Here is a 44,509-nt window from a genome sequence, read left to right as displayed (position 1 = left end):
CAATATGCTGAATAGACACTGCGGAGTGGTAGTTCAGTTGGTTAGAATACCGGCCTGTCACGCCGGGGGTCGCGGGTTCGAGTCCCGTCCACTCCGCCACTATATTAAGAAGCCCTAATCGAAAGATTAGGGCTTTTTTACGTCTGAATAAAAGTAAAATAATGTTGAATAGACACTGCGAAATAGGCAGTTTGGCTGATTAAGCTTTTTATCTCCTTCTTCATCCTGTATTCTTTTTATCTCAATATTTAAGGATGATTTTATGCGCTTCAAGCCTCTCCTGTTTTCTTCTATTTTTTTATATCTATCTTCTTCAGTCGCATTAGCTATTGAAACTCGTCCTAAAATTGGATTGGTGCTTGCTGGCGGTGGAGCAAAGGGGGCTGCACATATTGGGGTACTTAAAGCACTAGAAGAAATGAAAATCCCCATTGATTATATTACTGGTACCAGTATGGGGGCTTATATTGGGGGGTTATATGCATCAGGGCTAAGTGCGGATGAAATCGAAGTCTTTATTGATTCTATTGATTGGAATAGCGGATTTGTAGATAAAGTTGAACGAAGTGAAAGACAAATTAGAGATAAGGAATATGAAGACCGTTATCAAATCGGGACAGATATTGGTTTCTCATTCACAGAATTAAAAGCACCAAAAGGCTTTGTTCAGGGCCAGAATATGGCCAAAATACTGAGAACAACCTCTGGAAATGTTCCTTATTTAGAGTCATTTGACGATCTTCCTATCCCATTCAGAGCTGTTGCTACAGATATAGAAAAGCTAGAGCCTGTAATATTAGATCATGGCAATTTAGCAGAAGCAATGATGGCAAGTATGTCAGTTCCTGGAGCGCTTCCACCTGTTGAATATGAAGGGCGCTTGCTGGTTGACGGCGGTAGTGTCAATAATATGCCTGTTGATATAGCAAGGGAGATGGGGGCAGATATTATTATCGCTGTGGATATAGGTTCTGATTACTTAGAGGCAAAAGATATCTCTAGTTATTTATCTGTAATGGGCCAATTAACAAATTACATTGTAAAAAATAGTACCCTTCAGCAAGAAAAATTATTAGATGAAAAAGATATATTACTTTCTCCCCATGTAGGAAAAATGGAAACTGCTGAATTCGGTCGAATGCCTTTTGCTTATGATAAGGGATATGACATTGCTTATGAAAAACATAAAGTATTAGATAAATTAGTTATATCAGAGAAGGCTTATCAAGCTTATAGCGATAATAAACATAAAAAAACAGAACAACTTATACGTGGTAATTCGTTACCAATAAATAAACTGCAATTAGAGAATAAAAGTTTATATACAGAAAAAATGTTGTTAGACCGTCTTAATATTAAAGAAGGTCAAACATATACCGCTGATGAATTAGAAGCACATATAAGAGATTTATATGTTATTGATAGATTTGAACGAGTTGACTATTACTATAAAGAAGCAAGAGAAGGAAATCATGATCTTGTTGTTGAAGTGAAGGAAAAAAGTTGGGGTCCAAACTATTTAGATTTTCGCTTTGCTCTTGAAGATGACTTTGATAATCAGAGTAAATATTCACTAGGAATGTCGATTAATTTTACTGATATTCAGTTAACGGGCTTTAGAGATAATCGTTCAGAATTGAGAGTTAATTTTGAGTTGGGAACCGATAAGTTAATCTCTGCTGAGTTATATACCCCATTTTTAATCAACCAACTTTTATTTACATCATTTAAGTCGACTTATAATGTAGAGCAGAAAAAATTCTCTTTATCAGGTAATGAATTAAGTTCAATTGATAACGATTTTCCCTTGGAGTATAGCGATTTAGTTCTTGAAGCTGCATTTGGTCTACAGGGGCGTTTATGGAGTGATTTTAGAGTTGGTGGGCGATACACTAAAGGTGATGTTTCTTTTAGTAGTGTCTCAAGTATTGGTGCAAGTTATACTCGAGAAGGTGTTTTTGCTCAGTATCGTCTTGATACATTAGATAACTATACTTTCCCAACTAAAGGTTTCTACGTTCGTTCAGAGTATCTATATTCTCATGATAATGTAGATGACAGTGTTATTGATATTGATGGGACAAAAGATTCAGTCATAGAGTTTACTGTGAACACAAGGGCTGCTTGGACTTATTCTCGTCATACTTTCGTCGGTAATTTTGAGTATGGCATTGTTGAAAATAAAAAGGGAGACTTGCAATTGGAGCCTAAGTCACTCGGTGGTTTTTTACGTTTATCAGGTACACCAAAAGACAGTTTAACAGGACAAAATTTAGTATTTACTAGTCTCGTATATCGGTATCGTTTAATGGATAACGATTTTGGATTATTTCAATCACCTATATATTTAGGTGCCTCAGTCGAAAATGGAGGGCTATGGAATGAAGAGCACTTTAGTGATGCACCAATTTACACTGCGGGCTCTATTTTTGCAGGAATAGACTCACCAATAGGCCCAATTATTTTGGCTTATGGTCGTACAGAACAAAATCATGAATCTGTATATTTAAGTATTGGTGCAACTTTATAATGTTTAAAAGTGCGCCATAAGTCGTATGTTGTTTGATGTGGTGAGATTTTAATTTTGAGTTAAATTTGATATCATCTCGCCACATTTTTAGTCTATTCCGATACATATTCTCTTGTTTTATTGAGATTTATAACAGAATTAAAAAGTTAATGGATATAAACTGAATTGTTTCCAAGGATGTTTACTCATTAAGAGTAGACCAGAAAGTGAGGAATTAAGTCGTGCTTGAAGCTTATCGTAAACACGTCGAAGAGCGTGCTTCAGAAGGTGTGGTCCCAAGACCATTAGATGCTGAGCAAGTAGCAGCATTAGTTGAATTAGTAAAAAATCCACCGCAAGGTGAAGAAGAATTTATTCTTAATTTGCTAGAAAATCGCATTCCACCGGGTGTTGATGAAGCAGCTTATGTAAAAGCGGGCTTCTTAACTGCAATCACAAAAGGTGAAGTGGCGTCTCCATTAGTTAGCAAAGCAAAAGCGACTGAACTGCTTGGTACTATGCAAGGTGGCTACAACATCGAATCTCTAGTCTCTCTGCTAGATGATGCTGAGCTTGCTCCAATCGCTGTTAAAGCATTGTCTCATACTCTACTGATGTTCGACGCATTCTACGATGTAGAAGAGAAAGCGAAAGCAGGTAATGCTTCAGCACAACAAGTACTTCAATCTTGGGCTGATGCTGAATGGTTTACTGCTAAAAATAAAGTAGCAGAAAAAATTACTGTTAAAGTATTTAAAGTCACTGGTGAAACCAACACCGATGATTTATCTCCAGCGCCTGATGCGTGGTCACGTCCTGATATTCCAGTACACGCAAAAGCGATGCTGAAGATGGAACGTGATGGCATTACTCCTGATGAACAGGGCAGTGTTGGTCCAATTACTCAAATTGAAGAAATGCAAAAAGAGGGTATCCCACTGGCTTATGTTGGTGATGTTGTTGGTACGGGTTCTTCACGTAAATCGGCAACAAACTCAGTACTTTGGTTTATGGGTGAGGATATCCCATTTGTACCAAACAAGCGTACAGGCGGTGTTTGTCTTGGTGGTAAAATTGCACCAATCTTCTACAACACAATGGAAGATTCAGGCGCACTACCCATTGAACTGAACGTACAAGACATGAACATGGGCGATATCATTGATATCTACCCGTATGAAGGTGTGGTACATAAAAACGGTTCTGTGATTTCAAACTTTGAGCTAAGCAAAGTACTTCTTGATGAAGTGCGTGCTGGTGGCCGTATTCCACTGATCATCGGTCGTGGCTTAACAAGTCGCGCTCGTGACGCTCTAGGCTTAGCTGAAACGGATCTGTTTGCTAAACCAATCGATCCATCGGCATCTGATAAAGGCTACACGCTAGCTCAGAAGATGGTTGGTAAAGCATGTGGCGTTGAAGGTGTGCGTGCTGGTCAGTACTGTGAGCCTAAAATGACGACGGTAGGCTCGCAAGATACTACTGGTCCTATGACGCGTGATGAGCTTAAAGATCTGGCGTGTCTTGGTTTCTCAGCAGACCTAGTAATGCAGTCTTTCTGTCATACATCGGCATACCCTAAGCCGGTTGATGTAAATACTCACCATACGCTACCTGATTTCATCATGAATCGTGCGGGTGTTTCACTGCGTCCGGGTGATGGTGTTATCCACTCATGGCTAAACCGTATGCTTCTGCCTGATACTGTAGGTACAGGTGGTGATTCGCATACTCGTTTCCCTCTCGGTATTTCATTCCCTGCTGGTTCTGGCTTAGTAGCATTTGCTGCAGCAACAGGTGTTATGCCTCTTGATATGCCTGAATCTATTTTGGTTCGTTTTAAAGGTGAAATGCAGCCAGGTATCACGCTACGTGACCTGGTACATGCAATTCCTCTTTACGGTATCAAGCAAGGCCTACTGACCGTTGAGAAAGCAGGTAAGATTAACGAATTCTCTGGTCGAGTACTAGAAATTGAAGGTGTTGAACACTTATCTGTTGAGCAAGCATTTGAGCTTTCTGATGCATCGGCTGAGCGTTCTGCTGCAGGTTGTACCGTTAAGCTTTCTGAAGAGTCTATCTCTGAGTACTTGAACTCAAACATCGTTATGCTTAAGTGGATGATCGCTGAAGGCTACGGTGATGTTCGTACGATAGAGCGCCGTATCACTGCAATGGAAGAGTGGCTAGCGAACCCTGAGTTGCTATCTGCTGATTCAGATGCGGAATACGCGCACGTTATTGAGATTGATCTTGCTGACATCGATCAACCAATCCTATGTGCACCAAATGATCCAGATGATGCTCGTCTTCTTTCTGATGTTCAAGGCACTGAGATTCAAGAGGTGTTCATCGGTTCTTGTATGACAAACATTGGTCACTTCCGTGCTGCAGGTAAGATGTTAGAAGAGTTTAACGGCTCACTAAATACTCGCCTATGGGTGGCTCCGCCAACGAAGATGGATAAAGACCAACTGACAGAAGAAGGCTACTACGGTATCTTCGGTCGTGCTGGGGTTCGTATTGAAACTCCGGGTTGTTCACTGTGTATGGGTAACCAAGCTCGTGTTGCTGACAAGTCGACAGTAATGTCTACGTCTACTCGTAACTTCCCGAACCGTTTAGGTACTGGTGCGAATGTTTATCTGGCTTCTGCTGAGCTTTCTGCTGTTGGCGCGATTCTAGGTCGTATTCCAACAAAAGAAGAGTACTTAGAGTACGCTGAGAAGATCAATGCAACCGCTGCCGATACATACCGTTACCTGAACTTCCATAAAATGGGGCAGTATACAGAAAAAGCAGATACGGTTATCTTCCAAGAACCCGCTTAATCTTTGTTTATAAATGAAAAAAGCAGCCAAATCGGCTGCTTTTTTATTGCGTTTAATCTTAAGCTAATTATTTTTAATGTTCATAGAGTAAATAGCTGCGACATTTCTTGCGGTGTTTTCAACATTAATTGCGGCTTCTTTTAGTGCCGTTTCTAATGATACAGAGCGAGGAACAACACTGAATACTGCATCAATACCGTAATCATGAACAACAGCGCAATCATCAGATAAGCAACCAGCAATACCAATAACAGGTAAATCAAACTTTTTCGCTGTTCTTGCTACACCAATAGGGGTTTTGCCATGAATGGTTTGGCTATCGATACGTCCTTCACCTGTAATCACTAAATCTGCTTTAGCCAGCACATCACTTAAATTAACCGCGTCCATTACGATTTCGATACCAGGTCGAAGCGTGGCATCAAATAAACCAAGTAACGCAGCACCAAGGCCACCTGCAGCACCTGCGCCTTCTGTATTTTTTACGTCTTTATTCAATTGTGAGTTCATCACATCAGCATAATGATTTAGGTTTGAATCTAATGTTTTGACCATTTCTGGTGTCGCCCCTTTTTGTGGGCCAAAAACATAAGAAGCACCTTTAAGACCGCATAGTGGATTATCAACATCGCATGCGACTTCAAGAGTAATGTCATTAAGACGAGGATCTTTATTTGAAGTATCGATCGTTGCAAGGTGCTCTAATGAACCGCCACCAAAAGCAAGGTCATTACCATCTTTATCCAGAAGTTTGATACCAAGAGCTTGAGCCATACCAATGCCGCCATCGTTAGTTGCACTGCCACCAATTCCGACAATAATGTGTTTTACACCTTTATCGAGAGCCGCTTTAATTAACTCGCCAGTACCATAGGTTGTGGTGTGTAGAGGGTTACGTAAACTTGGCTCAACAAGGTGTAAGCCTGATGCAGCAGCCATTTCTATAATTGCGGTTTGGCCATCACCAAGTAACCCATAGAAACCTGTTACTTTCTCAGCAAGGGGTGCTGTAATCGTATGTTCAATGATAGAGCCACCAGTAGCGTCAATGAGTGATTGAACTGTACCTTCACCCCCATCAGCCATCGGTAATTTAATATATTCTGCGTAAGGTAATACTTGTTTAAATCCAGCTTCAATTGCCGTAGCGACTTCCATCGCCGTTAAACTTTCTTTGTATGAGTCAGGAGCAATAACAATTTTCATTGGGCGCTCAACGATTTGTTTTGCGATTACCGTGTTTAATTGCATGGTTGGATCTCTTTCATCATGGAGTAAGGGGCTTAACTATAAAAATACTAGGGATAGGATTATACTTAAGGAAAATAGCTTAGCATTATCTTTGATTAAAAGCGTGTGAGCTAATACCAGTTAATCGTAAGGGTTTCCGATGGATTACGAATTTAAAAAAAATACACTCGATGGCACTTATCATGCAAACTTTTCTATGGGGCATGAAGCCATGGGACGTTGGTTGGTGGAAGATGTCGCAAAAGATACCGAACTATTGGCGGAGCTGTATCAGCAAATAGCAGCAGTAAAAAATACTCAAGACGAATGGAAACGCTCAGGTCAGGTAATGACTCTAATTCTTACCGATCAAGAAGTTATCGTGCAAGAAAATGCTTTATTTGAAAATTCAGAAGAAGAATTTGAAGAAGATATTCATATGTATGACGATGAATGTATTTCTGTATGCGGATTAGAAGATTTTGAAACCATGCTCAAAAGCTGGGAGGCGTTTATTCGACGCTTCTGATCTGAGTCATTTATTGCTCAATACTAGGGAAAGGCTGCACTTATTTAGTGCAGCCTTTTTTCGTTTTTTTGAAGAAGATTAATTAACACATTGAATTTTTTATGTTTTTAAAGTTGGCACACGAATTGGATTGTTAATTATAAGTTACAAATAATTCAAGGACTGAAGCATGAAAATAATCAATGCCATTATAAAGCCATTTAAATTAGACGATGTTCGTGAGGCTCTCGCAGAAGCAGGCGTCGATGGAATGACAGTATCGGAAGTGAAAGGGTTCGGACGTCAGAAGGGACATACTGAATTGTATCGAGGTGCAGAGTATCAAGTTGACTTTCTACCTAAAGTAAAACTTGAAATAGCAGTTCAAGCAGAGCATGTAGACAATATTATTGAAGCGATTACAAAAGCAGCACATACAGGAAAAATTGGTGACGGAAAGATTTTCGTTTATGACCTTCAGCAAGCAGTACGTATTCGTACTGGTGAAACTGATACAGAAGCACTTTAAGGATAGAGGACAATATTATGGAACTTTCAACAACAGTATCAGAACTTCGTTATGCCCTAGATACCTTTTTCTTCTTAATGTCAGGTGCTTTGGTTATGTGGATGGCAGCAGGTTTTGCCATGTTAGAGGCCGGTTTAGTTCGCTCAAAAAATACCACAGAAATTTTAACTAAGAACTTATGCTTGTATGCGATTGCTTGTACAACTTATTTAGTTGTCGGTTATAACATCATGTATGTCGATAATGCAGCGGGTGGGATCATGCCCTCTATTGGTGCTTTAATTGGTACTCAATCAGAAGGGGCTGATCATTCATTAGAATCGGACTTCTTTTTCCAAGTGGTTTTCGTTGCTACAGCAATGTCAGTAGTATCTGGTGCCGTGGCTGAGCGTATGAAACTTTGGTCTTTTCTTGTATTCTCTGCCATTTTAACGGCCTTTATTTATCCAATGGAAGGGTATTGGACATGGGGTGGTGGCTTCTTATCTGAAGCAGGATTTAGTGATTTTGCTGGCTCTGGTATTGTTCATATGGCAGGGGCTTCAGCCGCATTAGCTGGTGTACTATTACTTGGTGCACGTAAAGGTAAGTACGGTAAGAAAGGTCAAATTTATCCAATTCCTGGTTCTAACATGCCACTGGCAACATTAGGTACCTTCATCTTATGGTTTGGTTGGTTCGGATTTAACGGCGGTTCTCAATTAATGATTTCAGACTTTGAGAATGCAACAGCAGTTGGCCAAATCTTTTTGAATACCAATGCAGCAGCAGCAGCTGGTGCCATCACAGCGTTATTCGTATGTAAAACTACGTGGGGCAAGGCCGATTTAACCATGGTGTTAAATGGTGCATTAGCTGGGCTTGTAGCGATTACCGCAGATCCTTTATCCCCGTCTCCATTGGCTGCTGTGAGTGTCGGTGCTGCTGCTGGTGCATTGGTTGTCTTTAGTATTGTTGGGTTTGATAAAATTAAGATTGATGATCCAGTGGGGGCCATTTCAGTTCATGGTGTATGTGGCTTATTTGGTTTGATGATAGTTCCACTAAATAATGCAGATGCAACGTTTGGCGCTCAACTGTTTGGAGCTGTCGTTATCTTTGCTTGGGTATTTGGTGCAAGTCTTGTGGTTTGGGCAATATTAAAAGCAACCATGGGGATCCGAGTAACAGAAGATGAAGAGCTTGAAGGGATGGATGTTCACGATTGTGGAATAGATGCTTATCCAGAGTTTGTTAGTGTGAAATAAATAGCATTATTAATATTTATTTACAAACTATGAAGCCCCAACATGAATTATGTTGGGGCTTTTTTTGTAAATAATGCGCGAGATCATTGCCATTTAGGAATTGCTTTGTATAATATCGATATTGATAAGTATTCTTATTACCATTTGTAACTAGAGAGTTTTTAAAGGAATATCATGAAAAAGTTATTATCAGTTTCTGCACTAATCGCAGGTATGTTTGCACCAAGTGTTATGGCTGCTGAAGAAGTTAATGTTTACTCTTACCGCCAGCCTTTCTTGGTTGAACCAATGTTTAAAGAGTTTACCAAAGAGACTGGTATTAAAGTTAACGTGAAATTTGCTAAAAAAGGCTTGGCAGAAAAACTAGCTCAAGAAGGTGAATTAAGTCCTGCTGATGTTATCTTAACGACGGATATTAGCCGTCTTGCTGAACTAACAAATAAAAATCTAGTACAACCAGTAGATAGCAAAACGATTAATGCTAACGTTCCTGCTCAATACCGTGATTCAGACGATGAGTGGTTCGCATTAACTTTACGTGCTCGTAACGTATATTCATCGCGTGACCGTGTTGGTAAATTAGGTGCTGATTTTGATTACGTTGACTTAGCAAACCCAGAGTGGAAAGGTAAAATTTGTACTCGTAGCGGTAAGCACCCTTACAATGTTTCTCTTGTATCATCAATGATCGCTCATCATGGTGAAGCAGAAACAAAAACATGGTTAGAAGGTGTAAAAGATAACTTAGCTCGTAAACCACAAGGTAATGATCGTGCTCAAGTTAAAGCGATTAAAGAAGGTCTTTGTGATCTTGCTTTAGGTAATAGTTACTACCTAGGTAAAATGGTTAACGATCCTAAACAAGTTGCATGGGCTGAATCGGTATACATTAACTTCCCAAATCAAAATACTGATGGTACTCATGTTAATGTGAGTGGTATGGCGATGGCTAAATATGCACCAAATAAAGACAATGCATTAAAACTAATGGAATTCTTAACAGGTGATGTTGCACAAGGTATGTATGCTGAAGTCAACTATGAATACCCAGTAAAACCTGGTGTTAAGCCTTCTGAATTAGTGGCCTCGTGGGGGAGCTTTAAGGCAGATACACTATCTTTAGATACGATTGCAGATAACCACACTAAAGCAATTAAACTTTTAGATGAAGTTAAGTTTGATCTTTAATTTGATATTTACTATCGGTGAGGTAACAATACCTCACCATTTAAAAAAGAGCCTTGCAGTTTAGGCAATGAAAGATAAATTATTATTCTGGAAAACCAGTAGTTGGGGTTTATCTCTACTACTGGTTTTACCGATCTTAGCGATCCTATATACCGCACTAGGTAATACCGATGATATCTTTACTCATCTGTTTAATACCGTGTTGCCTACCTATACATTAAATACGGTGTTATTAGTATTTGGTGCGATGTTTTTTTCCTTAATTTTAGGTGTACCTTCTGCATGGTTTATGGCCATGTGTCGTGTACCTTCTTCTTCAATATTACAATGGGCATTGGTGCTTCCTTTAGCAATGCCTGCCTATATTGTTGGTTATATCTACACCGATTGGCTTGATTTTGCAGGACCTATCCAAGTATTGCTTCGAGATATTACTGGGTGGCAATCCTACGGGGATTATTGGTTCCCTGATATTCGTACCTTAACCGGTGCTATTCTTGTTATGTCTTTGGTGCTCTATCCCTATGTATATTTACTTGCTCGTGCTGCATTTATGGAACAAAACATCAGTTTGTTGCAATCAGCTCGTTTATTAAAGTGTACACCTTGGGAAAGCTTTAAACGTATATCGTTACCTCTAGCAAGACCTTCGATTGCGGTTGCTTTATCTTTAGTTGCGATGGAAGCGTTAGGGGACTTTGGTACGGTTAGCTATTTTGCAGTAAATACGCTAACGACGGCAGTCTATGATACGTGGCTAGGCTATTCGAATTTGAATGCCGCTGCGAAAGTGTCTGCATTTATGCTGATGGGAATCCTTTTACTTATCAGTGGTGAGCGATATAGCCGTCGTAAACAAAAAATGTTCCAAGAGAAGTTTAATACGACGGAAGAATTCCAATATGACCTTCATGGCTGGAAAAAATGGGGTGCATTCATTTGGTGCTGGGGACTAGTCTCGATTGCTTTTATTTTTCCATTATTGCAGCTAATTAGTTATTCTTTTCATTACTTTGAAGAGAGTTGGACAGCAGAGTTTCAAGAGTATGCGCTAAATAGTCTATACGTATCTTCTATTGCTGCCATTATCGCTGTAATTATTGCTTTGGTGGTGAATTTTTTACACCGTTTACAACCAAATAATAAATGGAGTGTAATGCCAATGCGTTTGGCATCTCTTGGCTATGCAGTTCCAGGAACCGTACTTGCTATTGGGGTAATGTTGCCAATGATAACTTTAGACCATTTAGTGAATGATATTTCAAAACAACTGGGTTTTGGGATGGTTGGATTAATTTTCTCAGGCTCAATCTTTGCGTTAATTTTTGCATCTGTGACTCGCTTTTCAGCGGTTGCGATTGGTTCGATTGAAAGTAATTTAAATAAACTCCCACCGTCATTAGATATGGCATCGCGCACTTTAGGTTGTGGAACGTGGTCTATGTTACGTCGAGTTCATTTTCCATTAATTCGTCGTGGTTGCTTGATTGCTGGGTTATTAGTCTTTATTGAAACCATGAAAGAGTTAAATGCGGCCTTATTATTACGCCCATTTAACTTTGAAACACTAGCCACTTATGTATTTAATTTTGCTTCTGATGAGCAATTAGAGATTGCAGCAATGCCTGCGGTATTATTAGTATTGGTTGGATTGATCCCATTGATCATTGTTAACCGTTCTTTGGAGCAACAGCATTAATGAATTCTGCATTATCTATATCTAATTTAACCTGTCGCTATCATGATCAGGATATTTTATCTCAGCTCTCTTTAGGCGTTGAATCGGGTGAAATTGTTTGTTTGCTAGGAGCGAGTGGCTGCGGAAAAACCACTCTTCTAAAAGCGATTGCAGGTCTTTTGCCTTTATCTGAAGGTGAAATGAACATTAATGGTAAGGTGATTACTGACAGTGATACTTGGTTACCGCCAGAACAGCGAAATATAGGTATGATCTTTCAAGATTATGCATTGTTTCCCCATCTTACGGTAAATGAAAATATCGGTTTTGGCTTAAAGAGCTGGGAAAAGCAGCGAGCGATAGAAAAAGTTGAATCTATGCTTCATCTTGTGCATTTAAGTGGCTTTGGAGATCGTTATCCTCACCAATTATCAGGTGGTCAACAGCAGCGTGTTGCGATAGCAAGAGCACTAGCCAGTGAGCCAGACCTTCTGCTATTGGATGAACCATTCTCTAATATTGATACTCAAGTACGTCATGATTTAATTAAAGAAATCCGCCGTATTTTTAAAGCTCAAGGTGTAACTGCAATTTTCGTGACTCACAGCCGTGAAGAGGCCTTTGCTTTCTCTGATAAATTAGCGGTAATGAATCATGGTGTGATAGAGCAGTTTGGCAGTGCGAATGATTTATACTATTCACCAAACAGTCGCTTTGTTGCTGATTTCTTAGGTGGTGGCTCGTACGTATCAGGCATGATTGATCAAAATGGCAATATTGAAACTGACGTTGGCTTTATTTCTTGTGGTCGCAGTTCTGATGATCTTAATAAAAAAGCAGACGTGTTGCTTCGTCCACAGAATATAACCTTGTATCGAGATAATGCGGGAGAGGCGGTAGTGCAAGAGCTGCAATTCATGGGAGATACTTGTCGTTATATTGTTGAGCTTAATGGCACTCAACTGATTGGTGTTTCTAATGACGGATTATCGAATGGGGAGAAAGTGAGAGTGGATATTAAACCTCATTGCCCAATTGTATTTCTTCAAGAAAATAATTAAACCTTGAGATAAAAAGAACCCAGCTAATCGACTCAAGTATTAGCTGGGTTAAGTCTTTAGAGGCGTATTTTTATTTAAAATACGCGGGAAACTAAAGAGAAAGGAAAGCTTTCATTTGATTCAGTACTTTTTCTGCTGTCAATTGATCTTCCATTTCAGCAAAAATACGTAGTAATGGTTCTGTTCCTGAGAAACGAGCAATCACCCAACCGCCATTTTTAAAATAGACTTTAGCGCCATCTTCATAGCTCACTTTTTCTATTTCGTATTCAAATTCTGGTAGTTGTTTTTCAATATAAATTTTATTGTAGAGCGCTTCTTTACCGCTCGCTTTGAATGTACAGTCACCTTCGGCTGTGTAGGCATAACCATATTTAGCATAAATTTCATCAAGCATTTCAGATAGTTTCTTTCCTGTTACACTGATCATTTCAACTAATAAACTTGAAGCAAATACACCATCTTTACCTTTAATGTGGCCGCGAATAGTTAAGCCACCCGAGCTTTCTCCACCAAGTAAAGAGTCATCCGCTTCCATTTGTGAACTGATATGCTTAAAGCCTACCGGAACCTCAAAGCTCTTTTCACCGTGATCCGCGGCAACTTTATCCAGTAAGTGCGTGGTTGCGATATTGCGCACAACAGAGCCTTTCCAGCCTTTGTACTCAAGTAGGTAATAATAAAGTAGTAATAGCACTTCATTTGGATGAATAAAGTTGCCTTTCTCATCAATGATACCTAAACGATCAGCATCACCATCGGTGCCAATACCAATGTCATAAGCATCATGAGCAACCAAGTGCTTTAAACGATATAATGTTGCTGCGTTAGGCGATGGCATTAGACCACCAAACGAAGGGTTTTCACCGTCATTGATAACATCAACATCACAACGAGCACTGATTAATACTGTTTGTAGAGCATTTTTTGCCACGCCAAACATAGGATCGATCAGTACACGTAAATTGGCTTTTTTAATGGCCTCCATATCGATAAAATTAACGATAGAATCAACAAAGGCATTCATTGGATTAATAATTTCAATGCAGCCATCATTTAACGCCTCTTCAAAATCAAGGCAACTGACATCTTGCTGAGTTAAATGAGCGATTTGTTGCTCAATCTTTTGGGTAATTATTTCATCGGCGTCGCGTCCGCCTTCAATGAAGACTTTAACGCCGTTGTAATCAGCAGGGTTGTGAGAGGCTGTAATGCACGCCGAGTAAATACATCCCATCTCTTTTGCTTGAAACATAACAATCGGGGTTGGAACGAATCGGTCAATAAAGCTGACTTTAATACCGTTTGCCGCGACGACTTCAGCAAACCATTTACCTGCTTTATCTGAAAGAAAGCGGCGGTCATAACCGATAACAAAGCCTTTTTCTTGCGCTTGTTCATTGATCATAATATTCGATAACGCTTGAGCGACAAGACGTACATTATCTTTAGTGAATTCTTCACCAATGAAAGCACGCCATCCGCCAGTACCAAATTGAATCATTGTAAATTCCTTTTAGAGTAAGGAGCTTGCAATAAGCTCCTTACTTTTATCATTTAAATTAAGCGTCCATTAAACGTACTTAACCCATGATTACGATAACGTCGTTCACACTGCCTTCTGCTTGAACAGGGACTGCACCATTAACTTCTTTGCCATTAATCGTGATTGATTGAACGCCTTTACTTACTGAGTTAGGGTTCTTAACTTGAATGTTGTATGTCGCACCACGCCATTGACGAGTCACTGAGAACTCAGGCCAATCAGTTGGAATACAAGGATCAATCGTTAAGCCTTCAAAGCCAGCACGAACACCAAGAATAAAATTAGTTACCGCGAAGTAAGCCCAACCAGAAGTACCTGTTAACCAAGGGTGGTTAGCACGGCCATGATCTTGATGATCTTTACCCATAATAAACTGTACGTATGAGTATGGTTCTGCAACACGCTTTTCAATCATGTCATTTTGGTTATATGGATTTAGTGCATCATAGAATTTCATTGCACGGTCACCACGACCTAATTTTGCTTCGGCTACCCAAGCCCATGGGTTTGGATGAGAGAAGATCGCGCCATTCTCTTTTACACCTTGGTAAACACGAGTCACAAAACCAATGTCATCATTTGGTGTTGAGAATGAAGGTGAATTTAGGTGTAAGCCGTATTCAGAGAATAAGTTCTCATCAACTGCATCCATCGCTTTCTCACCGCGCTCTTGAGATACTGCACCAGATAAAACCGCTAAGGTGTTTGATTCAAGGTGAACTCGACCTTCAGTTTGTTGAGCTGTACCAATTTTGTCGCCATCCTTGGTTAGGCCACGAATGTACCAACCACCTTCTTCATCCCAAAGGTGAGTTTCACACGCTTCGCGTACGTTCGCTGCCATTTCAGAGTATTTAGCTATGTCTGCATCATTGTTACGGAATTTAGCTAAATCTAAGAATTCTTCTAATGCCCAGAAATGTAAGAATGAAACCATTGATGATTCGCCACCACCTAAGTTCAGACAGTCATTCCAGTCAGCACGCAACCCTTTACAAATACCAGTACGGCCAACGTATTCTGCAGAGAAATCTAACGCCGCTTTCATGTGTTCATAAACGGTTGCGTTACCACCATCAGCGTATGGGATCACTTCGTCAAAGAAAGAGTGTTCACCGGTTTCCATTACATATTTAATGATCGTCGGAACGATCCATAAATGGTCATCAGAACAGGTATCTTCAATGCCGTGGATCTTATCGTCATCCGATGGAGTAGGAACCACTGTTGGTGATTTTGATGGAACAACGTCTGCTTTTTCAGGATCGAACCAGTCAGGATCAAATAAGTGCAGACCGTAACCGGCTTTTACTTGGCCACGTAATAAATCTACGATACGTTTGCGAGTCATTTTTGGGTTAGCGTGAGGTACAGAGATCGCATCTTGAGCGGTATCACGGTAACCAAGACCAGTACGTCCACCCACTTCGATGAATGAAGCAAAACGAGACCAAACCACACAAGTTTCAGCTTGATACAGTGTCCACGTGTTGATCATTGTATCCAAACCTTCGTTTGGTGATTTAACTTGGAATTTATCGCAACGCTCGCTCCAGTGATCTTTGATCTCTTGGAAAGCAGCATCAACATTAGCAACATCTTGGTATTTTTGACGTAGACGTTCGCCGTTGCCTTTACCTAGACCAAGAACGTAAGCAAAGCGTACTTCTTCACCCGGTTGAATAGTAAATTGCTTATGAAGAGAACCACAATGGTTGTAACAGGTTTGTGCTGAGTTAGAGCATTGACCTTTTTCAACTGCAATTGGGTTTGCTTCATCACGGTATGCGCCTAAGAAGCTATCACGTTGGCCATCATATGAATCAGGATCAAACGTAGATGCTAAGTAGTAGAAACCTTCAAAATCATTGGTGTTGTAGTAAAGATCGTATTCAATCACGCCTTCATTGTAAGAGGTACCTGCAGAGTACAATGACATTTGGTGGTTTTGGTTATCTGATTGGATATGGCTGAATGAGAATTCAACAAAAGAGAATGCAGAGATAACACGAGGCTTATCGCTGGTATTCTTAATAACCACATCCCACACTTCAGCGTCTTCACCTTTTGGAACAAATAAGGTTTTAGTCGCTTCAATACCGTTGTAATCACATTTGAACTTAGAGTAAGACAGGCCGTGACGAACTTCGTAGCTTGCTTCATCTAAGCTTTTTGCTACAGGTTGCCATGAGATTGACCAATAATCACCAGTTTCATCATCACGTAAGTAAACATAGTGTCCAGGGCGATCAAATGTGCCGTTTGGACGGAATTTAGTAACACGGTTGTACTCTGGAGAGTTATAGAAAGAGTAACCGCCAGCATTGTGAGAAATAACCGTACAGAATTTCTCTGTGCCTAAATAGTTAGTCCATGGTGCTGGTACGTCAGGGCGAGTGATTACATATTCACGGTTATCGTTATCAAAAAAGCCGTATTTCATTGTTTTATCCTTAACTAAAATACTAATAATTGGGTGACTTATGGTTGACGGAAATTAATACCCTGACGTGTTAGGGTTGGTAATCGTCCATTTAACCTTGATAAAAAGTCTGTCCAGTTTCTGTGTTGTTTTTGTGTCCACATACCTTCAGACATTGCTAAAAGGCGTGGGAAAATCATGTAGTCCATACGCTCTTGGTTATTGATGATTTCACACCAAAGCGCGCATTGAATGCCAAGAATTCGTTTACGAATAGGGTCGTTATCAGCAAGTTCTGCTAATGGTTCATAGTTATATGCATCTTCAAGAGGAAGTACATTAGCCCAATCAACCCCCGGTTCTTCAGGAGCATAATCTTGAGCCATATCTAGATAAGTCGTTTGTCCTGGTTGAAGTACCACATCAAAGCCTTGTTTAGCGCAATTAAGTGCCGCTTCTTCGCTTAACCAAGAGTAAATCACTGTGTCTTTACTGACTTTATTGCCATGTTGAGCTTCTTCCCATCCAAGCATTCTTTTACCAAGCTGTTTCAATTTTGTTTCAGCGTGACGAAGTAAGTGGCCTTGAAGCTCTACGGGATCGCTATATCCTTGTTGGTTCATTAGTTCTTGGCATTTTGAGCTGTCTGTCCAAACGCCTTTTGGAACTTCATCAGCACCGATATGAATATATGGAGCAGGGAAAAGTGCAGCGACTTCTTCAAGTACCGTATCAATAAAGGTGTAAGTTCCTTCTAATGCAGGAGAAAGTACATTGTCTGTGTAATGTTGGATACTACGATAATTTGAGTGATCGTCGGTATCAACTAATAAATGAGGTAGTGCTTTAATAGCAGCGCGACAATGCCCTGGGATATCAATTTCAGGGATCACGGTAATACCACGAACTTCAGCGTAAGCGATCACCTCTTTAATTTCTTCTTGTGAGTAAAAGCCACCATGAGAGCGAGCAACATGCGTATATTGCGGTTCTAATAGGTGGTTAGGCCCACGCCAAGCACCAACTTGAGTTAATTCTGGAAATGCTTTGATCTCAACGCGCCATCCTTCGTCATCAGTGAGGTGCCAATGGAAAACATTGAATTTGTATTGAGCTAATTGATTGATTAAACGCTTTACTCGTTCAAGTGGATGGAAGTGTCTTGCGCAATCTAGCATCATGCCACGGTAGTGAAAGCGTGGCTGATCTTTAATTTTTACACATGCTACTAACTGTGTTTCTTCATTAATTAATTGTAATAACGTAGCACAAGCATGAGCAAAGCCTTCAGTTGAACCTGCATGAAGAGTGACTTTATCTTCTGTCACTGAGACTTGGTAAGCCCCTCTATCAAGAGTTGGGTTCGCAATAAATTGGATCTTCCCACTCTCACTAATAGGATGACTTTTTGATGTAATTATCTCTAGCTCTTCACTTAACCATGTTGCAGGCCCTTCTGCTAAATGAGTTTGAATTTCTAGTGAAACGCCATTTAAATTAAATAATCCATCAAGACGTTGCACTGATTCTGGTTTTGGAATTAATGATAATTCAGCGGGAGCCACTCTTGGTATTTGAGTTCGTTTAGTATGTGGTGATGCTAATACTATTGGAGAGATTGAAACCTCTAAAAATTGAGGTTTTTCGCTATCGGCAATGAATATCGCTGCATCATCAAGACCATCAGAAATAAAACGAAAAGGGGCAGTACCAATACTGAATTCAATGTAGTAATGGTTGTTTGCTTTTAGTACTTGGTTAACATTTGGAATGAGTTTGCAGAAACTACCCACCTGTTCCAAAGTGCCTTGAGTATTGCTATTTGGTGCAATAAAGCGATCAATCGTAAAATGAAATTGCCAATGATGAAGATCCACATCGCTTAAATTATGCAATGTTAAGCCAAAGCGACTTAAATTATCTTTTTCAGATAAGACTACGAGGTCTACACGATAATCCATCATCTTTTATCCTTATGAATGCTAGAACAAATTATGTTCTGTTTTTCCTGCCATCATGATGCCACCTTCAATAGCATCACATTGTGGCTGTACTAAATATTGGCGAATAGCAGGGGATAACCACTCAACAATGTGCTCACCAATACTTCCCATAAGCGCAATCTTTGTTGCGCCTCTCTTATTTAAAGCCGTTAAAAACATTTCGATATCACTGGCTGTTTGTTGTAACAGCTCAATAGCAAGATCATCCCCTTTTAACGCAAGAGCGAAGATAGCTGGAGAGAACTGTCCGTAATCGCATGGGCGAGCCGTTTTAGACCAATCAACGATGCTATCGATATCATGATTAAAATGCGCTAATACATGCTCGGTTAGAGCTGTCATAGGTTTTATACCATCAGAAGCCAAAAGCGTATTTTGAATTAAATGAAGGCCCATAATTGCGCCACCACCTTGGTCTGATATTGGAAACTCTCGACCGCCAACAACATGCTGTTGACCATCTTGGATGTAGATACCACAAGAGCCAGTTCCAGCTATCATGATTGCTCCATTTTTGCCTTTATGGGCACCTAAACATGCGCCGTAAGCATCTGTGTTTAATGTCATTGAGGCAAAAGGGTGTTTTAATTGCATAAATTTATGCCAAGCTGATTTTTGCTCTGCACCAGCAAGAGCAAGGCCAACGTGCATTGTGGCAAAATCATTTTGTGATAATTTACTTTGTGCTGCCGCTTGGGTAATCGCAGTAATGATTGAATCCATTGCAACTTCAATTCCTAATAAGATATTGGCACTGCCGCTTTTAGCTTCACCTAATAAATCACCTTGTGCATTGCGAATTCGAGCGCGACAAGAAGTACCACCACCATCAATTCCAACATATAAATAGCTCATGACTATTCTCCTAGTTTCGCTTGGTAAGATGATTGAGTCATAATTGCTAATAAATACCATGCGCCGTGAGGGATCCATTGTTCACCCCAACGCCAGTTTTGTAGCATATCTTCACCGTGTGGTGCAGGATTGAAAGCGATATCTTCTTCATCATCAAAACCACCAGTAATGCCATTACAAACACCACCTTTAGCATTAAAAAAACCAAGATGAGGAAGGTAATCAGGGTTGTTATGACCATGGCCATCTAACATACACATATCATAAGGATTTAATCCTAATACCCAGTTCAAATTATGCTGAGCAAAGATCTCTAATTTCTGTTTAATATCAGTACAAGTAATATGAGGTAGGACTAAATAACTCATGCTCGCTAACGAACTTAGGCGAGCATTCTCTCCTTGCCACCAGTAGCCAGATTCATTGTCATGAGCGACAAAAAAGGCACTGCGTTTTTCACCCTTAACCGGCTTAACGTATTGTCTTGGATAACCAAATGGATTGAATGTTTCTGAAGAGATAGTTAATTCAAATTCAACAGCTTTGTTGATAATTAATTGAGTATGAGCTTTACGGCTATTGTCAGTTTCTATTTCTAAGTATTGAGATAGTGCAATCGCAGGAAGACCCGCTTCTGCTGCATGGAAATAAGGACGTTCGCCATTTTGAGTTGCAGACCAAAAGTTGCTTTGCTGCTCATCACTTTGTTGGCGAGCCGATAATCTTTCTGCCCATGAACGAGCTTCCAGTAAAAAGGCATTATCTTGAGTTGTTTTGAACAGCTCGATAACAGCAAGAAGAGCACAATATTCATCAATAATATTTTCTTCGCCATTATTTAAATAATTAAGGTTATGTTCTTTTAGGTGCCAATAACCTTTTACCGCTGCGTCTAAATAGTTTTCACTAGTAAATTCACCATCAATATCTAAGCGAGCAGCAGCAGCAAGAGCCGCAATTGCGATGCCTCCACCTTGACGGAAACCTGCTTGGTAATCATCAGATTTAAGACCCTCTTGAGTTGCGTAAGCACAGATATCACGTTGATTGATATCTTTACTCCATTTATCAAATACGGTCATGTAAAAGAAACCTGTCGGATTTTGCATTCGAACTAAAAAGTCAGCACCAAACAATGCCTCTTCCGTAAGACGGGTGCGAGAGAATGCAGCAAAACTCGATAGGTTTTGAGTTAATTCAAGCCCTTTCAGCATATTCCAAACAACCATTGGAATTTGTTGAGGGTTTAAGTAATTAGCGTAAGAAAGGTGACTGAAGTATTTACTTACATCACCAGACGCGTCGTACCAACCACCATGAACATCGACGGTTTCATTACTGTTTAATATAGGAGCTTTCTTATCTTGTTTATCAAAAATCCCACCACAACGTTGCGATTTAAAGTAGTGCATAACATCAGAGAATGTATGACTCATTAATAGGTTTGATTTGATAATAAAAGGATGAGAAATCGCCCCTTCGATTACAAGAATGAACTCTCCCTGTTCTGAGAATTCATTAAATGAAATCTCAGCAAAGTAACCTTGATGCCAATGAGCAACTTGGTTTGATGAAGAAATAGAAAAACGGTGTTTTACCTCTTGTGTTTGAGTACAAACAATTTGACCAGAGATTGGCTGCGCTAGGGCAGTGGTAGCCAATAATACCGCTGATTTCGGTCCGTTTGTTTCATATCCAATATGGTTAGTTAACAGTTGCATCTATTTCTCCAAAATACCAATTACTGCTGTTCGATATTACTAATGAAATTAATTTTCGTATAAGTAACAACGAACAAAATGGTTGTCTGACAGTTTTGTTACGCCAGGCATACGTTCTTTACATTTTTCTGTTACGTGAGTACAACGGCCAGCAAATGGGCAACCTGCTGATTCTGGAGTCCAAAGAGGGATCTCCCCTTTATTTCCCTTCAACTTGGTGTGGATCGATTTGCTTGGATCGGGTACTGCAGAAACTAACAGCTGTGTATATGGGTGTTGAGGATCGTGAATGATCTCATCTGTATCGCCCCATTCAACCATGTGCCCAACGTACATTACCGCGAGATCTTCTGCGATATAACGAGCGGTTGCGATATCGTGTGTGATGTAAAGTAGAGACATTTCTTTCTCAAACTTCATCTCTTCCATTAGGTTAAGAACACCTGCACGGATAGAAACATCAAGCATTGATGTAGGCTCATCAGCAAGAACAACTTCAGCACCTACTGCAATATTTCGAGCAAGGTTGACACGTTGACGTTGGCCACCTGAAAGCTGGTGCGGGAATTTAGCCGCGGTTTCTTTTGGTGGGATCAAGCCAACTTGCTCTAGAAGATCATAAACACGATCTTCAAGTTCTTTTTGATTGCCAGATGTGACTTTCTTATGAATAAGAAGTGGTCGAGCAATATGATGGAAAATATTATGGGTTGGGTTTAAAGAACCAAATGGGTCTTGCCATACCATTTGTACGCCTTCACGATATTTCATTAGATCATTTTTCTTAACGATATCTTGAATATCACGGCCTTTGTATTCAATAACGCCGTCTGTTGGTGCGTACATTTTTGCGATCATTTTTGCAGTGGTGGATTTACCAGAACCAGATTCACCTACAACAGAAAGACCACGACTTTTGTACATTTTGAATGATACGTCGTTGATTGCTCGCATCATTGGGTTTTTAAGTGCGTTACTGCTTACAGGGAAATCTTTAACTAGATTTTTGCCTTCAATCAGTAGTTCGCCAAATGCTTTGCTCATAATTTACTCCAGAAAATCCGTTTTATGCTTTTGCTTGTGCAATTGTCTCACCGTAAAGGTGGCAATTTGACAAGTGACCAGGCTCAATCTGACGAAGCTGCGTAGGAATCGTACGACATGCTTCGTGTACACGATCACAACGAGACTGGAAGCGACAACCTTGCGGAATCTCTAATAAATTAAGAGGGTTTCCAGGGATACCTGTTAATTTGGTTTTTGGTCCCGTTAGTGGTGGGAATGAACTACCCAGGCCTTTTGTATATGGGTGGTAAGGAGAGGTTAAGATCTCTTTTGAAGAAGCAACCTCGATCAATTCACCTGAGTACATGATCCCAATGCGATCTGAGAACTCAACCATTAGTGATAAATCATGCGTAATGAATAGAATAGAGAAACCAAACTCTTCTTTTAGCGCATAAATTTTCTGTAAAATCTCACGTTGAACCACAACATCTAGTGCCGTTGTTGGTTCGTCCATGATGATCATTTTAGGGTTTAGTGCTAATGCAATTGCAATAACCAAACGTTGACGCATACCACCAGAGAATTGGTGAGGATAATCACTTAAACGACTCGGATGAATATCAACAATTTCCAATAAACCTTGAGCGCGAGTAATTGCTTGCTCACGAGTCATTGTGGTATGGCGCATGATCACATCACAAAACTGCTCTTCCATCGGAAGTACTGGGTTTAATGCGTTCATGGCACTTTGGAACACCATTGACATTTCACTCCAACGGAAAGCCTGCATTTTTGGATCGCTATATTTTAAGATGTCTTGACCGTCAAATATAACCTCACCACCGGTGATGAATGCAGGCGGCTTATGTAGGCGCATTAAAGAGAATGCAATAGTTGATTTACCACAGCCAGATTCGCCTGCTAGACCAAAGACTTCACCTTTACCGATGTCAAAACTCACATTGTTTACAGCACGCACATCACCTGATTCAGTAATGTAATCCACACATAGATTGCGGATAGAAATTTGTGGGTCAGTCATATTAATCTTCCCTGTTCCAATTTAATTCTGGTTTACCTAAATCTGGTTTACGTTCGTTAGTGTCTTGAGCTGCTAGTTTTTTCCAGCGCTTCATGCCTTTATGAGAACGTAGTTGTGGGTTTGCAATCTCATCAACCGCAAAGTTCAGCATTGCAAGACCGATAGCTAGAATTGTCAGAGCCATACAAGGGCCGATCAATTCCCACCATGCGCCAATTAAGATAGATGATGAGGTTTGTACGTTATACAGCATGATGCCCCAACTGATTGTACTTGGGTCACCAAGACCTAAGAACGAGATTGTTGCTTCCATCATGATTGCGTACATCACTGAACCGATGAAACTAGCACCAACGATTGAGATAAGGTTTGGAAGAATCTCAACAAAGATGATACGCCATGATGACTCACCTAATACTTCGGCAGCTCTTACAAATTCTTTTTCGCGCAACGCTAAGGTTTGGGAACGAATAACACGAGCACCCCAGGCCCAGGAGGTACACCCTATAATGAGGGCGATGGTCATAGGCCCTGCTTCACCAATAAAGGCAGCAAGTACGAATAGGAGAGGGTATTGAGGTATTACCAGCATGACATTCATTGCAGCTGTCAGTATATCATCAACCTTGCCACCAAAGTAACCTGCTGAGATACCAATAATAGTTGCTAAGAAACATACAACCAAACCGGCACCAAAACCTACCGCTAGTGATACGCGCGCACCATGAGCAAGTTGAGACCAAACGTCACGACCCATGCGTGTTGTACCCATTACGTGGTCTGCATTTTTAGACATTAGTAATGTACGACGGTCTGTTGCAAGGTTTTCTGATACCCATCCGTCAGGGTTATTTTGAGCCGCATTAACAACAAAGCTTGGGTATTCGTGTGGTTTACCCGTTCGTTTATCTGGAGCGTGGTCGCTCAGGAATGGTGCGAACACAGCAATAAAGATAAACGTAAATAGAATACCTAAACCAAATAGAGATTTAGAGTTACCAGAAAGTAGTTTAATTAAGCCTTTCATTATTATTTACCTCCCTTGCGTAGGCGAGGGTCTAGAACAACATATAACAAGTCAGCAAGAAGGTTAAAGAACAACATAAAGAGTGTCATGATAAGAAGCTGACCTTGTAGAACTTGGTAGTCACGAGATGTAATAGCGTTAAACAGTACCGTACCAAGACCCGGGTAGTTAAAGATAATTTCAACGATTAACTGCCCACCAATTGCCATACCTAGTGACATTGATAAAGCGGTGACGCTTGGGAGCATTGCGTTTCGTGCTGCATAGTTAAATACAACTCGGTTTTCACTTAATCCCTTACCTTTTGCCATAGTGATGTAATCTTCACCTAAAAGATTAATCATATTGTTACGCATGTTAATTAAGAAACCGCCGATTTGAACGATTGATGCACAAAATAGTGGGAGCAATGCATGGTAAGCCACATCTTTTATGAATTCCCAACTTGTCCAGTCTGGAATTACGCCTGGAGTATAGGCGTAACCTGTGGGGAACCATTTTAAGCCGACTGCAAAAATAAACATAGCAAGCATTGCAATAACAACCTGCGGTACTGCTTGAATAACTAGCATCCCAGGAGAAATGAATGTGTCATAAGCACTGCCGCGTTTCCAAGCGGCAAAAATACCTAATATTGAACCCAGAGAGAAAGATATCATAACGGCAGTACCCGCTAAGAAAAGAGACCAACCAAATGCACCACCTAATAGTGTGTTTACACTTAGAGGATAGAACTTGATAGAGGTGCCTAGCTCCCAAGTTAGAATGTTTTTGATGTAGATAAAGTATTGTTGATACATAGGCCCATCAACAAAACCAAGCAGTTGTTTCATCGCCTCAATACGCTCAGGAGTTACCTGAGTTGTGGCATTCGCAAACATCATGACAACTGGATCACCAGGCATTGCTCGCGGAATAATGAAGTTAATCGTTGCAGCAACGACCAACGCAATAAAATAGAACGATAAACGTCTTAGAAAAAATCCCATAACTCACACCTTACTCATCCAGATATTGTTTGCCTGAACTGGAAATCAGGACATAAAAACCCCTGACGACAAGCGCCATTCCTTTAGCTAGTAGGGAAAAGGGGGGGAATAGGCGGTACACAAGGTGTGTACCGCAAAGATAGTTACATATTACTTAACAGGTTTTAGGTCAAGAACGTGTAGAAGACGCTCAGGGATACCTGCCCAGATATTTGGACGGCCCTTAGGATTCTTCTCATTCCACCAACCAGTAAAGCTCTTAGTGTTGTATTGGTACATGTACGCACCAGACATTACTGGAATTGTTACTTGGTTTTCAGCAATGATTTTCTGAATGCCATGAGCGATTTCTAGTTGCTCATCACGATCAGCTGTTTTGTAGAAGCTATCAAGCAGTGCATCTAGTTTCGCATCTTTAAAGAAAGTCATTGCGAAACGAGGCATACCATCACCACCTTGTAGTGCTGAGTTGTAAGCACTGTTCCAGTATAGGTGTGGGTCTGCACCGTGGAAGTAGTTTGTGTAAGCTAGATCATAAGTTCCATCTAACATTGCTTGGTTATAAACCGCAAACTCTGGAGTTCGAGCTTTTGCTTTAATACCAACTTCATCCAGTTGCTCAACAGCAAGTTGTACCGTGTTATTGAAGTCAGTCCAACCATTTGGTGATTGTACTAGAAGCTCAAATGACTTACCTGATGGCGTTTCAACAAAACCATCACCGTTGATGTCTTTAAAGCCTGCTTTTGCTAGTAGCTTTTGAGCACCTTCAACACTGTATGTATTGAATTTCTTGTATTTATTGTGAACTGCTTCATCAGACCATGCTTCAAAAGCGTAGCCTAGACCAGATGCAAAATCATTCACCGTACCGCCACCGTAGAATGCGATATCAATGATTGTTTGACGGTCAAGAGCCATACCCATCGCGCGACGGAATTCAACGTTTGTTAACGCTTCATTTTTAGCTGCATCAGGGTTTTTGAAGTTAACCATGAACGCTTGAGTACCTGCTGCTGGGTACCAGTATTTGTGGTTAGGACTTGCTGAAGCGTAAGTACGATCAATATCTGGAACGAAAGAAGATGTCCAGTCTAGTTCTGAGTTAACAATTTTGCCCAATAATTGGTCGTTGTTCGCAATTTGAGGAACACGTAAACAGTCAACATCTAGGTTGTCGTTATCCCAGTAATTCGGGTTACGACATTGAATGTAAAGTTGTGGTGTAAAAGTATCGATCTCAGTAAATGGACCTGTACCTACAGGGTTTTCGTTGGTAAATGTTGTAGGATCTTTTACTTTAGACCAAACGTGTTCAGCAACGATTGGAACTAATGAAATTTCATAAGGTACGTTCGAGTTAGCTTCTGCTAAAGTAAACTTAACCTGGTATTCATTTACGCGTTCAGCTTTTGTTACCCACTTATTGATACCACGTTGATCAAGCTCAGGCTTGTTCTTTAGTAGATCATATGAATATACAACATCATCCGCTGTAAATTTCTCACCATCAGACCATTTAACGCCTTTACGAATGTCAAAAGTAACACTCATAAGGTCATCAGACATACGGAAATCTTCAGCAAGACGCATAACAGGTTTGTTACCGTGCATCTCATTAAAGATAACTAATGGTTCGTATACAAAATCTGTTGTTGTACGAAGATTAGTTGCTAAGTATGGGTTAAAGTTTTGAACCATTGTAGGGTAGAAATCTGGTACTACTGTTAGCTCACTACGAGCAGCAGCGTCTGTCGCTGTAAAACCCGTTGTTGCTGCTAATACAGCAGCAGCTAGTGTAGTTTTTTTAATATTGGCAAGCATAGCTGTTCCTTACTCTTTGCTTTAGTTTCACGATATATACGTCTTTATCAATTTGATAAACACACATTAAAGACCTACCTCAAATCCATTTTTCCAAATTGCCTTTAAATGTTTTTTGAGTGGCCTGTAGGCCTTGGGCATGTATAGAAAAGCGCTTTTGCATGAAAACGTCAATTTAGATTACCGTTAAAAACGGCAAAATAATTAAATTTAACGTTAAAAACGTTACTTTTAACAATCTTGTTCGTTATTTGAGCTAATTCCATAATGTGATGCTACCCATGTATATGCTGTACTATAAAGTGAAGTGTTAGTGCTTACTCACCTTTTATCTCTTTCTAGTTGTGGTTTGTAACTATAACTTGGTAGATAGTGATAGGGGTCACTAGTGATCTTGAACGTTAATTTTATCGCTAAAATTATCACATTAAATTTGTTGTGATTCGCTTCTCATAATTATGACAAACTGATTAAATCTAGGGTGTTAAGTACTGATATTCGTAAATTTAGCGGTATTAAGAATAGATTTTGGAAGTCTTATTTCGCCATGATAATTTTTAAAGATAAAAAAAACCTACAAATAATTGTAGGTTTTTATTGAGGGAAAAATAGAATAATTTAGGCTGATGCAATGAGTATTTTAAGTTTGTCTTTAATTCTAACGAGTTTTTCTCGTTGGGTATTGTGCTGTTCACAATGCGTTAAAATATACTCTAGAGTGCTTATTACCGTGCGCCACCTTGGTGTTTTAGGTAATGTTTCAACGCGTAAATACTTATCGAGAGTTCGTGTTTGTAATGTGCTTCTATCAAGGTAAACTCGCCATAATCCACTCTCTTCGGCTAAAGAGTATTTAGTTTGCCCTGTTGACTCTTCCCAATAATGCAGCCCTGAAGTCATACCATCGACAATTAACTCACGCATAATGGTGCCTTTATCATCTTTATTTTCATTAGCCTTTGTAACCAATTGAGCAATATCACCACTAAGCAAAGAAAGGGAATCTAATTTCTGTTTATCTCCGTCAAACGCAAAGGCAGAAAGTGCTTCAACAGCGCTTTCTAAATCATGAATTCTCTGCTCACTGGCTTCATGTTTATGACTTACGATGAGCATTAATGATAAACCAGACTCTGCTGGTAGATGCAAAAGGTCTGCATTAATTTGCTCTATTCCACCATCAATATAAACATCAATATTACCTCTGTGATTTTGCTTACTTTCAATTAAGCTTCGTTTGGCAATCAGTTCATCAATAGAGTAGCGAGTTAGTTGCTCTTCTGTTCTTTGGAATAGCTTAGCTGCTGCGTGATTAACATATTGAATGTTGCCATCTTTTTTAGCGCAAATAATAGCCTCATGAGCATGATTTAATTGCTCTAAAATATGTGTTTGTGTTTCTAGTAAGCTGGCTTCTACTTTTTCTCTATGACGTATTTCTTGTAGTAATCGGCTGTTTTCATTAATAAATCCTTCAGTTTTACTTGCCTGAATATGCGCTTTAATTCTGGCGGCTAATTCTTGTTTATTAAAGGGTTTACTTAAATAGTCGTTAGCACCAGATTCAAATCCTCTCACACGATCTTGAGTTTGATTTAGTGCAGTGAGCATGATGATTGGTAGTTGTGAATGATTGTATTCTTGTCTTAATGACTGACACACCTCATAACCACTCATACCTGGCATCATTACATCTAATAATAATAATTCTGGCTTTTCTTCTTTTAGTACTTGCAGGGTTTCAGGTCCGTCATTTGCTGTTTTAACGCGATAGCCCTCAAGTTTTAAAAAGCTACTTAATACTTGAAGATTTACAGGTTCATCATCGGCAACTAAAAGTAAGGGACCATCAGGATTTTCAGAGATTTCTTCCTCTAATTCATCCAGATTGTATTCTAACTTCTCAGGTGTTTGATAATGAGCTATGTCTTCTTTAGTAAGCAATTTATGATGCTGTATTTGCTCTTTTGTTGCTAAAGGAATCGTAAAGCTAAAAGTAGCCCCAACCATTGGTTGACTGCTTACATAGAGAGAGCCGCCCATGAGTTCAATGAGTTGGCGGCTAATTGATAAACCGAGTCCAGAGCCTTGGCGGTAGCGATTTGAGTCATGTCCTGCTTGAATCAATGGCTCAAAAATATGCTCTAATTCATCGGCGGGGATACCATGCCCAGTATCGACAACTTGCACTCTTAAACATTGGTCAACGACGCTAGCTGAAATTACAATTTTACCTTCTGAGGTATACTTAATGGCATTGCCAATTAAATTGTAGAGAACTTGCTCAAGACGCTGTTCATCGGCATATACAGAAGGTAATGATTTATCTACTTGGTTAATGATACGAATAGGTTTATTGCCAAGTAAGTGTTGTGATAATTCGAGGACTAGACTTGTTGCTGCAGATAGATCTGCTACATGGCGGTTAATATCCAGATTACCATGACGCATTTTATGGTAGTCCAACAGATCGTTAACTAAATTAGTTAGCCTTTGACCGCTGTTAATGATTATCTCTAATTGGTGTCGATGAGAAGCTGATATTGGACCATTTGCACCAGTGTAGAGCGCTTCAGCAATACCAACCATGCCATGTAATGGCGTTCTTAACTCGTGAGATGTGGTTGCGAGAAACTCATCCTTCAACTTATCTGTAGCTTCCAGTTCTTTATTTTTATTTTGAATAAGAGCAAGGTTAGCTTCTAACTCTTCGTTCTGCGCCTTTATTAGTTGAATCTTTTCTCTAATTGAACGTTGCATACGAGCAAAACTGACGGCCAGACGACCGATCTCATCTTTTCTGTCAGTGCTGATCATATCTTGGTCTAGATCCCCGGCAGAAACACGCTCTGCAGCCCAAGTGAGGCGTAAAAGAGGCGCGGTAATCGAATTAGATAGGAAATGTGAAGCGATAACAACACTGACAATTGCAATAATCATAGCAACAATAAAAATCTGCTCTAATTGCTGAATACGTGCAAATGCTTCTTTTTCAGGCAACTCAATAGATAGCCCCCAAGTATGGTTATCAATAGTAATAGGAGTAAACGCAGCCAATACATTTTTATCTTTTTTATCAATAAAGCTGCCAACACTAGTTTTCCCTGAAAGTGCTGCAATTATATTTTTAGATAAATTTTTCTTTGTATCATTATTGTTAATACGAGAGTAAGAGTCTTCACCAACAAAGTAGGTTTTTATCGAACTATTTTCTTTATTAACTAACAGGTTAGATAAACCAGTATTTGGAAGTTTAAAAAGAACGAAACTATGCAAGTAGCCTTGTTGCACGATAGGTGCGGCGAACCAGGAGATGTTCTCATTATTGATGTAAGAGAAATCAGAGAAGATAATCGGAATGTTTTCTTTATTCTTCGTTTCTTTCATCATATCTCGTACTTGGCTATAGGTTTTTTCTAGAGCCGTATTTTTATATTTACCTGTGAGTAAATTGGTGCCGTAGTTATCTTCTTTTTTTGTGGAATAAACAACATTACCGTCAATATCAACAAGAAGAATATCAGTAAAGTCAGAGCGTTTTAGTAGTTCTTGGTATGCCCAGTGATAACGCTTATGCAAAAGACGATAGCGCTCACTACCAATATAAGAATTAGATTCTGGTAAAATACTGGTGCGGATCTTATTCCCCGATCCTTCTATATATCGTTGCTGAGCGTTTTCTCTGGCGCTTTCTATAGAGCTACCTAAATGAGGAAAAGCACTGACGAGACCGTAGAATCGACCACCACTCGCATTGGCAAGTTCAGAGCGTGCAAAGCCCAATACTTCAGACTTTTTTGCTTTGAAATAGTCCGTTATTTGTTGTTCTTTATTGTCCCTTAACGAAACTAGGTGGGCAGTACTTTGAGTTGCTAAATCTTGACTGTGAGAGTGAAGGAAGAAAATAGCAATAATTGACAATGGCGTAATACTTAACGCAAGAAAGGCAATCATTAACGTATTTTGAAGACGTTTAAAGTGTTGTTTTTTTTCCATATTTAAGCCTGGTTTACACTGTGATCCATTCAGCGGAATTGACACAATTAACGTGTCAGTAGTTATTGTTATGATGAATATTAACGAGAAGTTCTGCTGCTCTTATACGTAAATTACGTTAAAAATCAAGCAGCAGAAGAGTAAAGTGCGGCGGGGTGCTAGATTATTTTTGTGCGGCGTAAATTTTAAATTTGTTATTTTTTGCTAGGGTTAAGCATTCCCCAAAAGCTTTTTCAATAATAGGTGGATATTGTAAGAAACTATTCGCAACTAAAATCAATTGGCCTTCATGAGTTAGGTTTTGTGGTGCTTTTTCTAGTAGCTCTTCTGTCGAAGAGTAGTGTGTCTTTAAACCTGCATGAAAGGGGGGATTACTGACAATAAATTGGTAATTCTCTTTAGTATCAGAATACACATCACTCGCAAATACTTTACCATCAAGGTTATTTGCTTTTAGTGTTTCAATTGATGAGGCAATCGCAAGCGCACTGATATCTACCATATCTAAATGAATTTTAGGGTTTAATGTTTTCATTACAGAGCCTAAAACGCCTGCGCCACAACCAAAATCAAGTACATGGCCACGTAAAATAGGTAGTGTTTGCAATAAAAGCTCAGAGCCTTTATCAAATTCACCATGGCTAAATACGCCTGGTAAGCTTCTTACTTCAATTGTGTGTTCTTCAAATTGAACTTGATACTCTTTAAACCACGATTGTAGGTTAAAAGCGGGTACTGATTCTGTACATTGACCCCAATAAAAGCTGCAGCGACGAGCAGAATCAAATTTATTTATTGGTCCAAAATCAGCAAACATTTTTTCAATGCTTTTTACGCCACTTCTATTTTCACCAACAACAACAATTTCAGTTCCTTTACCTAATTTAGCTAATAGCATCATTAGTAGATATTCAGCTTCAGCTTTTGCTTTTGGCCAATAAAGTAGGAGCATATCGGCATTGGTATTTTCAGTTAACTCAGAACCAAAATGGCAGTCAATACTGTCATTGTTTTCAAACTGTTTATAGTAGCCATAGTTAGTCGTAAAAATTGATGTTGAAGCACAATGTTTGGCTAACTCCAGTGGGAAGTCATCAATAAGTTCACCAGCAATGAGAACGTTTTTGCCTTCAAAATAAGCAAGTTGACGTTGAGTGATTTGACTTGGAGCTGAGTAAGACATAGTGGCCTCGAAAAAATACAAAAACTGACGAGATTGTCGCACAAAGCAAAGGGAAGAAAAAGAAAAGTAAGAGGCTGTTTATAAGAGTAAATAAATACAGCCTCTATTTATACCAATCTACATAAGTATTTGATCATTCTTGCTTGTTAAAATCGATTATATCAGCGTTATAAATTTTGTAATTAGATCCACTAGTTACTGTAATTTATGCCTTGCTCTAATCGATTTTTCCTAAGCAATTATCTGAACAACTACTTATCCAGAATGGTATTAATGGTTCTTAAGGGGTTAATTTTTATCCTGCTGGTCTAAAAAATATTTAAATTCAGTCTCATACATATTAAATAACACCAATGTTAGAGCGAAAATAATAGGGCCATAAATTAAGCCGATTAAACCATATAAGTGGATTCCGCCTAATAAAGAAAAGAAAATAAGTAATGTATTCATTCCTGAATTACCTTGCATTAATAATGGTCGTACGATGTTGTCAATTGAACCTACCACTGCAACCCCCCAAACCGTTAAGAACAATGCCCATTCCCATTGATTTGTTAGTAGTAAATAAATCGCCGCTGGAACCCAAATCAGTGCGGTGCCGACCACTGGAATGAATGAAGCAAAGCCCATCATAGTTCCCCAGAATAAACCCGGAAACCCAGCTAACCACATAGCAAAGCCGCCAGCTAAACCTTGAGCGATGGCTGTCAAGAACGAGCCTAGTACGGCTGATTTTGATACCGCTTCAATTTCATCAAGTAAACGATCTTCTTGGCTTCTTGAAAGGGGGAGAACGTGTCGAAATGCTGAGATAATCTTATCTTGATCGCGTAATAAGAAAAAAAGCACAAAGAGCATTAAAAAGAAGTTCATTAATACATTGGTGATATCCCCAAGGATCTGGGCGCTAACACCAACGACTCTAGTACCAACCTGAGAGGCTAATTGAGCTACTTTTTGGGTTATTTCAGCAGGATCAATAGCATCAAAAGGTAAGTGCTTATTAAAAAAGGCTAATATTTGAGAAACTAAAGGATGCTCAAATAACGCTTGAACGCCACCTTCGGTAACCCAATGATAAGCTTCTTTAGAAAAAGTAGCCCCTTGCTGTACGATAGCAACAAAAACAAAAAACAAAGGAATAGCAATAATAAAAGTGAGAGCCATGCAGGATAAGATAGCGGCACTGTTTGGGCTGTTAGACAGTTTCTGACTGATTTTATTGTGCAATGGCGCAAATAAAAGAGACATAATAAAAGCGAGAATGATAGGGCTTAGGTATGGTTGTATTAATAAAAAACATGCGTAACTGGCAGCAAGTAAAGCTGCGATTAAAACCCAATGACTGGAATTTAGTTTATTGAAATGAGACACATTATTCCCTTATGATGCGGTTAGCTATTTATAAATACTGACAGTGAGTTAAGTTATATAGGTACTTGGTTAGCTTAGCAAGAATAATGGAGAGTAACGATGGGCTGTTGTGATAAAGAGACGTGCAGTCGTAATAAAAAAATAAAATTACCAGTTATTCCTGTAATTATGATTGGACTAATAGGTATGGTGGTGTATTTCTGGCAATAAAATGGCCTTCTCAATACTGAGTCGACCATTCATTCATTATCGTTGTAGATTTATTTTGCTTCCGAAGCCATTGTTGCAAAACAACGGTCAGCGGCTTCTAGTGTTGCTTCGATTTCTTTTGGTCCATGAGCTAGAGAAGTAAACCCTGCTTCAAATGCGGAAGGTGCAAGATAAACACCATGCGATAGCATTAGGTTAAAGAAACGTTTGAAGCTTTCAATATCACATTTAGTGACGTCTTCATAAGTAGTAATAGTTTCTTGATCAGTAAAAAAGAAACCAAACATACCGCCAACGTAATTAACTACCATTGGGATACCGTGCTTATTTGCCAGCTCTTTTAAGCCTAGCGCTAATTGTTTTGTTGTAGTAGCAAGGCGTTTTTCATTGCCTTCTTCTGTTAGTACTTTTAAGCAAGCAAAACCAGCCGCCATTGCGACAGGGTTACCTGAAAGCGTACCTGCTTGGTAAACAGGACCCGTAGGGGCAATGTATTGCATCACCTCTTTACGGCCACCAAATGCACCAACAGGCATACCGCCACCAATTACTTTACCCAGCGTTGTTAGGTCTGGTTTGATGTTGTAGAAACCTTGAGCACAGTTTTCAGCTACGCGGAAGCCTGTCATTACCTCATCAAAGATTAATAGCGCGCCTTCTTCATCACAAATTTGACGAAGACCTTCATGGAAGCCCTCAACAGGAGGGATGCAGTTCATATTGCCTGCGACAGGCTCTACGATAATACAAGCTATCTCACCCTTGTTTGCCGCAAATAACTCACGAACCGAGTCTAAATTATTAAATGTTGCAGTTAGCGTGTATTTAGCAAAATCAGCAGGTACACCAGGAGAGCTTGGTTGACCAAGTGTTAACGCACCAGAACCGGCTTTAACCAGTAGACTATCGGCATGTCCATGGTAACAACCTTCAAATTTCATAATTTTATCGCGGCCAGTGTAACCACGAGCAAGACGAATGGCGCTCATTGTTGCTTCTGTACCAGAGCTAACCATGCGAACTTGTTCCATTGATGGAACTAATTCAGAAACGAGTTCAGCCATGTTAATCTCAGTTTCTGTTGGAGCACCAAAACTTAAACCACGTTGTGCTGCAGAAATTACAGCTTCACGAATGGCAGCATGGTTGTGACCAAGGATCATTGGTCCCCAAGAGCCAACATAGTCAATATAAGCTTTGCCATCGGCATCAAAAATTAATGGGCCATCGGCACGCTCAATAAAGATTGGTGAGCCACCAACGCCAGCAAAAGCACGAACAGGTGAATTTACGCCACCAGGAATTTTATCTTGAGCTTTTGCGAATAGTTCAGCTGATTTGGTCATTACTTATATCCTCATAGTAATCAATTGGACCAGTTGCGCGCTATTGTACCTAAAAATACTTGAGTTGATCGTATTAATCCCCATCTAATAGTAAAATAGTGACAGGAAATGCGATCCCGATATTAAGTGGTAAAGCATTAGATATAATTGAATACTTGAATGAAACAGTCAGGTATTAGATAATCAGCAATAAAATAGAATTGGAAACCAATCCTGAGAGGTTTAAATGAGTGATGTATCTGTGCCGTTAACGTTTTCTGATGTTGCCGCAGCAAAAGTAAAAACGCTAATTGCAGAAGAAGAAAACCCAAATCTAAAACTACGTGTATACATTACTGGTGGTGGTTGTAGTGGTTTCCAATACGGATTTACGTTTGATGAAGAAGTGAACGACGGTGATATGACCTTAGTTAATGATGGCGTAACCTTGGTTGTTGACCCGATGAGTTTACAATACTTGATTGGTGGTGTTGTTGATTATACTGAAGGGCTTGAAGGTTCTCGTTTCTTCATTGATAACCCGAACGCAACAACAACCTGTGGTTGCGGTGCTTCGTTCAGTGTATAACAACTGATAAAGAAGGTAAGTTCGAGGTTTCTCGCTTACCTTTTTTTATAAATTCAAGTTATCAAAGGCTACTTAATTCTACAGTAAATCAGGATATATTACTGTTTACCTACCTCTAAAGCACTAAGGATTGTTGCTATGGGTAAATTCGCATCTCGTTTTTCTTCATATATTATCCATCGCCCTTGGATTATTTCTTCTTTTTTATTTTTGAGCTTATTTCTCTGGATAATAAGCGGCCCTTCTCATGCAGATAACGCAGAGATAAAAGAAGATAATCAGTCTTTGAGCGTTCCTCTTGCAAATGTCATTGTTGAAAAATTTCAGTCTATTCCCACCCATAAAACCATTTCTTTATATGGCAGAACTGCGCCTGATCGTAAAACGATATTAGGTGCACAAGTTGGTGCTCAAATTGAGGATATCTTAGTTCGAAAGGGCATTAGAGTAAAAAAAGATCAGCCAATTGCTCATTTAGATATGGCAGATCTTGACTTACGTTTAAGCCAAGCCAAAGCCATATATTCGGTACGAATGAAAGAGTTTAAAGCAGCAAAAGAACTTCGTCGAAAAGGATTACAAGGCGAAGTTGCTTTTAGTCAAGCTGAAGCATCTTTAGCTGCGGCCAGAGCGAGCGTAAGAAATGCTGAACTTATTTTAAAGAACACAACGATTACCGCGCCATTTGATGGCATTGTAGAACACCTTTTTGTTGAGGTTGGTGACTTTGTGAGTCGTGGTGATCCTGTTGCAAAAGTTGTGGTGTTAGATCCTTTAGTCATCGAAGTTAATGTGAGTGAAAGGCATATTGGGCAGATTGAAAAAGGGCAGAAAGCAGAAGTCTTCTTTATTAACGGTTTATCAATTGAAGGGGATGTTCGTTATATATCTAGCGTATCATCACCGTCGACCAATACTTTTTCTGTTGAAGTTGAAATACCAAATGCTGGCGCAGAGATTTCTGCAGGCATGAGTTCTGAAGTAGAAATAAATCTCGATCTTCAACCGGCGCTAAAAGTGTCACCAGCTATGTTGGCATTAAATGAAGCTGGAGACTTAGGGGTCAAAACGGTTATTCAAAGTGAAGGGCACGCAGACAGTGATCAACAAGTAAAATTTGTGCCGGTCCAATTAGTAAAAGCAGAAGATGATGGGATTTGGTTAACAGGGCTTGGTGCTGAAGTCGATATTATTACCGTTGGTCAAGGGTTTGTCCGTGATGGTGACTTTATTCACGCAAAACGTAAATAGGGACATTGTATGTTAGCCATTATTAACGCAGCTCTGAGTCGCTCTCGAACTATGCTACTGCTACTGGTATTGTTACTTGTAGCAGGTATATCGACTTATATTATTATCCCAAAAGAGTCTAATCCGGATATTACGATCCCAATCATTTATGTATCAATGAGCCATCAAGGTATTTCCCCTGAAGATTCTGAACGCTTATTGGTTCGCCCGATGGAGCAAGAGTTACGCTCTATTGAAGGGATCAAAGAAATGACAGCGGTCGCGGGGGAAGGCCATGGTTCGGTAACATTAGAGTTTAATGTTGGAACGGATTTAGATAAAGCCCTTACCGATGTAAGAGATGCGGTTGATCTGGTAAAACCGGACTTACCAGAAGAGAGTGATGAGCCAACCGTACATGAAGTTACTCTAGCAGCAGAACAAGCCGTATTATCCGTAGTGCTATATGGAACGGTACCTGAGCGAACCGCAGTGCAAATTGCACGAAAATTACAAGATAAGCTCGAAAGTTATAAGCAAATATTAGAAGTTGATATTGCAGGAGATCGAGAAGATGTTGTCGAAATCATAGTAGACCCTCTTTTATTAGAAAGTTATGGTCTAGATCAAGCCGCTATTTATAATTTGATAGCGTTGAACAACCGAGTGGTTGCCGCTGGGTTTGTTGATACCGGTTATGGACGATTTTCAGTTAAAGTCCCTTCTGTTTTTGATTCATTAAAAGATGTCCTTGAATTACCTATTAAAGTTGATGGTAAGCAAGTGGTGACTTTTGGCGATATTGCAACGGTTCGAAAAGCGTTTAGAGACCCTAATAGTTACGCTCGACTAAATGGTGAAAAGGCCATTGTCCTCGATATCAAAAAACGCTCTGGCGAAAACATAATTGAAACAGTTGAGATAGTAAAAACAGTTTTAGCCGGTGCTCAAGCGCTTGACTCATGGCCAAACAATTTATTGGTAAAATACACGTGGGATGAGTCAAAAGACGTTAAGATCATGCTTAACGATCTGCAAAATAATATTTTATCAGCCATTTTATTAGTAGTGATTGTCATCATTGCTATTCTAGGAGCAAGAACGGCCCTTCTGGTTGGGATCTCAATTCCTGGTTCGTTCCTAACTGGCCTATTAATGTTAGCGCTGTCTGGGTTAACCATTAATATTGTCGTGCTATTTTCGCTTATTATGGCGGTAGGAATGCTTGTTGATGGCGCAATTGTGGTTACTGAATATGCCGATCGACGAATGCAGGAAGGTGCGAACCGTCTTGATGCCTATCGAGAAGCTGCACAACGAATGGCGTGGCCGATCACCGCATCTACCGCAACCACCTTAGCTGCTTTTGCCCCTTTGTTATTTTGGCCTGATATTACAGGCGAATTTATGAAGTACTTGCCTCTCACATTAATTGCTACACTGAGTGCATCTCTTGTTATGGCACTTTTATTTGTCCCGGTTTTGGGGAGTTTATTTGGTAAACCTCAACAAGTCTTACCAAAGAAGAGGGAAAAACTGTATGCGTTAAGTCAGGGGGATTTTAGTCAAGCTGAAGGGATAACAAAACTCTATTTTCATACATTATCAATGGCACTTAAGCACCCATTTAAAATTCTGTTGTTAGCAATAATATTAGCAATAGGGATTGGGTTTACTTATGCGAAAGCTGGTTTGGGTGTTGTCTTTTTCCCTGATGTTGATCCTCCATTCTTAACGGTCAAAGTGCGCTCTCATGGTGATCTTTCTATTAATGAGAAAGATAAATTAATGGTTGAAGTGCAAGACCAAATACTGGGAATGGAAGAATTAGACAGTATTTATACGCGAACCGGTGGCGATGATGAAATTGGACAAATTCAAATAACCCCAGTGGATTGGCAATATCGCAGACCAGTGAAAGAGATCATCAATGATTTAAGGACTCAAACAAAGGACATTGCAGGTATTGAATTGGAGTTTAGTACACCGAATGCCGGCCCTCCGAGTGAGCATGATTTAGTTATTGAACTCAGTGCAAGAAGCGGTGAGTTGCTTAATCAATCAGTAATGCGAGTAAGAGAGTGGATTGATGCGAATCCAGCCTTTACGAATGTTAGTGATACTTCAAATAAACAAGGTATTGATTGGAAAATTGATATTCGTCGAGATGATGCCGCACGCTTTGGTGCGGATGCGACACTGGTTGGTAATACTGTACAATTTGTGACGAATGGACTCAAAATAGGGGATTACCTGCCAGATGATAATGATGAACAAGTTGATATTCTTGTTCGTTTTCCTGAAGAGCATCGAGATATCGGACGTTTTGATGAGTTAAGGGTAAAAACCGCTAATGGATTAGTTCCTATCACTAATTTTGCACGAATTATCCCTACTCACAAACAAGATACGATTCATCGAATTGATGGGCATCGAGTGCTAACGGTAAAAGCCGATATGAGTGATGGTTATAATTTGAGTATTGAATTGCCAAAAATTGAATCAGCATTAAGCGCTTTAAATTTACCTGATGGGGTTGAGTTTAAACTGAGAGGCCAAAACGAAGAGCAGAATAATTCAGCCGCATTTCTTCAAAATGCTTTTGTTGTTGCTTTAGCGGTGATGGCGATCATTTTGGTAACTCAATTTAATAGTTTTTATCAAGCTTTCCTTATTTTAAGTGCTGTTTTATTTTCAACGGTTGGTGTCTTTGCAGGTTTGCTTATCTTCCAACGTCCTTTTGGCATCATTATGTCGGGGATAGGAGTCATCTCTTTGGCTGGGATTGTTGTTAATAATAATATTGTACTTATTGATACCTACAATACATTGCGTAAAGAAGGGCTTGAGAAAGTTGATGCAATATTACAAACAGGGGTTCAGCGTTTACGACCTGTGTTATTAACCACAGTAACGACGATTTTAGGTTTGATGCCAATGGTATTGGAAATGAATATCGATCTGGTAAGTCAAAAAGTAGAGTTTGGTGCTCCTAGTACTCAGTGGTGGTCACAATTAGCAACCGCTGTGGCTGGGGGATTAGCCTTTGCTACGGTATTAACTCTCGTATTAACACCTTGTTTATTGATGCTAGGTCGAGATAAAAAACACTCAAGTTAAGGATAAAAATAATGCCCTATGTTGTCACTGATTAACGACATGATAGGGCATTATCTTATTTTCGTTTATTCGTGGGTTAGCACAGGGTGATTACCCACAATAAACTGACTGTATTGTTCGAGTTGTTTTAAACGCTCTTTTGCTACCACTTCAAACTCTTTTTTATCATTGCCTGTTAATGATTTTGATTGTGGTAACGAGACCGTTCTTGCGTCTTTATGAACTCCGTTAACTAAGAATTCATAATGTAAGTGAGGGCCTGTAACTCGTCCTGTACCACCTAGGGTACCAACCGTATCTCCTTGCTTTACTCGTTGTCCCGCTTTGACATAACGCTTAGTCATATGTAAATACTTAGTAATGTAGGTATTACTATGGCGAATAAAGACATAATTACCATTGAATTGATTGTAACCTGACTTATCAACCACACCATCACCTGCTGCCCAAATAGGGGTACCAACAGGTGCGACATAATCAGTGCCTCTATGTGCTTTTCTTTGCCCTGTTACTGGGTGCAAGCGACGAGGGTTAAAGTTAGAGCTTACATAACGGAAGTTAATTGGAGAGCGTAAAAAAGCCTTTTTCATTGCTCGGCCATTTGGCTCATAGAAATTGCCATTTTTATCATTACGAATAGCAGTAAAGGTATCTCCGCGATTGGTAAAAGAAGCCGCAATAATATTTCCTTTACCTGCGTATTCACCTTCAACATAACGCTCTTCATAAAGAACGTTAAAACTGTCGCCTTCACGAATGTCTAGAGCAAAATCAATATCCCAACCAAAAATGCCTGCTAATTCCATTATTTGGTTTGCATTTAAACCTGCGCTAATTGAAGCATTCCAAAAATTAGAGGTAATTGTCGCTTTGGTATAATTAAGTTGGGTTTCGATGTCTTGTTTTTCAAATAAACCAATGTATTGGTCACCTACTTTACTGATCCTATAGGTTTCAAATTTACTAATAGGACGGATAAGTTGGATAATTTCTTGGTTTTTATTGAAGCCAAACTTTAATTTATCACCAGGACGGAGGCGGGTTAATTGTTGCTCAATTTCTTTATCGCTGCTGGTTAGATTATAAAGTTGGCGAGCAGTTAGTCCTGCTCGACTGAATAATACAGAAGCACTTTCACCTGACTTAACCGTATAATTCTCCCAAGAGAGTTGCTTATTTGGGGAGGTTTGTTCATGCGAAATAAGTGATTCTTGACGAATTTCAATGGGGTATGTTTGTCCGACCGCTAATTTATAAAAGCCTGAGTCAGGGGCGACCGAGTCTGGAATTGTCGCTACAGCAACAATTATCCCAGCGCTACAAATACCAATAAGAATACGATGGATAACAGGAATGCGAGTTAATTTAGATAATATCATTCGACTAATTAGGTAAAGAATTCATAGAAATAACAACATAGGAGTTTAGCTTGTTTTTGAGTTAACTGCTATGTGACGAAGTTATCGTTTTGTCACCTTTTAATAAAAAAAAGTTCCATTAATTAAAAATAAACAAAAAAGCCAACTCAATAATGTGAACAGAGTTGGCTTAATACTTTATTTATTGACCGCAAAAGTCGGTAAAGATAGATGCCAGCGAATAGCGGCTAATCGAATGACCAATGTTGTTGCTACGCCAAAGAGCATGGCTGTTGAGCTTTGAATATTAAACTCAAGAACTGAGGTATGAACTATACCTCCGATAATACAAGCAGTGGCATACACTTCACTTCTTAATACCATTGGTACTTCGCGAGCAAGAACATCACGAATAATGCCTCCTCCGCAGCCAGTTATTACCCCCATAATCACGGCAACCATTGGGTCTGCGTTATAGCTTAGGGCCTTTTCAACACCAATTCCGACAAATACAGCTAGTCCAATGGCATCAGATACAGGAAGAACATACCAAGGAAGACGTTTTGGTTTTCTGATGATTAACATGGTTAAAATGCAAGTAACAAAAATGACTAATAAATAGTTAGTATCAGTAATCCAGAAAACAGGGGTAGCGCCAAGCGCCATATCTCGAATGGTTCCTCCGCCAATAGCGGTAACGCTAGCGAGAACAGTGACACCAAAAGGGTCCATTTTTAATCGTCCCGCTAATAAAACGCCTGAAATAGCAAAGATGGCGGTACCAAACATATCAATTATATAGATTAACATCTTGTCCTCTATGACTTACTGCATGATGTCGTTGAAATAAAAGTTATAACCCATGTTTGATTATAACCATTAGAGTGCTTTGAAGGATTAACCAAATAGCAATTCTCCAGCTTAAGAAACGATGTATTTGCGCTAAATGAAGAGCTGACGGCGCAATTTTCCCTCCCAGCTTTGGGCGGCTAATTTTCTTGCCTTGATAAATAACAGGACCGCCAAGAGAAAGCTCAAATTTTTTACCAATAATGATAAGTAGCCACGCATTATTTGTGTTTGCCCAACTCTTACGTTGAAGATTTAAGGTGTGGAGCGTGTTTTGAAGGTGTTTACCAACAAGACATAATAAGCTAAACAGTTTTAAAGGAATAAAATCAAGAAAAGCTTGTATGGTTAATGCCGGAATGCCAAATGGTCGGAATGAATCTCTTGATGGAGACCAAGCTCTTGCTAACTCTAAAGATAAGCGGTAAATAAACGCACCAATACCACCAGCAATCGCATACCAAAATAAAACGCCAATGACGGTTCTTGCGTAGCCTAAAATTATCGTTTCTGCACTGGCTTTGCCCAAACCTAACAGAGATAAAGGCTCAACATCTCGATTAACCCAAGGTTGTAGAGCAGCCTTTGCTTCTTCTTTGTTGTTTTGATTAATTGATTGAATTGTATCTTTACAGAGTTTTTCAACGCCTCGCCATTCTAGTGAAATAAGAAGTAGTCCCAAATTAAATAGAGGAAGGTTCCAAACTATGGGTTGAGCTGCGATACAGACAATAAAAGCAGGGATGACCATTAAGGCCCAAGCGAGAGAGCCAGAAAGAAAACGTTGTTGATAAGATCGAGTATTATTTACTTTGTTCGCTAATAACTCTGCGAATTTTCGCCAAATAGTCATGGGGTGGGCATGAACTGGGATCGGTAAAAGCAAATGAAATAATAACGCTCCCCATAAAACCAGTAGAGAATAATCAGCAATGAGTAAAGAGAATTTTTCAAGCATATATGTTTACTATATAAAAGAGAGAAAATTGAGCTAGCGTTTGGCTAGCTCAATTTAAGATGCTATTTATTTAATAGAGCAACCATTTTGGTCACCATCTCAGATGAGCTTTGTGCGGCAAGAGGTAAAAACTCTTCAAAACTCATTGGAGACTCTTTATCTGCAACATCTGAAATTGCACGAACAACAACAAATGGAACTTCAAACTGATGACATGTTTGAGCTATTGCTGAAGCTTCCATTTCAACAGCAATAACTGACGGGAAGTGAGTACGGATAAACGTCTGGCGTTCAGGTGTGCATACAAAAGCGTCACCAGTGCAGATTAAGCCACGAACAGCGTGTTTATTTTCCATTTGTGTCAATGCTTGCTCTGCTACAGACATTAATTTTTCGTCAGCTTTAAAAGCGGCTGGCTGTTGCGCCATTTGGCCCATTTCGTAGCCAAAAGCTGTTACGTCTGCATCATGGTGGCGTACTTCTGTTGAAATTACGACATCGCCAAGATTTAGTGATGAATCAAACCCACCCGCTGAACCCGTATTTAATACAAGATCTACATTATGATCTGAAATAAGTAATGTTGTCCCTACTGCTGCTGCAACTTTACCAATACCAGATTGCAGTAATACAACGTCTGTTCCAGCTAAGGTACCAGTATGGAAAGTACATCCTGCTTTTATCGTGGTTGTTAGACCTTCAATTTGTTCTTTTAGAATGGCAACTTCTTGTTCCATTGCACCGATAATGCCGATTTTCATGTGTATATCTCAATAAAGTTTGAATAGATGATAATTGTAACATAGCTATTTAAGTGTGAGGAGATAAGACTGATTGAGGAAATAATCAATAAAATAGCCTTTTTAGTATGGTATTTACCCTATATGGTTAATTGTTGTTCTAACGGTATTTTTTTTAATAAAAAGGCTTGCACGAAAATCTGAATTGCCTATACTGCGCATCCACTGACACGGAGCGAGTGATTCAAATCACAGTATGCCTTGTTAGTTTGCTCTTTAAAAATTTGAAACCTATTAATCTGTGTGGGCACTTGTGAGTTGATAATCATTAGTTTGTTTTCACTTTTCGAAGTGATGAT

The 44,509-nt window shown here is 39.6% G+C and carries 30 protein-coding genes and 1 tRNA gene; 12 read left to right on the top strand and 19 right to left on the bottom strand.

The features are described from left to right. Nucleotides 1–22: 22 nt before the first annotated feature. From F8B77_RS15655 to acnB, 3 genes are all read left to right on the top strand, one after another. Nucleotides 23–99, top strand: a tRNA-Asp gene (locus F8B77_RS15655). Between the two features lie 163 nt (nucleotides 100–262). Continuing rightward, nucleotides 263–2,530: a patatin-like phospholipase family protein gene (locus F8B77_RS15650; protein WP_151656444.1), complete on the top strand. Its 2,268-nt coding sequence runs from the start codon at nucleotides 263–265 to the stop codon at nucleotides 2,528–2,530. A gap of 221 nt (nucleotides 2,531–2,751) precedes the next feature. Beyond that, nucleotides 2,752–5,340 carry a bifunctional aconitate hydratase 2/2-methylisocitrate dehydratase gene (gene acnB / locus F8B77_RS15645; RefSeq protein WP_151656442.1) on the top strand — a complete coding sequence of 863 codons (2,589 nt, stop codon included), beginning with the start codon at nucleotides 2,752–2,754 and terminating at the stop codon, nucleotides 5,338–5,340. A 63-nt stretch (nucleotides 5,341–5,403) separates the two neighbouring features. Here acnB and F8B77_RS15640 read toward each other — a convergent pair whose 3' ends face one another. Next, nucleotides 5,404–6,546, bottom strand: a complete 1,143-nt coding sequence (locus F8B77_RS15640; RefSeq protein WP_151656446.1) for a glycerate kinase — start codon at nucleotides 6,544–6,546, stop codon at nucleotides 5,404–5,406. A 184-nt stretch (nucleotides 6,547–6,730) separates the two neighbouring features. Here F8B77_RS15640 and F8B77_RS15635 point away from each other — a divergent pair, with 184 nt between their 5' ends. The 6 genes from F8B77_RS15635 (at nucleotide 6,731) to F8B77_RS15610 (ending at nucleotide 12,781) form a co-directional block, all read left to right on the top strand. Then, complete coding sequence (locus F8B77_RS15635; RefSeq protein WP_151656440.1) at nucleotides 6,731–7,099, top strand: YacL family protein; 369 nt, start codon at nucleotides 6,731–6,733, stop codon at nucleotides 7,097–7,099. Nucleotides 7,100–7,268: 169 nt separating this feature from the next. Beyond that, complete coding sequence (locus tag F8B77_RS15630; RefSeq protein WP_045101235.1) at nucleotides 7,269–7,607, top strand: P-II family nitrogen regulator; 339 nt, start codon at nucleotides 7,269–7,271, stop codon at nucleotides 7,605–7,607. A gap of 17 nt (nucleotides 7,608–7,624) precedes the next feature. Next, nucleotides 7,625–8,854 (top strand): ammonium transporter, encoded by a 1,230-nt coding sequence (locus tag F8B77_RS15625; protein WP_151656438.1) that lies wholly within the window; start codon nucleotides 7,625–7,627, stop codon nucleotides 8,852–8,854. 174 nt (nucleotides 8,855–9,028) lie between these two features. Beyond that, nucleotides 9,029–10,042, top strand: coding sequence for a Fe(3+) ABC transporter substrate-binding protein (locus F8B77_RS15620; protein WP_151656436.1), 1,014 nt, complete (start codon nucleotides 9,029–9,031; stop codon nucleotides 10,040–10,042). Nucleotides 10,043–10,109: 67 nt separating this feature from the next. Next, on the top strand, nucleotides 10,110–11,741 hold the full coding sequence (locus F8B77_RS15615) for an ABC transporter permease (protein ID WP_151656434.1): 1,632 nt from the start codon (nucleotides 10,110–10,112) through the stop codon (nucleotides 11,739–11,741). After that, nucleotides 11,741–12,781, top strand: a complete 1,041-nt coding sequence (locus tag F8B77_RS15610; RefSeq protein WP_151656432.1) for an ABC transporter ATP-binding protein — start codon at nucleotides 11,741–11,743, stop codon at nucleotides 12,779–12,781. The genes F8B77_RS15615 and F8B77_RS15610 overlap by 1 nt, the downstream gene beginning before the upstream one ends. Nucleotides 12,782–12,872: 91 nt before the next feature. On the opposite strand, the gene F8B77_RS15605 is transcribed toward F8B77_RS15610, so the two are convergent. From F8B77_RS15605 to hemL, 14 genes are all read right to left on the bottom strand, one after another. Beyond that, nucleotides 12,873–14,285, bottom strand: coding sequence for a phosphoglucomutase/phosphomannomutase family protein (locus F8B77_RS15605; RefSeq protein ID WP_151656430.1), 1,413 nt, complete (start codon nucleotides 14,283–14,285; stop codon nucleotides 12,873–12,875). A 79-nt stretch (nucleotides 14,286–14,364) separates the two neighbouring features. Then, nucleotides 14,365–16,770, bottom strand: a complete 2,406-nt coding sequence (locus F8B77_RS15600; RefSeq protein ID WP_151656428.1) for a glycoside hydrolase family 94 protein — start codon at nucleotides 16,768–16,770, stop codon at nucleotides 14,365–14,367. Nucleotides 16,771–16,808: 38 nt separating this feature from the next. Beyond that, the gene (locus F8B77_RS15595) at nucleotides 16,809–18,710 is read right to left on the bottom strand and encodes a beta-N-acetylhexosaminidase (protein WP_167512836.1); all 1,902 of its coding nucleotides are present in this window, start codon (nucleotides 18,708–18,710) and stop codon (nucleotides 16,809–16,811) included. 21 nt (nucleotides 18,711–18,731) lie between these two features. Beyond that, on the bottom strand, nucleotides 18,732–19,607 hold the full coding sequence (locus F8B77_RS15590) for a glucosamine kinase nucleotide-binding domain-containing protein (RefSeq protein WP_151656424.1): 876 nt from the start codon (nucleotides 19,605–19,607) through the stop codon (nucleotides 18,732–18,734). A 2-nt stretch (nucleotides 19,608–19,609) separates the two neighbouring features. Then, nucleotides 19,610–21,328, bottom strand: coding sequence for a glycoside hydrolase family 9 protein (locus tag F8B77_RS15585; protein WP_151656422.1), 1,719 nt, complete (start codon nucleotides 21,326–21,328; stop codon nucleotides 19,610–19,612). A 48-nt stretch (nucleotides 21,329–21,376) separates the two neighbouring features. Next, nucleotides 21,377–22,372 (bottom strand): ABC transporter ATP-binding protein, encoded by a 996-nt coding sequence (locus F8B77_RS15580; RefSeq protein WP_151656421.1) that lies wholly within the window; start codon nucleotides 22,370–22,372, stop codon nucleotides 21,377–21,379. 22 nt (nucleotides 22,373–22,394) lie between these two features. Then, nucleotides 22,395–23,378 (bottom strand): ABC transporter ATP-binding protein, encoded by a 984-nt coding sequence (locus F8B77_RS15575; RefSeq protein ID WP_130046211.1) that lies wholly within the window; start codon nucleotides 23,376–23,378, stop codon nucleotides 22,395–22,397. Between the two features lies 1 nt (nucleotide 23,379). Next, on the bottom strand, nucleotides 23,380–24,405 hold the full coding sequence (locus F8B77_RS15570) for an ABC transporter permease (protein WP_151656418.1): 1,026 nt from the start codon (nucleotides 24,403–24,405) through the stop codon (nucleotides 23,380–23,382). A gap of 2 nt (nucleotides 24,406–24,407) precedes the next feature. Continuing rightward, nucleotides 24,408–25,394 (bottom strand): ABC transporter permease, encoded by a 987-nt coding sequence (locus tag F8B77_RS15565; protein ID WP_151656416.1) that lies wholly within the window; start codon nucleotides 25,392–25,394, stop codon nucleotides 24,408–24,410. 150 nt (nucleotides 25,395–25,544) lie between these two features. Beyond that, nucleotides 25,545–27,218 (bottom strand): ABC transporter substrate-binding protein, encoded by a 1,674-nt coding sequence (locus tag F8B77_RS15560; RefSeq protein ID WP_151656414.1) that lies wholly within the window; start codon nucleotides 27,216–27,218, stop codon nucleotides 25,545–25,547. Nucleotides 27,219–27,836: 618 nt separating this feature from the next. Further along, a complete protein-coding gene (locus F8B77_RS15555) occupies nucleotides 27,837–31,214 on the bottom strand; it encodes a response regulator (protein ID WP_151656412.1) in 3,378 nt (1,125 codons plus the stop codon). A 163-nt stretch (nucleotides 31,215–31,377) separates the two neighbouring features. Next, entirely contained in the window at nucleotides 31,378–32,397 is a 1,020-nt protein-coding gene (gene rsmC, locus F8B77_RS15550; protein ID WP_151656410.1) for a 16S rRNA (guanine(1207)-N(2))-methyltransferase RsmC, read from the bottom strand. 288 nt (nucleotides 32,398–32,685) lie between these two features. Beyond that, nucleotides 32,686–33,771, bottom strand: coding sequence for an AI-2E family transporter (locus F8B77_RS15545; protein ID WP_151656408.1), 1,086 nt, complete (start codon nucleotides 33,769–33,771; stop codon nucleotides 32,686–32,688). A 260-nt stretch (nucleotides 33,772–34,031) separates the two neighbouring features. Next, nucleotides 34,032–35,327, bottom strand: coding sequence for a glutamate-1-semialdehyde 2,1-aminomutase (gene hemL, locus F8B77_RS15540; protein WP_151656406.1), 1,296 nt, complete (start codon nucleotides 35,325–35,327; stop codon nucleotides 34,032–34,034). A 226-nt stretch (nucleotides 35,328–35,553) separates the two neighbouring features. On the opposite strand from hemL, the gene erpA reads away from it, so the two are divergent. From erpA to F8B77_RS15525, 3 genes are all read left to right on the top strand, one after another. Continuing rightward, nucleotides 35,554–35,895: an iron-sulfur cluster insertion protein ErpA gene (gene erpA, locus F8B77_RS15535; protein WP_130046203.1), complete on the top strand. Its 342-nt coding sequence runs from the start codon at nucleotides 35,554–35,556 to the stop codon at nucleotides 35,893–35,895. Nucleotides 35,896–36,033: 138 nt separating this feature from the next. Further along, nucleotides 36,034–37,146, top strand: coding sequence for an efflux RND transporter periplasmic adaptor subunit (locus F8B77_RS15530; RefSeq protein ID WP_151656404.1), 1,113 nt, complete (start codon nucleotides 36,034–36,036; stop codon nucleotides 37,144–37,146). Nucleotides 37,147–37,155: 9 nt separating this feature from the next. Continuing rightward, a complete protein-coding gene (locus F8B77_RS15525) occupies nucleotides 37,156–40,245 on the top strand; it encodes an efflux RND transporter permease subunit (RefSeq protein WP_151656402.1) in 3,090 nt (1,029 codons plus the stop codon). 65 nt (nucleotides 40,246–40,310) lie between these two features. Here the strand turns inward: F8B77_RS15525 and shyC are convergent, their stop codons facing one another. The 4 genes from shyC to mtnN all read right to left on the bottom strand — a co-directional run bounded on the left by shyC (nucleotide 40,311) and on the right by mtnN (nucleotide 44,171). Then, nucleotides 40,311–41,621 (bottom strand): peptidoglycan DD-endopeptidase ShyC, encoded by a 1,311-nt coding sequence (gene shyC, locus F8B77_RS15520; protein ID WP_208846162.1) that lies wholly within the window; start codon nucleotides 41,619–41,621, stop codon nucleotides 40,311–40,313. Between the two features lie 180 nt (nucleotides 41,622–41,801). Then, nucleotides 41,802–42,413: a TRIC cation channel family protein gene (locus tag F8B77_RS15515; protein ID WP_151656398.1), complete on the bottom strand. Its 612-nt coding sequence runs from the start codon at nucleotides 42,411–42,413 to the stop codon at nucleotides 41,802–41,804. A gap of 43 nt (nucleotides 42,414–42,456) precedes the next feature. Continuing rightward, complete coding sequence (locus F8B77_RS15510) at nucleotides 42,457–43,410, bottom strand: cobalamin biosynthesis family protein (RefSeq protein ID WP_130088236.1); 954 nt, start codon at nucleotides 43,408–43,410, stop codon at nucleotides 42,457–42,459. 62 nt (nucleotides 43,411–43,472) lie between these two features. Then, on the bottom strand, nucleotides 43,473–44,171 hold the full coding sequence (gene mtnN, locus F8B77_RS15505; RefSeq protein WP_130048884.1) for a 5'-methylthioadenosine/S-adenosylhomocysteine nucleosidase: 699 nt from the start codon (nucleotides 44,169–44,171) through the stop codon (nucleotides 43,473–43,475). Nucleotides 44,172–44,509 lie beyond the last annotated feature (338 nt).

The organism is Aliivibrio finisterrensis, assembly GCF_008933155.1.
GTDB lineage: Bacteria > Pseudomonadota > Gammaproteobacteria > Enterobacterales > Vibrionaceae > Aliivibrio > Aliivibrio finisterrensis.
Note: the sequence above shows the minus strand (reverse complement) of the source record. Positions and strands in the feature narration are given on the sequence as shown.

What these genes read in the sequence shown, in the direction of transcription:
- F8B77_RS15530 (WP_151656404.1), top strand. Translation starts at nt 36,034, where the DNA reads ATGGGTAAATTCGCATCTCGTTTTTCTTCATATATTATCCATCGCCCT.
- mtnN (WP_130048884.1), bottom strand. Translation starts at nt 44,171, where the DNA reads ATGAAAATCGGCATTATCGGTGCAATGGAACAAGAAGTTGCCATTCTA.
- F8B77_RS15615 (WP_151656434.1), top strand. Translation starts at nt 10,110, where the DNA reads ATGAAAGATAAATTATTATTCTGGAAAACCAGTAGTTGGGGTTTATCT.
- F8B77_RS15510 (WP_130088236.1), bottom strand. Translation starts at nt 43,410, where the DNA reads ATGCTTGAAAAATTCTCTTTACTCATTGCTGATTATTCTCTACTGGTT.
- F8B77_RS15560 (WP_151656414.1), bottom strand. Translation starts at nt 27,218, where the DNA reads ATGCTTGCCAATATTAAAAAAACTACACTAGCTGCTGCTGTATTAGCA.
- F8B77_RS15600 (WP_151656428.1), bottom strand. Translation starts at nt 16,770, where the DNA reads ATGAAATACGGCTTTTTTGATAACGATAACCGTGAATATGTAATCACT.
- F8B77_RS15585 (WP_151656422.1), bottom strand. Translation starts at nt 21,328, where the DNA reads ATGCAACTGTTAACTAACCATATTGGATATGAAACAAACGGACCGAAA.
- F8B77_RS15580 (WP_151656421.1), bottom strand. Translation starts at nt 22,372, where the DNA reads ATGAGCAAAGCATTTGGCGAACTACTGATTGAAGGCAAAAATCTAGTT.
- F8B77_RS15525 (WP_151656402.1), top strand. Translation starts at nt 37,156, where the DNA reads ATGTTAGCCATTATTAACGCAGCTCTGAGTCGCTCTCGAACTATGCTA.
- F8B77_RS15590 (WP_151656424.1), bottom strand. Translation starts at nt 19,607, where the DNA reads ATGAGCTATTTATATGTTGGAATTGATGGTGGTGGTACTTCTTGTCGC.
- F8B77_RS15605 (WP_151656430.1), bottom strand. Translation starts at nt 14,285, where the DNA reads ATGATTCAATTTGGTACTGGCGGATGGCGTGCTTTCATTGGTGAAGAA.
- F8B77_RS15570 (WP_151656418.1), bottom strand. Translation starts at nt 24,405, where the DNA reads ATGAAAGGCTTAATTAAACTACTTTCTGGTAACTCTAAATCTCTATTT.
- rsmC (WP_151656410.1), bottom strand. Translation starts at nt 32,397, where the DNA reads ATGTCTTACTCAGCTCCAAGTCAAATCACTCAACGTCAACTTGCTTAT.
- F8B77_RS15620 (WP_151656436.1), top strand. Translation starts at nt 9,029, where the DNA reads ATGAAAAAGTTATTATCAGTTTCTGCACTAATCGCAGGTATGTTTGCA.
- F8B77_RS15650 (WP_151656444.1), top strand. Translation starts at nt 263, where the DNA reads ATGCGCTTCAAGCCTCTCCTGTTTTCTTCTATTTTTTTATATCTATCT.
- F8B77_RS15610 (WP_151656432.1), top strand. Translation starts at nt 11,741, where the DNA reads ATGAATTCTGCATTATCTATATCTAATTTAACCTGTCGCTATCATGAT.
- F8B77_RS15625 (WP_151656438.1), top strand. Translation starts at nt 7,625, where the DNA reads ATGGAACTTTCAACAACAGTATCAGAACTTCGTTATGCCCTAGATACC.
- F8B77_RS15565 (WP_151656416.1), bottom strand. Translation starts at nt 25,394, where the DNA reads ATGGGATTTTTTCTAAGACGTTTATCGTTCTATTTTATTGCGTTGGTC.
- F8B77_RS15575 (WP_130046211.1), bottom strand. Translation starts at nt 23,378, where the DNA reads ATGACTGACCCACAAATTTCTATCCGCAATCTATGTGTGGATTACATT.
- F8B77_RS15635 (WP_151656440.1), top strand. Translation starts at nt 6,731, where the DNA reads ATGGATTACGAATTTAAAAAAAATACACTCGATGGCACTTATCATGCA.
- hemL (WP_151656406.1), bottom strand. Translation starts at nt 35,327, where the DNA reads ATGACCAAATCAGCTGAACTATTCGCAAAAGCTCAAGATAAAATTCCT.
- F8B77_RS15595 (WP_167512836.1), bottom strand. Translation starts at nt 18,710, where the DNA reads ATGGATTATCGTGTAGACCTCGTAGTCTTATCTGAAAAAGATAATTTA.
- erpA (WP_130046203.1), top strand. Translation starts at nt 35,554, where the DNA reads ATGAGTGATGTATCTGTGCCGTTAACGTTTTCTGATGTTGCCGCAGCA.
- F8B77_RS15515 (WP_151656398.1), bottom strand. Translation starts at nt 42,413, where the DNA reads ATGTTAATCTATATAATTGATATGTTTGGTACCGCCATCTTTGCTATT.
- F8B77_RS15555 (WP_151656412.1), bottom strand. Translation starts at nt 31,214, where the DNA reads ATGGAAAAAAAACAACACTTTAAACGTCTTCAAAATACGTTAATGATT.
- F8B77_RS15630 (WP_045101235.1), top strand. Translation starts at nt 7,269, where the DNA reads ATGAAAATAATCAATGCCATTATAAAGCCATTTAAATTAGACGATGTT.
- F8B77_RS15640 (WP_151656446.1), bottom strand. Translation starts at nt 6,546, where the DNA reads ATGAAAATTGTTATTGCTCCTGACTCATACAAAGAAAGTTTAACGGCG.